A 57,671-nucleotide genomic window follows, 5' to 3' on the forward strand; every position below is an offset into this window, starting at 1 on the left:
TGATTTTGTAATCTTTTGATTACGTTTTTCTCAAAATCTTTCAAGGTTATTTCACTGTTCAGTTATCAAGGTTCTTTGTGTTTTGTTGCTGACCTGCAACTTTTACAGAATATCATGTCTGTCAGCTTTTGTCAACAACTTTTTTTATTTTTTTAATTCTTATCTCCCGCCGCAGCAGGCGTTTCCTGCGCGGTGGAGTTTTATAATAGCACGTCATTTTCGGGATGTCAACACCCTTTTTTCGGTTTTTTTACACACTTTTTTCAGGCGGTTTGTGGTTCCTAACAAAAAGCAATAGATATTGTGGATTCTGTTTTTTCATCCTACAATATCTATTTGCTGATATTTTTATGTCATTTTAAATTTTTTATACATTTTAGAAAATCCCGGCAAATATCTGTACCAGAAGATTATGCTGATAGAGGAATGCGAGGAACTCATTTTCTCCGATATATGTCACCAGCCGCGTGCCCAAATCTGTGGCTGCCATAATATGTATCAGATAAAATACCACCCAGACAATGAGAAATCCTTTTATGCTGCCTGCCAGCATTCCAAGGAACCGGTTGATTCCTTTCAGAACCGGAAGCTTCACCACCAGATCCAGCACATTCAAAATAATATGAAGAACCAGATATACCACCACATATGTCACTATGCAGGCAATCAGGCTGATGATAAAATGCGTGATTTTTTGTGCCATTGCCTGATAAACTCCGCTATCTGCCAGTGCCTGATGGACCGCATCACTTCCCGCTTCTGCCGCTTTGTCCATAAGGGCATCCAGTTCTCCGCCACTGATACCATTTTCTTCTAACTGCTGTCTGGTCTCTTCGGACTTCTCCTGTGCTTCCCGGTTCAGCCGGTCCTGCGCATTTTTTTCCACATGCTCTAAGCATTTCTCCGTGATTCTCTCATCCAGCTCTGTGTTTTCTTCTATATAGGTTGTAATCTTTGGAGCTGCAACTGACACCACTGCAAGGGTGATAATCATTGCAAGCAGGGAGAATACTATTTTTATAAATCCACGGAAGTATCCCTCCAGGGCACATACTACCAGGATTCCAATCACACATATCAATAACCAATTCACTTCAGTCTTACCTTCTCTGTTGTTCCTTCCATTATAAATATATAACCATTCTGGCTGCCGTCTGAAATCACATCATACAGTGGTGTATCAAATGTATAGGAAAATTTCTTTACACCATATGTATTGTAAATCTGACACTCTGTGGCGTTCCGGATACAGATTTCCCCATTTCCAAGGAAGTCCACATTTTCATAATCCATGGTAAAATCCTTGCTTAATACATGTTTGCCACCGGTATTATAAATTTCCATATGGCGGCTTTCTTCTGTGCTTTCGGTATCGGATTCTGCCTGCACATCATTATTGTAAATGATGCCAATATAATTTTCACTGGTAAATACGCTCTTTATTTCCTGGTTCAGTGCAATTTCATCATCCGGCTCCGGCTTCTGGGTACCGCTGAATAAAATAATTTTGGAATCGCCAAATGCCACCAGACGGTTGTTATCGGTAAATTCTATCTGTGGTATTATCACATCCGGATAGTCGAAGCTTCCTACCATATAATCAATCTCATTTTGTCCTACTGAGCCAAAATTGTAACATTTGATTGTGCTGCATACTTCTCCATTATTGACCGTAAGCATGGATACCGCCAGCTTCTTTCCGTCATTGCAAAGGGAAATGTCCAGCGGATAGCCGCTTTTTTCTGTATAGAATGCGCCGGACACCAGATTTTTACCATTTTTGTCATACATACGGATGTAATTCTCTCCGTCACTCTCCATCCATACTGCCACAACGCCCTGGTTGGCTACGCTTATTCTGGAGATGTTCATCGGTGTCTCAATTTTGCCCTGCATTCCCGCCTGATTCATGATATAGATTTCAGTTCCGCCCTTATCTGCCAATGCCACATAATCCTCACAGACATCTGCCATTGGTTCTTTCATCTCATAGGTCTGGTTCCAGTACACTTCATCATTGGCGTCGGTATAAATTGCCCCATCGTTACTATATTTGATAAAACCATTTCCATATGCAAGAAACTGGCTTCCAGCAGTGTCCTGACGTTCCACGCTTTTTTCTACCGTGTAACTATTATATTTCCGCAATTTCTGAAAAAAGAAAATCCCCAATGCCACAACAGCCGCCAGCGCCAGCAACAACAATATGATTTTTATTATTTTCAAACGATGTTTCCGTATTTTGGTATTCAGTTCTTCTTCGTCTGTTTCGATGGTACGAAACTGTGTTTTATCTGCCATTTCTGTTTCTTAACTCCTGCTGTTCTCTTCACTCTTCTATTGATTATAGCCTATATTCCATGTTTCGGCATTATTTTTTTCTTATGGAAGTATTAATTTTTCGCCAACCTTTATATTATCGACATTTTCAATCCCATTTGCCGCACACAAATCTGCTACATGAGAAGCATCCTGATATATCTTTTTACTGATGGAAATCATGCTGTCTCCCGGCTGCACGATATAATAACCCTGCTGCAATATAATTTCAGCCTCGGACTGGGGCTGTGTACTTGCGGATGCTGCCTGGTCAGATGTATTATCCGGTGCTGCCGTGTTATCCGGTGCTGCCGTATTATCCGGTGCTGCCGTGTTATCCGGTGCTGCCGTGTTGTCCGCAACCTGTAAGTTTTCTACATTCTCTTTTTCCGTTGGTTCTACCTGTCCCGCAAGGTCCTCGATGACCAGCTTTGTCTGGGTTTCCGTATCCGGTGCAGGGTCTGTTCCTGATGAATCATTTTTCTGTTCCATGACACTGACCGCAGTTTCTAATTTCTTCATTTTCTCATAATTATTGAACATGCTGATGCCTACAACTATGATTGCAATAACCACCAGAAGACCACTTCCATAAACCAGTGAATGAAATGCCGGCAGTTGAAAATTCTTTTTTGGTCTGTTTAAAACCAGCTCCCGGTAGTTTTTTAATGCCTCATCCCGGACTTCCTCCGGTTTCACTTCCTGCGGTGTGTCTTTCCTCGATACTATCATATACTCCTGCATCGCCTGGTTGCGTTCATAATAGATATAATAGCCTTCTTTTTTATGAACGGCTCCATCTTCATATATGTATAACGTTTCTTCTTTTTCCAGGGAATCCGACAGCAGCAGAAGTCTATTGTTTCCACCAAAGAAATTTTTCATTATCCGTTCCAGTTCCGGTGTCAGGCAGGGTGCTGTCCCCTTCTCATCATAAAACCAGCCCAGCAGTGTGCTTCCGTCAAAATAGCGTTTAATTAAGGAGCATATTTCTGTCCGGATTTTCTCCTGAAAGACCGGAGCTGTCCCACAATATGCAATTTCCGGCAATTCAAATGCCCCATTTACATAGATATTCGTGTTTTTGCCATGGGTTTCGGTTCTGCCCACCAGAATGCATACCCTCCGTTCATTCATTCCGAGAAATGCCGGATGCAGATAGGTGTATACATAATCTTCTATGAAAATGTGTTTTTCACCCTCTGGCGTCCCTATCTGGCGGAAATTTCGTGGAAACGTTGCCGTATCCTCCGCCTTCTCGTTCGTTCTTCTATTTTCTGTCACTATATTTCCTGTTGCGGTATTTCCTGCCGGTGCATTTCCTGTTGCTGAATTTTCTATTTCCTTCCGTTGTATAATCTCTATCACGTCTGCCGCCCCTTTCCTCTTGTCTTGGGACAACCATAACACAGAGGCGGCGGATTTTTTGCCATATCATGGATGGCGAAAAATGAAGTTTTTGACAGGTTTTTACGAAAAAAGCTGCCACTTTTTCAGTGACAGCTTTCCTTTTTGTCCTTTTTAGTTTTCTTTTACAAAGGCTTTTACCTTTTTGTAGATACTTTCTGCATCCAGTCCGTATTTTGCAATCAGTTCCGGTGCCGGGCCCGACTCACCAAAGGTATCATTTACGCCAATACGGAGTACTTTGGCCGGTGCTTTCTCGCAAAGGACTTCACATACAGCACTTCCAAGTCCACCGATGATGGAATGCTCTTCTACGGTTACGACTTTGCCTGTCTTAGCGGCTGATGCAGCAACTAATTCTGCATCGATTGGCTTAATGGTATGGATGTTGATAATCTCTGCATCAATGCCATCTTCTGCCAACATTTTCTCTGCTGCTAATGTCTCGCTTACTTCCAGTCCGGTTGCAAAGATGGTAACATCTTTTCCTTCTTTTAAGACGATTCCTTTTCCGATTTCGAATTTGTAATCTTCGTTATCGTTAAATACAGGAATTGCAAGTCTGCCAAATCGGAGGTAAACCGGTCCTACATGTTCATATGCCGCTTTTACTGCAGCTTTTGCTTCAATATCATCACTCGGATTGATCACTACCATTCCAGGAATTTCACGCATCAGTGCAAGGTCTTCTAAGCACTGGTGGGTTGCACCGTCTTCTCCTACAGAGATTCCTGCATGGGTTGCACCGATTTTTACATTCAGGTGGGGATATCCGATTGCGTTACGCACCTGCTCATAAGCACGTCCTGCTGCAAACATTGCAAAGGAACTCATGAATGGAACTTTACCGCAGGTAGAAAGTCCTGCTGCGATTCCAGCCATATTTGCTTCTGCAATTCCACAGTCCAAGAAACGTTCCGGAAATGCTTTCTTGAAGATTTCCGTCTTGGTTGCACCTGCCAAATCGGCATCTAATACTACAAGGTCTGTGTGTTCCCTGCCCAGTTCTACTAAAGCATTACCGTAGCTTTCTCTTGTTGCAATCTTCTTTACTTCTGACATAATGCTTCACCTGCTTTCTTCAATTCTTCCATTGCCTGTTCGTACTGCTCGTCATTTGGAGCTTTTCCATGCCAGCCCACCTGATTTTCCATAAAGGAAACTCCTTTTCCTTTGGTGGTCTTTGCGATGATTGCAACCGGCATGCCTTTTACTTTCTTTGCTTCTGCAAAGGCATTACGGATTTCTTCCATATCATTTCCATTGATATTGATTACATGGAAATTGAATGCTTCAAATTTCTTATCAATCGGATATGGAGAACATACTTCTTCTACCGTTCCATCTATCTGAAGGTTATTGTTATCTACGATTACGGTCAGGTTGTCTAAGTGATGTGCGCCTGCCCACATAGCAGCTTCCCAGATTTGTCCTTCCTGAATCTCACCATCACCACACATTGCATATACCTGGTAATCCTTATCATCCATCTTACCAGCCTGTGCCATTCCTACTGCGCAGGACAATCCCTGTCCTAAGGAACCTGCAGACATATCAACACCCGGAATATGTTTCATGTCCGGATGTCCCTGTAAATAAGAACCTGTATGACGCAGTGTCACAAGATCTTCTACAGGAAAATATCCTTTGTGTGCCAGTACAGAATATAATGCCGGAGCTACATGTCCTTTCGACAGCACAAATCTATCGCGGTCTGCCATCTTCGGATTCTTCGGATCCACATTCATCTCTTCAAAATACAGATATGTCATAATATCTGCTGCGGAAAGCGATCCGCCTGGATGTCCGGATTTTGCACTGTGCAATGCCGTAACAATACTTTGTCTTACTTCATTTGCCTTTTTTTCCAACTCTGCATTCGTCATTTTACTTAACCTTTCTCATGAATAAGCTTGTTTGTATCCATTACAACTCCACACGTCCCTCTAACGCGCGAAGTAATGTTACCTCGTCAATGTATTCCAAATCCCCTCCCACAGGGACGCCGCTGGCAATTCTTGAGACCTTGATTCCGGTCGGTTTCACCAGCTTGCTGATATACATTGCTGTTGTCTCTCCCTCTAAACTTGAATTGGTGGCAATAATGACTTCTCTTACATCACCCTCCAGCCGATGTATCAGCTCCTTGAGCTTAATGTCATTCGGTCCGATTCCAAGCATCGGAGATATTGCCCCATGAAGTACATGATATACTCCTTCATATTTTCCAGTTTTCTCATAAGCTGCCAGATCCCTGGTGTCCTCTACTACCATGATTACGCTGTGATCCCGCTGGGGATTTTTGCATATCGGGCAGAGTTCATCATCGGTCAGGGTCAGGCACTCTTTGCAGTAGTGTATATTCTGTCTTGCATCTAATATGGAACGACTTAATTTTTCCACATTTTCTTCCGGCATATTCAAAATATGAAATGCCAGTCTCTGCGCCGACTTTGGTCCAATTCCCGGCAAGCCGGAAAGTTGTTCTATCAGACGGCTTATCTGGCTGCTGTAATAGTCCATTCTGTTTCCTCTTCTCCTTCAGCTGATTAGAATGGGAATCCACCGCCAAGTCCACCCATGCCGCCGGTAATCTTGGACATGGACTGCTGGGAATATTCTTCTATCTGGCGCAGTGCCTCATTGGTTGCTGCCATAATCATGTCTTCTAACATTTCTACATCATCCGGGTCAACTGCTTCCGGATCAATCTTTACTTTGGTTACTTCTTTCTTGCCGGAGACTGTAACTTCTACTGCACCGCCACCTGCTGCGGCTGTTACTTCTTTCTCCTCTAACTCCTTGGATGCCTCTTCCATCTGGCGCTGCATCTTCTGTGCCTGTTTCATAAGGTTTCCCATATTTCCCGGCATTCCGCCTGGAAATCCTCCGCCTCTTTTTGCCATGTTTCCATTTCCTCCTGTATTTTATTCATCTTCAATGGTTATATCCATATTGATTATCTGTGACAAATCCACATAGGATTCTTCAAACGGACGATTCGACTGATTCTGCTGAATCTGAATCTCCACTTCTTTTTCTATATAATCAGAAATCACCTGTCGGATTTCATTTCTGTGGTCTTCCTCTTCCACATAGCCTGCTGCAACCGGGTCATCCAATACAATCATCAGACGGTCATCTCCGCCAAGACTTAAATGTGCTGACTTAAGATAGGTGCGCACCACGCCGCTCATCTTCGGCAGAATGGAATTCCAGTTCTTTACAATCTGTTCCACATCTTCCGGGATTGCTTTTGGCATTGGCGGACGGCTGACCGGTGCTGCTGCCTCGGCCGGCTGTGTCGCGGTATTCACCGGTGCTGCCGTGGGAATTCCCTGCTCCATCTTCTTTTCTAACTTTGCTAACCGGTCTGTAATGGAATCCATGTTGGTCTCCATTGCAGGTTTACATAATTTAATTATTGCAATTTCAATTAAGATTCGTTTCTGGGAAGAATATTTTACCTGATTGGACAGTTCCGAGAAAATCCGGATATACCGCATCAGTACATCTGCTTCTACCAACCGGGCTTCTTCTTTTAAAAGTGCCATGTTCTCAGAAGACATATCTAAGACTTCTTCCATATCGTCTGAGCCTTTTAACAAAAGCAGGTTTCTTAAATACCAGGTAAAGTCATTGACAAACTGTCCTAAATCTCTTCCCTCGATGACCAGCTCTTCTAACTGCGAAATGGCTCCTGCCACATCTTCTGCCAGTACTTTCCGCAGTAATTTAGAAAAGACTTCCGTATCTACTGCACCCAGCACCTCTAACACATGGTCATAGGTCAGCTTCTGTCCCAGATAAAAGGCGATGCACTGGTCTAAAAGGCTTAAGGCATCCCGCATGGATCCGTCTGCCGCTTTGGCAATATAGCGGATTGCCCGTTCTTCCACTTCCACATTTTCCTTTTCCATCAGTTCCATCAGGCGGTCTGATATGGTCTCAATGGAAATTCTCCGGAAATCATACCGCTGACATCTCGAAAGAATCGTAATCGGTATCTTATGGGCTTCCGTAGTTGCCAGTATAAAAATGACATAGGAAGGCGGCTCTTCCAGGGTCTTCAACAAAGCGTTAAAGGCTCCGATGGAGAGCATGTGCACCTCGTCTATGATATAAACTTTGTATTTTCCTTCTGTCGGGCGGTATGCTACCTCTTCCCGGATTTCACGGATATTATCTACACCGTTATTGGATGCCGCATCAATTTCGATAACATTCATGGAACTTCCTGCCGCAATTGCTTTACAGCTTGCACATTCTCCACAAGGGCTTCCATCTACGGGATGTTCGCAGTTGACTGCCTTGGCAAATATTTTTGCGATGGTTGTCTTACCGGTTCCTCTCGTTCCACAGAACAGATATGCATGGCCGATACGGTCTGCCTTTATCTGGTTCTTTAAGGTTGTTACTATATGCTCCTGTCCTTTGACATCCGCGAATTCCTGTGGGCGGAACTTACGGTAAAGTGCCATGTATGACATCTATTCCATCCTCGCTTCTCTTAATCTCCAAAGCTGATTCCAATGGTCTTTGCTTCTTTAATCATCTGACAATCCGGGTCAACAGTCTTTAACTTGCCAGCCACATCCTTCAGTGGAACACGCTTTGTCTTATCATTAATCATCGCAATCATGTATCCGTAATCTTCATCAATGATTGCCTGGGCTGCTGCTGCACCAAGTCGTGTACAGAGTGCACGGTCATATGGGCATGGGGTTCCGCCACGCTGGGTATGGCCCGGTACGGTTACACGTACTTCGGTGCCACTGCGTTTCTCAATCTGGTCTGCAATCTCATAGGATACAGACGGATATTTATAATTCTTTAGCTTCTCTTTGTATTCTTTCTTGGAAAGTGCTGCATCTTCCTTGGAAATAGCACCCTCTGCTACCGCAAGAATGGTAAAGCCTTTTCCATCCCTGGTTCTCTTATCTATTGCTTTGATGACTTTATCAATATCATATGGGATTTCCGGCAGTAATATGATATCTGCTCCACTGGCAACACCTGCGTACAGGGTCAGCCAGCCCACTTTATGTCCCATGACTTCTACGATAAAGACACGATTATGGGATGCTGCTGTTGTGTGTATACAATCAATGGCTGCACACGCCACGTTGATTGCACTGTAAAAGCCAAAGGTAATATCTGTTCCATAGATATCATTGTCGATGGTCTTCGGCAGATGGATGACATTTAATCCCTCTTCCCGAAGGAGATTGGCAGTCTTCTGTGTTCCGTTTCCGCCAAGGATTACCAGACAATCCAGTTTCAGTTTATGATAGGTCTGCTTCATTGCTTCCACCTTATCCAGCCCGTTCTCATCCGGCACACGCATCAGTTTAAATGGCTGTCTGGAAGAACCTAAGATGGTTCCGCCCTTGGTAAGGATTCCCGAAAAATCCTTTGATGTAAGCAGGCGGTAATCGCCATAAATCAATCCCTTGTAACCATTATAAAAACCGTAGATTTCCAACTCATCCACATTATGACTTAATCCTTTTACCACGCCGCGCATTGCTGCATTTAATGCCTGACAGTCTCCGCCGCTGGTCAACATACCTATTCTTTTCATTTGCTGCATCCCTTTCTTTGCTTATTGTTGTGCATACGCCCACACATCCAAAATATATTATAATATATTTTTTTTTAGGGTACAAGCTATAATGCCTGCTTAAGCAATTTATTTACAGGCAATTACTTTTAAGATATAATCCCATACTCTCTTTGTGGAAGAAATGCTTAATTTCTCCTCTGTGGTATGAATGGCAATCATATCCGGTCCGATGGAGACAGCATCCAGTCCGTCAATCTTACCTGCTAAAATGCCACACTCAAGTCCGGCATGAATTGCTTCTACGGTCGGCTCTTTTCCATACATTTCCTTGAAAATGCGGACCATATCATCCCGGAGTACAGAATCCCTGCGGTATTCCCACGCAGGATAATTACCGGTATTGGTGACTCTTCCGCCAAACTCTTCCACCAGCGCAGCAATACGTTTCAAAAGATATTCTTTTGCGGTTCCCACTGCACTTCTTACGGCATACTGCAGAGTCAGCTTGTCTTTTTCCAGAGTCAGAACGCCGAGGTTTAAAGAAGTCTCTACCAGTCCCTTGATGTCATCACTCATGCGAAGAATTCCATTTGGAAGCAGGTTGATTAAAAGCACTGTTTTTCTTGCCGCAGCTTCTGTTAATACTTCCTTCTCACAGTTTTCTTCTACTGCTACGGATATCTGGATATCCGGATCACTGGCGGAAAATTCATGGGTGATTTTCTCTGCAATTTCTTCTATTTTATGGACAAGCTGTGTGGCATCTTCCTGTACCATAAGCTCCGCTGCACTTTCTCTTGGAATGGCATTCTGCTTATTTCCGCCGGATAATGCTGCTATCTGATAATGATATTCATCTTTTAATTCCAAAAGAATTCTTCCCAATAAAATGTTGGAGTTGGCTCTTCCTTTGTCAATTTCCACGCCGGAATGTCCGCCCTTTAAGCCTGCCACATGAATAGAAACAAGATTTCCTGCGCTCTTTTCCCATTCCGCCGGAAGCTCACATACGGTGCTGCATCCACCGGCACAGCTTACCAGCATGATTCCTTCATTTTCAGAATCCAGGTTCAGAAGCTTCTTTGCTTTCAAGTGGGAAACATCCAGTGCTACAGCACCTTCCATGCCAACCTCTTCGGACACGGTACAGATAAATTCGATACGCGGATGTGCAATGCTGTCAGAATCTAAGATTGCCAGTGCATATGCAACTGCAATTCCATCGTCGCCGCCAAGGGTTGTTCCCTTTGCACTGATATAATCTCCGTTTACTTCCAGTGTCAGTCCGTCATTTTCAAAATCGATGGTGCAGCCCGGTTCTTTCTCGCACACCATGTCCATATGTCCCTGAATCATCAGTGGTGCAACGTCTTCATAGCCCGGTGCTGCCTCTTTGATGATAATGACATTTTTTACTTCATCCTGATAATATTCTAAGTTCCGTTCCTTTGCGAAGTTTACCAGATAATTGCTGATTTTCTCCTCTTTATAGGATGGACGTGGAATATTGCTGATTTCTTCAAAATAATGAAATACCTCTTTTGGTTCTAAGCCTGCTAATGCGCTCATTATGATTCCTTCTTTCTTAATTTATTCTCATATACGATAAAATGGTTGTTATGCAGAATCTTGATATACTGGGACAGTCTCTCGTAAAGAGGTTCTGCCTTGTCACCGAATCTTTCTTTTACCAGTGTACCAATCTCATAGATGGTTTTCTTTCCATCCATCTGCTCCCACACGAAGCTGCCGAATTCATCCAGCTCGATATAGCTGTATTTCGGTTTCTTAAATAACACCTGTGCGATTTTGTTAAACACACCTTTGTTATGCATTTTTATTTCTATTTTGCCATCTTTGTTCTTATTACATTCAAATAATGTATTCGGACGTGGGATATAATCTAAATAATTGTCTTTTTTCTTTGCCATATTGCCTCCTGTTATCTTCGCTAGCAGTATAAAACATCTGCCGCCTTTTCGCAAGACGGCAGATGTAAGAACTACTTTATTCTGTTTTTAATTTTCTTTTTTCTTCTTTCCACGGATGAAAAGGATTAAAGTTACGGCAAGTAATGCAAAGAATACCAGTCCGCCAATGTTTCCTAAGCTGAAACCGAATATTGCAGATAAGTTAAATGCATCTGCAAAGGTCTCTCCCTTGAATGGAATGACTGCACAGACTGCAAGGAGAATTCCTACCAGTCCCTCTCCGGCAATCAGACCGGATGAGTAAAGCACTCCATTTTCCACTTTGCGTTTCTTCTCTTCCTCAGATTCACCCTTCTTCTTATCAAAGTATAAGCGGATTAATCCACCAACAATCATCGGTGTGCTTAAGTAAATCGGAAGGTAAAGACCTACTGCAAATGGCAATACCGGAATTCCAAGGATTTCTACTACTACTGCAATACCAACGCCTGCAAATACCAGTACCCAAGGAAGGTTTCCGCCCATAACTCCTTCTACTACCATCTTCATTAAGGTTGCCTGCGGTGCAGGAATTGCTGAGGAACCGTAGCTCCATGCTGCATTTAACAGATATAATACTCCACCGATTGCAATAGCAGATGCTGCTACACCGATGATTTCACCAACCTGCTGTTTCCAAGGTGTTGCTCCTACCAGATAACCGGTCTTTAAATCCTGTGATGTATCTCCGGCGATTGCTGCGATGATACAGATGACAGAACCGATTGCAATAGAAGCTACCATTCCAGTCATTCCGATGGTTCCGGTTGCTTTTAAAATCATCGTTGTGATAAGCAGTGTTGCAATTGCCATTCCGGATACCGGGTTATTGGAACTTCCTACAATACCAACCATTCTGGATGATACGGTTGCAAAGAAGAATCCGAAGATTATGATAATAATTGCTCCAAGAAGGCTTACCGGAACTGCCGGAACCAGCCACATAATAATAGCCATGACTCCAATCGTAAGAATTACGATATTCATTGGAATATCTTTATTGAGGCGGCTGTTGTCACCATTTCCTTTACTTCCATAGCTCTTTAATGCCTGACGGAAGGTCTTTGCGATAAGTGGCAGATTCTTTACCAGGCTGATGATTCCGCCTGCTGCAACTGCTCCTGCTCCAATGTAACGGATATAGTTTGACCAGATTCCTGATGCGCCAAGTTCAGATACCGGAACGCTTGCCGGGAAAATGGTAAGGTCTGCACCAAAGAGTGCGATTAACGGCATCAGTACGAACCAGCCGATTACTCCACCCGCAAAAATGTAGGAAGATACTCTGGCTCCACAGATATAACCAACTCCAAGAAGTGCCGGAAGTACATCCATTCCGACTCCGGAACCCTTGTAAGATTTGATTTCATAAGTCACTTCACTCGGGAATACTTTCAAACCATCTGTGATGAATTTGTATGCTGCTGCAATTCCCAGACCGGCAAATACGGTACTTGCTTTTGCTCCGCCTTCTTCTCCGGCTACCAGTACTTCTGCACAGGCTTTTCCTTCCGGATAAGGAAGCTTTCCATGCTCCTGTACGATTAATGCACTACGAAGTGGAATCATGAACATAACTCCGATGACACCACCGATTAATGCAATCAATGCGATTTCCACTAAAGATGGCATGCTTGTACCACCTTCCTCTGCCCACATAAACAGAGCCGGGAGTGTAAAGATTGCTCCTGCTGCAAGAGACTCTCCGGCAGAACCGATGGTCTGTACCATGTTATTCTCCAGAATGGAGTCCCTTCTTAAAATTACGCGGATAATTCCCATGGAAATTACCGCTGCCGGTATGGATGCCGACACTGTCATTCCTACTCTAAGTCCTAAGTATGCGTTTGCCCCACCGAAAACTACGGCAAGCAGAATACCCAGAATAATAGAGACTGGCGTAAGTTCCGGCAAAACTTTGTCTGCCGGAATATACGGCTTGAACTCTTTTTCATTATTCATTTGTCTAATCCTCCTAGTTATGGTCACTATAACCAATATAAATATTATTATACGGGCATTTTCCAAGTCTGTCAATGAAATCTGCTTGCATCCGGCAGGAAAATATTGTATGATATATGTGTTATTGTGCAAAACACTTTACCACACGAATCCAACAAAGTGTATGCACTCTTTTTTATCTGGAGATGTATCGAAGTGGTCATAACGGGGCGCACTCGAAATGCGTTAGCCCTCCGGGGCACGCGGGTTCGAATCCCGCCATCTCCGTTTCATAAAAAGTGCCGGTGGAATATTCCATCGGCACTTTTTATACACTCCGGCACCTGTGTCCGGTATTATTTTTACTCCGGCAAATCCGGTATCAGTTCTACATAAATCTGGTCAAAGTTTTTCTTTAATTCTTCCCGGATTCCATTTCTGATTCTGGTGAGGGACTGCATTGTAATAATATCGTTGGGGCTGTCTATGTATATTTCCACCCAGGTTTTTCGTCCGGTCTGGATGACATCCAAAAATTCTATCGTATAGGAACAGGTCTGCATATATTGTTCTGCAATGGAACGTATCTGGTCCATCACTTCCTGCTCCGGTGCAAAGAGCACCAGCTCCCTGAGTCCATGCAATATCATTTTCACCGGTTCTACAATTAGGATTAATGCCATCACAATTGCTACTACCGGGTCTATATATGGTGCCAGCCATTCGCACGGTGTCTTCTGCAGAAGGAACTGTCCGAAGAATGCGGCGAATACGCCAAAGCTGCTGACCACATCTAATTTCCAGTTATACATTTCTGCTTTTACTACCACAGATGCATATCGTTTACTGAAATAATGAAGCAGGAAATAGATGATCAGACAGCCGGCAAACACGCCAAACTCAAAGCCTGCAAGCTGGCTGGCATTTACCATATGTCCGCCATGCAGGATGCTCTGCACACTGTCGATTAAAAGCTGGATGGTAACTACTAAAAGTACACTGTACTTGATTACCAGAAATAGAGATTCCACCTGGGAAAATCCATACGGTCTGCGTTCTGTTACCGGCCGGTATAACAGTGGCACCAGCACCAGAAACGGTCCTATCATTATTAAATCTGTCACATCAAATACGCAGTCCATCAGTATTGCATGGGAATGGCTGATATATGCCATAACTCCTTCTGCCACTACAAAGAGTACACTTCCAATAAAGGACAGGTTTATCATTCTTTTTTCCAGTTTCATTTTACTGGCTGCATTCATTTCCATAATTACCGGTAAATCTTCATTGGCTGCACGGACTTTTTTTCGTTCCAGCATCTTCTTTCCTCCCATTTCAGGCTGTCCAAAAGCACATCAGGTATATTTATTCTCTTTAAAAAATCACATCAAAAATCGTCCCGCCAGACGGACTGGACTTAACTGTTATACTGCCATCATGCACTCTCACAATTTCATGAACCAGAGCAAGTCCCAGACCTACGCCCCCCAGTTCCCTGCTTCTGGATTTATCCACACGAAAGAATGGGTCAAACACGCGCTCCCGTAGTTCCTCCGGGATTCCGTTTCCTGTATCCTCTACCGACAGATAAACATGCTTTTCCTTCTGATACGCAGTAACTGTAACCTGTCCACCTGAATGATTATATTTTATTGCATTTTCAACAAGATTATATACCAGCCTGTAAATAAGAATATCACTTCCGACCATTGTTATGTTCTTGCATTTTCCAGCAAGCTTTATATTTTTTTCCTGTGCCAGAGGTTCCAAATCTGCCAGTACTTCATCAACAAGAGCATCAACTGCAATTTTCTCGTCTCTCCCCACCGTCTGAAGTTCGCTCATGTCAAGAAGTGTCTTTACCATCCTGCTGAGTCTGTCATTCTGTTCCGTAACCATCTTTATCGTCTGTAAAGTATCCGTATCATTGCCCGGATGTCTGGTGGAATTATATAAATCAAGCTGTACCTGTATTAAAGACAGCGGGGTCCGAAGCTCATGCGCTGCATTTGCAGTAAATTGTCTTTGTATCTCAAAGGCATCCGAAAGGCGTTCCAGCATTTTGTTATACGAAGTACTAAGCTGGTTCAGTTCTTTCACCTGGTTTTCTTCTATCCGTGAATCTGCCAGATTCTGTGCCTGCACTTCTTCGATTTTATCCGAAAACTCTCTAATCGGCCTGAGAGCACGTCCACTTATAAAATATGTAGCCACTCCACCAAGAAGTGCCAATAAAGTTGAAATTATCAGGCTGCTTTTTTTGTAATCCGTCTTATTGTTGTATACCTGGACTGAAAAATCATTTGCAAATTCATCCCACTTATCTTCCGGAATACTGATATATATTTCGTCTGATTCATTTTCATTCCCATCTCCCTGTGCATCAACAGCCTCCTGCAGGGAATCCATATAATACACACCGTTTTTATAGACCAGCATAGTCAGGCATCCACATATAACCGCAATATATAATGTAATGATACAGGTAAGCCTCCACTGCAGCGACATTCTTCTCATTTATCGGACTCCTCTCGTATTTTATACCCCTCTCCCACCTTGTTCAAAACCGGATCATATCCAAGCACAGACTTTAGTTTTCTTCTGAGTGACGACATATGCACTCTGATGGAGCCGCTAAAGCTATCCACGGACGCATCCCAGACATGCTCTATCAGTTCCTCCTGGCTGACCGGTCTGCCAAGATTAAGAAGAAGATATTCCAGAATACCATTTTCTTTTCTTGTCAGGGGAACCATTTTCCCTTTTGCATATGCCTCGCGTCTTATCGTATTGAACTTAATTTCACCACTTTCCAGGCATATATCCTTCTGCACAAATTTTCTTCTTGTCAGGCTTCTGATACGTGCCTCAAGTTCCTGCAAATGAAACGGTTTTTCCATATAATCGTTTGCACCTGCATCCAGTCCCTCAACCTTATCGGCAATCTGTCCTCTTGCAGATAATATCAGGACCTTCGTCTCCTCATTTTTCTGTCTAAGTTCCCTTAAAATGTCCATTCCATCCATACCCGGCAGATTCAGATCCAGAACAATCAAATCATAATCCTCCGCCAGAATGCATTCCAGTGCCTCTTCCCCGTCATAGCAGGTATCCACCTCGTAACCGGCATCATACAGACTTTTTGCAATTGTGTCACATATTTGTTTCTCATCTTCAACTATTAATAATCTCAAAAGCTTTCACCTGTTTCTTAACAAAAATTTTACAACTACTATTGTATAATACCCAGGTCAGCAGGTCAATAAATTCAACAATTGAAAGGAGCAACGATATCTTGAAGTACCAAAAAATATCTCAAATTGCCTTGCTTATCACCGGTATCACTATGGTCAGCTATGGTGCAATCAGAGGTGAAGCGGCTGCCGTACTTGGCAAAGCAATAAAATTATGTCTGGAGTGTGTCGGAATTGGATAAGAATAAAAAAATAATATCAAAAAGAGCTGCCGGAATACGTGGATGGATACAGGCAGCTGCCACGCTGCTTACTAATATTCATATTCCCAATTTATTCAAGGGTAAAATATATCAGGGCAGTGCTAAAACGGTATGTGTACCCGGATTAAACTGTTATTCCTGTCCCGCTGCATCCGGAGCCTGTCCTATCGGAGCTTTTCAGGCAGTTGTCGGTTCATCGCGATTTAAATTTTCATACTACATAACAGGATTTTTTATTTTACTCGGTGTGACACTTGGGCGATTTATATGTGGTTTTTTGTGTCCGTTTGGATGGTTTCAGGATTTAATCCATAAAATTCCCGGGAAAAAATTTTCTACAGCCCGGCTGAAGCCACTAAGATACCTAAAATATCTTATCCTTATTGTTTTCGTTATACTTCTGCCAATGTTTGTAACGAACTCCATTGGAATGGGGGATCCGTTCTTCTGCAAATACATTTGTCCTCAAGGCGTTCTGGAAGGGGCTATACCTCTTTCACTGGGAAATGCTGCCATACGATCTGCACTGGGAAAGCTTTTTTCTTTTAAATGCCTTATTTTAATTACAGTTGTTGTGTTAAGTATTTTGTTTTACAGACCCTTCTGCAAATGGATTTGTCCTCTCGGGGCAATCTACTCACTGTTTAACAAGGTCAGCTTTCTTAAAATTAAGGTTGAAAACAGTAAATGTGTCGGATGCGGTCAATGTTCCAATGCCTGTAAAATGGATGTTGATGTGCTTAAGACCCCGGATCATCCGGAATGCATACGATGCGGAGCATGTATAAAAGCCTGTCCTAAAGATGCCATCCACTATCAGTTTATGGGCATGCCATGTGAAAAAAGGGCATCCGCAGCCCACAATATTCAGAAAAAGTAACTATTAATCTTATTACCAATTATTCAAAGGAGAACTTATTCATGAAAACAAAAAGAACCGTTATTTCTATTTTTACCCTCTGTACAGCATTATTGTTTACAGCCTGCAGCGGAAAAGGAACTTCAAACACAGAAGCTTCCCGCGATACCCAGACCGAAGCCGCCTCTGAAGCTTCCGGCAGCTCCAACACTACGCTGGATGATTTATATCAGCAGGAGAATCAGCTCTTTGCCGAGCATGAAGATGTATGGAACAAAGCATTTGGCATGATGAATAAAAGCACTGCTGATCCAAGTGGAAATTACGCCGACTATCTGGCTGCCACCGTCGAGTCAAATAAAGACTCATTTACAGACGATGAATTAAAAACTCTTACAGATGATATTGAAACAATTCGAAAAATCGAGGAACAGATAGCAGCAATCGAAAAGGACAATACAGCATCTGACGATGCCTCCCAGAAGGATAATTCTGACGATACCTCTCCTTTCAGGAATTTCTCCGGTCAGGATTATGATGGTAATTCTGTCGACGAAAGCTTGTTTTCCGGAAATGCAGTAACTGTCGTTAATTTCTGGTTTACCGGCTGTAAGCCTTGTGTTGCCGAACTATCTAAGCTTAATGAATTAAATGATACCATCAAATCCATGGGGGGTGAAGTAGTTGGAATCAATACAGAAACCTTTGACGGAAACGAGGATGCCATCAAAGAAGCTGCAGCTGTTCTGGAAAGCCAGGGGGCAGCATACCGCAATCTTTCTATTGACTCTGCTTCAGATGCAGGTAAATATGCCTCTAATATTATGGCATTCCCTACCACAATTCTAGTCGATAGAAATGGTAATATTGTGGGTGATCCGATGCTCGGTGGAATTGATAATCAGGACAACTATGATACCCTGATGAAACAGATTCAATCTGTAATTGATGCTGACGGTGCCAATAAATAAAACGTCGCTGTGGCTGCAGTTCCATTACAGCCATTCTGGTTATATGATATCCGCCGCTTCATCGTCCTTTTTCGAACGATGAGGCGGCGGTTTTTTGCAAATTACATCTATCTGACTTTTACTCCAGCTCCACATAAGTTGTAAAATATTTACTTCTTTAAATATTTTTCTTTAATGTTCCGAGATATTCTCCATTACAATAAACAAAGGGACCTGCTTCACCCTCTTCTCCAAAATATTCCGGTCTTAACGACATAATATCGAGCAATTCATCCATATTATGCACCCTTGTTGCCTGATACGGCTGTTCAAAAGCAATTTTTTCTATAAACAAATAATAGTCACTGTACTTTATCAGAACACCGGTATGCCCCACAAAAACAACATCCGAGTATGGGTCATATATTCCTATACTAAGAAGAGAGAGCCTGTCACTATCCACTTGAAATCCATAATGTTTCCAGCTATCGGAAAATGTATTTTCCGGGTGACTGCCATCTGTTACACTTTTTTCTCCATAGAGTGTGGTAAACATATTTTTATTCTCTTTTATGCTTTCATACCTGTCCACATTATCTATTGCTTCTGTATCAAACATTAAGTAGGTACCCTCATAGCTGTCTTCTGTCGATTCTGCACGGAGCACACCATCCAGCAGAAGAAACGCTGTCATTCTGCAATCAGCATCCGAATAGTCATGGTTCTGTTCCCAGCCATCCATACATTTTCCAATATCTGCTTTCATTTTTCCGGGATCTGACCAGCTATCCTCCAGTCCGGCATTTTTTCCGGCAGTATCCGCGAAATCAGTCGTCCATTCCCGAAATGTATCTACATGGGAAGCTCCTGCTGATTCCAGTTCTTCACAAATCCCGGCAATGGTGTCTTTTCCTCCCATATATGTTGCAGCCGGCAGCTCCTGATTCTGCGATGCTTCTGTACAGGCACACAGCAGCATGGACAGGAATACCATTGCTGCTGACAATCTCATTGTTGTTTTGATTTTATTTTGCCTTTTCAACAGATAATACCTCTCCCTCAAACGGATCTACCTCAGAAATTGTTCCTGTATATTTTACCGTTACAGTATCTCCATTGCTGACATTTTCCAATCCCTCCGGTTTTTCTTCAAAAGTAAAACTATATGGCGTATCATTCTCATCTGTCACAACAAACATAAAATCCTTTATCTCATCAATGGTTCCTGTTAATTCTTTTTCTTCTGCTGTTCCTTCTTCTTTTCCCTCTTCGCTGCTATTTGTGATTGCATTATCCTGCTTCACCTCTGTCTGGCCACATCCTCCAAATAATCCGGCCCAAAATACCATTCCCATTACGATAGTGATTAATTTTTTCTTCATCATCCTATACCTCTTTCTTTTTTATCATATTTTACAGTCTTTAAAATACATCCCTGTAATGCCGCTTTGTAGAATTCCAGTCCACCATCAGTACATAGAACACTCTGCCGTATCGTCCATTTTCCACAATTCTGCCATGGTCAAGCACCCTCAGTGAGGTTCCATCTGCTTTCCGCAGATGGAAGTGTACATAATCATTGGAATGTCCTCCCCCTATCTGCTGCCAGATACTTTCTTCAACCTGCTCTCTTTCTCCTTCTTCAATCAGGTTACGGAAGCTTCCTTTTGTATACTCCTGCAGTTCTGCCATGTTCCTGCATCCGGTGAGACGGATCATCTCATGGTTCGCAAAAAGAATTTCATCATTTTCTTTATCTGCTTTATAAATAATAAATGCTCCCGGAAGATTTTCCGAAACATCCTTCAATGCAAATCCAAGCTGCTTTCTGATTTCAAGTCCAATTCCTTCCCGGTACTGAAGACAGCCATTTTTCCCGTCAAGCTTTACTTCATAAAGTGCTGCATCTGCACAGCGCATCAACCGTGAATAGTTTTGTCCCTGCAACGGATACTCTGCATATCCCAGGGAAATAGTATATGTCACTTTTTCACCTTCATACCAGAAAGAACGCTTCTTTTTTGTAAACTGCTCCAGCTTTTCCCTTACTTCTTCGCCGGTGCAATTATCTAAGAAAATGCAGAATTCATCTCCACCTTTCCGTCCAAGCACTGCATGTTCCGGGAACGATTTCCGCATGCTTTCTGCTAATATCTGTAATGCCCTGTCTCCGGATTCATGTCCATACATGTCATTAATAAATTTGAAATCATCAATGTCAAACTGCGCTGCCACGCAAGAAGCTTCCGGATACTTTTTCAAATACTGTCTTACCTGCTCCTCAAATCCATGCCTGTTATTGATTCTGGTCAATACATCGGTTACAGCCAGCTTTTTAAATCTATTTTTATGCTCATCCAAAGCCAAAATCATAGAGACAAGTCCCGTCAGCAGCAGAACAATCAACAGTCCGCCAGCCAGCATTCCATAAAAGTGCTCATAATTCGACCAGCCTGCCTTTGGCATGATTTCCAGTTTCCACCGACTTCCAACTGCTTCAAATTCATAAGCAACCGGATCCGTCAGAATTGCTCCTGAGCTACATACTTCTTCATATGTTGTATCCCATGGGGAAACGGTCTTTGATAACGTATAATCATAGTCAAAATCCGAAAGTGCTTTTAATGAATCAAAAAAAACATCCGGTACACGGATAATTACAATGGTAAATCCCCAGAATTCTTCTTCTCCGTTTTCATTTTTCAGGTATATCGGATTTCGTACTGCCATTCCGTATCCACCCTGCTCTAACTGAAACGGTCCCTGCATAATTTCAATATGGTTATCTCTGGCATAACGGGAAATTTCTCCCCTACCTGCATCATTGAACAAGTCGATTTTTCCGGCTTCATTGCCCTCTTCCGGATATACCTCTGTTACTACACCATCCGGTGCAAGCTGGATACTCTGGACGGAATCCATCATCATATCCTCTGCCACCTCTGAAAATTTATTAATCCTGCCATTTTCACTGACCAGAAGCTGCTTTAAAGCTTTTGTAACTCCAACTTCCTGCATAATATCAGACTTTACCCGCTCAGAATATACCATTGCATTCAGATTCGCCATTTTTCTGCTATTGTTTTGCTGTATATTTCCTACTCCATATAATACAGCTCCCAAAGCAGTCATCCCAAGCAGTAATACCATGACTGGCAATATTATTTTTCTCTTTTGTATCCGCATTTTCTGTCCTCACAATCACCCGAAAATCTTATTTCTCTTTTGCCATTTTCCCCTCAATCCATGTACTCTCCACTGATACCTTTTTCAGCTTTACTGAAATGCCACCACTTCGTAGCCTGCCGCCTGCGCCGCATCAATAAATCTTCCAAGAATGGCTGTATTGGTGGTAGACTCCGCATGTAAAAGATAAATTGCTCCCGGATGCATCCGGTCTTTTAATTTTTGTAACGCTTCTGACTCGCCTGGCTGGTTATTGACATCATAGTCCTTGTATGCAAAGCTCCAGAACACGCTCTTGTAGTTGCAGTTATTGACCACTGCTAAGGACTGGTCACTGAATTTACCCGCCGGGAACCGGAACAGGTGCATATCATAGCCAAAATTATCCTTAATATACTGATGGTTCTCCATGACTTCATTTTTCTGCTGCTCCAGGCTCTGGGATGGAAGGCCCTCGGACGGATGGGTCACGCTGTGATTACCAATCTCATGTCCCTCGTCAATCATCCTCTGTACCAGCTCCGGCTGTGCCTTGGCATATGGCTCTGTCACAAAAAAGGTTGCCTTTACGCCCTTTTCCTTTAAAGTATCTAAGATTTGCGGCGTACAGCCATATTCGTAGCCTTCGTCAAAGGTCAGATAAATCTTCTTTTCATCTGCTCCGATAAAATTCGCCTGATAGTCTCCGTATTTTTCCTGATAAGAAACAGCTCCAATCGGCCGGTTCTCTTCATCAAAATTCACGCCCTGCCCCCAGTTCTGACAGGTTCCATCCAAAGCTTCCACATTGGCAATCTGCTGGTTGGTAATAACTTCTCCAACGTTTTTCGTATCTTCTGTGGCGGTACTGTCTTCTGTGCTGCCGGAGGTTCCATCTGTGTCTGTATCACCTGTTGTAGTATCTCCGATGGACGTATCTGCTTCTGTATTTCCACCTGTTCCGTCACCATGGTAAGTCTTATAAGTAGCAATAATGGCATCTCCAATAGCCGCCGCATATGCTTCCTTATTATCATCAAAAAGCTGATTGTCTTTTGCATTATTCATAAATCCCATTTCAATGATGCAGGATGGCATATGGGAATGGCTGTTTACATAATAGTCCTTTGAACTGCTCTTCTGGGTTCCCTTCTTCACATCACGGTCGCGCTGTACACCAACTCCGGCTAATCCCTGCTGGATATTTCCGGCAAGTCCCATGGTCTCTTCGTTGGCTCCACTGTATACCCATGTCTCTACTCCATATCCCTCTCCGGTATTCCGGTGCAGGGATACATAATAATCTGCTTCCGCTTCATTTGCTATATCACATCTCTCTGACAGTTTTAAGAAGGTATCATCACTTCGTGTCATGATGACATTCACATCTTTTTCCTGCAAATAACTCTGTACGGCAAGTGCCAGGGCAAGAGTATCATCTTTCTCATAGCGGTTCTTATAGTCAGAACCATTGTCCTTTCCGCCGTGTCCCGCATCAATGCACACCGTCAGTCCCTTCTTATCCGGTTCCTTCTCCTCTTTATCTCCGGACAGCTTTTCCAGTATACTGATGGTATAGTCTCCATTCCCATCTATAATAGGAAGATGTTTTTCCAAAACACCGGTCAGAAGGTTTACGATTCCCAGCACCAACAGCAATACCAGTACACAAAAAGCTGCTGAAATTGCATTTCTTATTCTCTTTAATTTCTTTCTTCGTTCTCTTTCTCTTCTTGTAGACAATGTTTTTCTCCGTTGTTTCTTATGTTCTCCGTAATTGCTTACAATCTATTTTCATTGTAAAGCAGCCCCCGCGGTGGGTCAATTTAAGATTTCTTAAATTTTTCTCATAAACTGGTTTAATCCTGTTTTAATCTGTGTTAAATTATGATTTAATCGTATTTAATATGATAATGTGTTAGTTTGTTATAATTTCTACTTAAAGTGTATTTGCCACTGCATATTTCAGTTGAGCGGCTATTTTGTCTATTTTATAGCATTTTCATTTTTCCGATTGATTTAAGGGGGTATTCGAATGATTATCCGAAACGGTCTTGTATGGGGTGATGACTTCACTTTCCATGAAAAAGACTTATATATCGATGATGCTACACATACAATCGTAGACAAACCCGTTTCCGAATATGAGGAAATTCTGGATGCAAAAGGCAATTATGTGATTCCGGGACTGGTTGATGTGCATATCCATGGTGCAAAGGGTCATGATTTCTGTGACGCAAATACAAACGGACCTTCCGATATTGCGGCTTACCTGTATTCCTGCGGTGTTACATCCTTCTGTACAACATCCATGACTTTACCGGAAAACCAGCTTATGGAAATCTTTGAAACTGTTTCCGGTGTACCGGATGACGGAAACCACGCCTATGTAGCCGGTATCCATATGGAAGGTCCTTTCCTTTCCCCGGCAAAGAAGGGTGCCCAGAAAGAAAGTTACCTCTGCAACCCTAGTGTAGACGTATTTTGCCGCTTATTAGAATCTTACAGTGGCAAAATAAAGTTAATTACCATCGCTCCGGAACTTCCGGGAGCAGACAAATTTATCGAAAAATTCCATGATGAAGTTGCTATTTCTCTTGGACACTCTACTGCTTCTTATGAAATTGCCTCAAAGGCCTTCGCAGCGTTTTCCGCATGTTTGGAGATGACCGCGTCATCTTAATCAGCGATGCCATGCGTGCAACCGGAATGGCAGATGGTACTTATGAACTTGGCGGACAAACTGTATACAAAAAAGGTCGTTTTGCAACCCTGCTAAGAGCATTGGAATGGAGAAAACCATCGGCAGCCTGACCCCGGGTGCAAGGGCTGATGTACTGCTGTTGAATAAGAAATACGAATTAGAACGCATATTATAATTATTTAATCATCTTTTAATTATTTAGTCTCCTCTTTCTTTTTACTGGACTTTGTGTCTTTTTCAAGGTCCAAGAGACCCCTTTGGTTCTCGCAATAAATCAACTACGAGAAACACGCTTTGCGAGTTTCTCGAGTTATCGCGGTGCTCGTCAAATCTGAGTAGAAAAGAAGTTCGCTCAAGCAAGCTTGGCTCCTTCTTTTCTCCCAGATTTTTCTCGCTACTCGCGTAAGAAAAGCCTCCGTCCCAGGACGGAGGCTTTTCACTTACTTACGAAAGAATCTCGCAAAGCATGTTTCTCGATTCATCTGATTCTTAGTCTAATATCATCTGCACGCAGCCGTACATTCCGGCATCATTTCCAAGGGATGCCAATGCAAACTTGGTGTCCTTGCAGGATGCAAATGCATGCTCTTTGAAATGTTTTGCTACGGTATCAATTAAAATATCTCCTGCCCTGGATACGCCGCCACCGATTACGAATACCTGTGGGTTAACGACACAGGCAATATTAGATAACGCCATACCAAGTGTCTCGCCTAAGATTTCTACCGCCTCTAATGCCAGAGCATCTCCTTTTTTTGCCTCATCAAAGATATCCTTTGCTGTCAGCGGTTCAAATCCGCGTAAGGAAGACTCAGCATCTTTCTCAGTCAAAAGTTTCTTCGCTATGCGGACGATTCCGGTAGCTGATGCGTACTGCTCTAAGCAGCCATGTCTGCCACATCCGCAGGTATCTTTTTCCTCTGTATTGACGGTAATATGTCCAATTTCGCCGCCCGCTCCGTTTGCGCCCGGAATAATTTTGCCATTATGAATGATTCCGCCGCCAACACCGGTTCCAAGCGTAACCATAACGACTCCGGTGTAACCTTTTCCACCGCCCTGCCACATCTCGCCAAGGGCTGCTACATTCGCATCATTTCCTACTTTAACCGGAAGACCTGTCTTACTACTTAATTCATCGGCAACCTGAACCTGTCCCCATCCGAGGTTTACACATACGGAAACAGAGCCATCTTCTAATACAGGGCCAGGAACACCTACGCCGATTCCTTCCACATCTTCTTTTGCAATGGATGCTGATTTCATTTTCTCGTCAATGGATGCTGCCACATCATCTAAAATATGTCCACCATTATCTGCCTTGTTGGTTGGGATTTCCCACTTATCCAGCATTTTTCCGCTGGTCTCAAATAATCCGATCTTACAGGTAGTTCCACCAATGTCTACGCCAAAACCGTACTTCTTCATCTTTATCTCCTTTATTATATTAAATTTTCTTCTCTCCGACTTTCTTATGAAGAACCCTTATCTTTATTATATTATAATTTTTAATTTTATGCATTAAAAACCGAGCATCCTGTTTTGAATTCTCGTTGCAAACGTTACCTGAACAGCCAACTCAGTCCAGGCGACCTTACGGCACACAGGAGCTTCCGCTTAGGGCTGCTTCATTCCTGACCTGACCCGGTTCACAGATTCCTGTTGCGTAAGACCCAGACATCAACGCCACTTATTCAGGGCTGCTTTACAATTTCAAACCCGAGACAGGATATCACCCCAGCTATAGCGGATTGCTGGTACAGGGCACCGCTGCCACCCCGGCTGCTCGGAATCTAAATTATAGCCTATTTTGTGCCGGATTGTCAAGGTTTTGCCATCATTTTCTGCTGTTTCTTCTTCTCACGCAACCGCCTGAAAAATTCCGACAGCATGTCCGAACATTCTTCCTCTAATACACCCCGTTCTATCTCTACCTGATGGTTAAATGCTGCCACCTGCAAAAGGTTCATGACCGACCCGGCGCATCCTGCTTTGGGATTCATAGTTCCGATTACCACCTTTTTCATACGGGACTGCACAATGGCTCCCGCGCACATCTGGCATGGTTCTAAGGTCACATACATCACGCAGTCCTCAAGCCTCCAGTCCCCGGTCTTCTTTGATGCCTTTTTAATGGCAGTCAGTTCCGCATGGGAAAGTGTATTTTTATCAGTATTGCGCCGGTTATAGCCCCGGGCAATGATTTTATCATTCTGCACAATGACGCAGCCAATCGGAACTTCCTCTAATTTTTCTGCTTTCCTTGCCTCCCGCAGGGCGGCTTTCATATATTTTATCTCCGGTTCCATGTTTACTCCTGACTTTTACTCTTTTCTCTGTTATAATAATAGCATATTTTGAGCGTAACAAAAAGGTATTCTTATACCAGCTGCAGGAGTTAATAACATGAAATTTATCTATGAAACAGACCGCTTAATCCTGAAATTGTTAGGGGAAGATGATGCCCCTGCAGTTCTTCAGTTTTATAAGCAGAACCGGAATGTCTTTGAGCCATATGAAACCATACACCCGGAGCAGTTCTATACGTTGGCCTACCAGCGGACCCTGATGAACTGTGAGCTGAGTCTCACCTTAAAGCACAGCCTCATCCGCTTCTATATATTCCGCAGGGAAAATCCGGACGAAATCATAGGCACCGTCTGCTTCCGCAATATCAACCGTTCTACTTACTATTCCTGTGAGACCGGCTATCGCTTTTCCCCTGCATACTGGCACAGAGGATACGCCCGCGAAGCCCTTGCTTTTGGTATTCAGCTTATGTTTGAAGAATTTCATCTGCACCGGATAGAAGCTGCCGTCATGCCGAAAAATACCGCTTCCATCCGTCTGCTAGAATTCCTTGATTTCCAACAAGAGGGTGTCGCCAGGGAATATGCCCTGATACAGGGAAAATGGGAAGACCATATCCGGTTCGCCCTTATCCGTCCATCCGTCGATACCAGTAGCCAAACGTCCCCTCTAACTGCCGGCACGGTTTTTCCGTCCGGAACTGTGGAAAACCAAAAATAGCAGCCATTACTTTTTCCGGCTTCTGATAAACCCCCGGCACTGCTAAGAACAGCTCCCGTCCTTCCGGCGTCACCTGTTCTCCGAAGAAAAGATACCGGTAATTAAAGAAGCCATGCAGAAGAAAGCTGTTATTTCCAAGGCACCAGTATTTCTGTGGCAGTTCCCGTAAATCCTGCAATTCCATATGGACACAGGTGATATTCTCTCCTTCAAAAGGATGCAGAAGCGTCATTTTCTGTTTTAGATTCTCCCAGTGCTCCCAGATGGAGGCCTCTTTTTCCCCAGTGCCTTTTTCCTGCGTGCTTCTTTCCTGGATTTCCTTTTCCATGCTCATCTGTTCTGGGAAAATATGGTGCATCGGCACTTCCTCAGTCTGAAGAGACGGCTCTTCCGCAGCTTGCATTTCTATTTCTTCCTTATGTATCTCCCCATTGTCCCACTGGCTGCCATAAAAATTACCATCTGCCGGCTGAATCAGTATTCCACATACATCCTGTATATGACAGGTTTCATCGCCCAGCTCACCATCAGAAATCCTTCCACTATAATCTGAGCTTTGGGACATCAGCCGCATATTACCCACCGGAAAAGCCAGAATTTTTCCTTCCCTACGGATAAAAAGGCTTACCTTTCCTTCCTGCCCCGCATATTCTGTTCCTTTTAAATGTATCTCTAATCTGCAGATTCCTCCGCGCATTTCTACCCTGGCAAATCCGGCAAGATATTCCTTTGTATCATTTTCATAATAATAAAGATATGCAACGAACCGTTTAAACTGCGGCATAACCTTTCCTTCCTATATCTTTTTGTTCCTTATATCATATTCCGTCTTCTAAGATTCCATGCAGATTTTTAGCCTATACTTATCATACATGCAGATTTTTACTCTACACTTCTCCTTGACAAAGTTTCTTTTAAGAATTATATTAAAATCAATAACGATTATTATTATTTATTAAGGAGAATATATGATTAAATTTAGCCGACAACGGGAAAGTATTAAAAATAACCTGATGGGACGTACCGACCATCCGACTGCCGAAACAGTTTATTCCGACATCCGGCAGGAATATCCCAACATCAGTCTGGGAACAGTATACCGTAATCTCTCTCTCCTGGCTGATTTAGGCGAGATTCAAAAAATTTCAACGGAAAATGGTCCTGACCGCTTTGATGGTAATCCGAAACCTCATTACCACTTCTTCTGTACAAACTGTAATTCCGTCCTCGATTTAAAAATGAAAAACATTGATCTGATTAACGTTATTGCTGCAGAAGAATTTGCCGGTTTGATTGAGGGACATATTACCAGATTCTACGGACTTTGTCCGGAATGTAAAAAGTTATTGGATAAATCCGGTTCTCTGCCGGATAAATCAACCAATTTTGCAGAAAATAAAAAAGAAAAACAAAATCAAAAAATCTTAAAAAAGTAGTTGACATTTAAAAATAATTATGCTAATTTAATATCAGTAACAATTACTATTATTGATATATAAATACAATTTATAAAAAGAAAAGGAGATCTTAAAATGAAAAAATTTGTTTGTACAGTATGTGGTTATGTTTATGAAGGTGAAAGTGCTCCGGAGTTCTGTCCGGTATGTAAAGCTCCGGCTGAGAAATTCAAAGAACAGACAGGTGATAAGACATGGGCTGCTGAGCATGTAGTTGGTGTAGCACAGGGTGCTCCAGAAGATATTATTGCTGATTTAAGAGCAAACTTCGAAGGAGAATGCTCTGAAGTCGGAATGTACCTTGCAATGGCAAGAGTTGCACATAGAGAAGGATATCCGGAAATCGGACTTTACTGGGAGAAAGCAGCTTTTGAAGAGGCTGAACATGCAGCAAAATTTGCAGAACTGCTTGGTGAAGTTGTAACCGACAGTACAAAGAAGAACCTTGAAATGCGTGTAGATGCAGAAAACGGTGCTACTGCTGGTAAATTTGACCTTGCAAAACGTGCTAAAGCTGCTAACCTTGATGCAATCCATGATACCGTTCATGAGATGGCTAGAGACGAGGCTAGACATGGAAAGGCATTCGAAGGTCTGTTAAAGAGATACTTTGGTTAATCTTAAAACCGCATAGAATAAGCATTTTAAGGATAGATGGTTAATGAACTGTCTATCCTTTTTGCATTCCATAACACGTAAATAAAAATACTTGGCTTGCTTCTCTCCGTTCCCCTATTATTATCTAAAAACTCTCTATTTCTCCGAATATTTTTTTCTACATCGACACACAATGGACTTCATTTCCATGTGCCCGGATGATACGGAGTAAATCCTCTGTCTTCATCCATATAGTAGCAGTATTCTCGTTGGGATGTACTCCAATCAATGCATCATTTTCCAGAAAATAAGCATCCACAAATACCTTCACGCTACATGTTTCATCGTTGAGTACTCCAAGCGGCGTTACCGAACCCGCCTGCAGTCCCATTTTCTCAGTTAAATCTTCTTCCGAGGCAAAACTTAACGGACGCGTTCCATTTGCCTTTCGAAATGCCTTTAAATCTACCCTCTGGTTCCCTCGCACTGTAATCAGATAATAATTCTGCTTCTTATTATCACGTATAAAAAGATTCTTGGCATCTGCCTGTGGATAAGGAATTTCCACATCTGATAAATCTTCCATATTGTAAACAGCTTTATGCTCTGTCACTTCGTACCAGATATGCTGTTGATTCAGGTATTCATAAATTTCCTGCTTATTCATTGTATTTCCTCGCATTCTTCCCGCTTGCGTTCATTATATCATAAACTTTTTATAAAATTTTTTCCAGTTCACTTTACATTTTTTCCTTCCGGTGCTAGTATACCATCAAAATAATTATTTCAATTTTGAACTATTCTATTTTGAAGTATTTTCATCAGGAGGACTCTTACATGAATACAGGTATTGCATTTGCAAGAAAAATGTCTGCTGCCTACACTGCAGTATGTAAGCCTTTGTGCCAGTCACTGCATCTGCCGCAGACTGCTTTTGATATTTTGATGTTTTTAGGAAATAATCCGGAATATTCAACTGCCAGAGATATTGTTGAAGTACGCCAGATTAAGGCAAATCTGGTCTCCGTCAATGTAGACCGGCTGGTGAAAGACGGTTATCTCAGCCGCAAAGAGGTTGCCGGCGACCGCCGGAAGACACAGCTTCTATGTACGAAAAAAGCTGCCCCTGTTATAAAAAAGGGACAGGCTCTGCAGCAGGATTTTGCCGACCGGCTGATTGCCGATCTGGATGATGCCACGAAAGATGCCTTTTTTAAAGGAATGGCACAGATGGAGACAACGCTGGATATGATTTTAGAGGAGGTATCCTAAAATGGATTTATTAACTACGATTTTTGTTACATTTTTTGCGGGCATGGGTGCCGGACTTGGAACCGGTTTTGCCGGCATGAGTGCCGCTGCTGTCATCAGTCCGCTGCTTATTCATTTTCTAGGCATTGACCCATATATGGCAGTCGGCATTGCGCTTTCTTCCGATGTTTTGGCAAGTGCCATTTCTGCCTATACATATGGAAAGCATAAGAACCTCGATATTAAAAACGGTCTGATTATGATGGTCAGCGTATTGCTTTTCACCGTAGTAGGAAGCTATGTTTCAAGCCTTGTTCCTTCTGCCACAATGGGTAACTTTTCCGTTTTCATGACCTTTCTGTTAGGAATCAAATTTATCGTAAAACCGGTTATGACCACGAAAGAATCCATGTCCGCCGTATCTGCAAAGAAACGTGCCATCCAGTCCGTAATCTGCGGTGTGCTGATTGGTTTTATCTGCGGCTTTGTTGGTGCCGGAGGCGGCATGATGATGCTTTTAATCCTGACCTCTGTACTTGGATATGAACTGAAAACTGCTGTTGGCACCAGTGTATTTATTATGACCTTTACCGCACTTACCGGTGCCTTTTCCCATTTTGCCATCGGCGGACTGCCGGATGTCACCGTCTGGGGTCTGTGCATTGTATTTACCTTAATCTGGGCAAGAATTGCCGCTGTCTTTGCCAATAAGGCCACTCCAAAGACACTGAACCGGGTTACCGGTGTCATTCTGGTAATTCTTGGAATTGTGGTAATGATTTTTTAAGCTCCCCAGACCTCTTCTGCGATTTCCTTAACAAGCTTCAGTTTCGCCCACTGTTCTTCTTCCGTAAGCTTGTTACCGATTTCGCAGGAGGCAAATCCACACTGTGGACTTAAATAGAGATTTTCCAACGGAACATATTTGGACGCTTCTTTTATTCTTGCAATGACTGACTGCTTGTCTTCAAGCTTCGGTGTCTTGGTGGTAACAAGTCCTAATACCACCTTCTTATTGCCGGTTATTTTTGCCAGCGGTGCGAAACCACCGGAACGCTCATCATCATATTCCAGATAATAAGCATTGACATTCTCCTCTCCGAATAACAAATCTGCTACTCCGTCATATGCGCCGGAGCTGAAGAAAGTAGAATGATAATTTCCACGGCATACATGGGTGTTGATGGTCAGGTCAGCCGGTGCCTCTTCTACTACCTTATTATTTAATGCAAGGATAACCTTCTTATATTCTTCCAATGCTTCGCCTCTTCTTCCGGTCAGTGCAACGGCAAGCTTCGGATTTACCAGTCCACCCCATACACAGTCATCGAACTGAAGATTTCTGCAGCCTGCTGCATAGATTTCATCGATAAATTCTCCATATGACTTGATGACATCCTCTGCAAAAGCTTCTTCTGTTCCATAAATTTCAAGGGTTGTATCTAAAAGCTCTGCACCGGTGAAATAGGCATAGAACTGGGCTGGAGATGGAACAGTCTGCTTTGCTATGGTATTCTCATCTTCCAGTGCCTTTACAAATTTGAAATGATCAACGAATGGATGATTCTTTAGGGAAATCTTTCCCACCATGAAAGTGTCATCTATCATAGCTGCTTCGCCGTCAAAGGTTGTATTTCCATCTACGGTCTTCTTATGCTCGATTCCATCGAATCCCCACATAAAGTCCAGATGCCAGGTAGCTCTGCGGAATTCCCCATCAGTAATCACATGATATCCAAGCTCCTTTATCTTTGCGACCAGTTCTAAAATACAGGCATCCTCTACCTCTTTTAACTGCTCTCTGGTAATTTTCCCTGCTTCAAAGTCCGCACGGGCTTTCTTTAATTTTTCCGGACGTAAAAAACTTCCTACATAATCGTATCGGAACGGTGTTGTTAAATTTGCCATTTTAATTTCTCCTTCTTTCTTATTCATTTATGCCTGTTTTCTTATTTCTTTTGCTGCTTCTACCATATTTCGAAGACTTGCTTCGGTTTCCTTTGTGCCTCTTGTTTTCAGACCGCAGTCCGGGTTGACCCATAATTTGTCTTTTTCAATTTTGGTAAGCATGATATGAAGTGCATTCACAATCTCTTCCACAGACGGAACTCTTGGGGAATGAATATCATAAACACCAGGTCCAACCTCTGTTTCAAAATGGTTTTCTCTTAAGGAATCCAATATCTGCAAATCGGAACGGGATGCTTCGAAAGTAATTACATCTGCATCCATATCGTCGATTGCTGCAATAATATCGGTAAACTCGCTATAACACATATGGGTGTGAATCTGTGTTTCCGGTTTCACGCCACTGTGGGTCAGGCGGAATGCCGAAATTGCGAAATCCAGATATTCGGTATACCAGTCTGATTTACGAAGGGGAAGCTTCTCTCTTAATGCAGCTTCATCAATCTGGATGACCTGAATGCCATTTGCCTCCAGATCCAGTACCTCATCCCGGATTGCCAGAGCAATCTGTGCAATTGATTCCCGAATGGAAATATCTTCTCTTGGGAAAGACCAGTTGAGTATGGTAACCGGTCCGGTAAGCATTCCCTTCATTGGCTTTTTCGTTAAGGACTGGGCATATACAGACCATGCTACGGTAATCGGATTTTTGCGATATACATCTCTCCAGATAACCGGTGGTTTTACACAACGTGTTCCATAGGACTGTACCCATGCTTTTTCGGTAAACAGAAATCCTCCCAGTGCTTCTCCAAAATACTCTACCATGTCATTTCTTTCATACTCTCCGTGTACCAGCACATCCAGTCCGATTTCTTCCTGCAATGCCACACATTCTGCAATTTTCTTTCTGTTAAAATCTATATATTCCTGTTCAGAAATTTCCCCTTTGCGATATGCCTGGCGGTTTGCCTTTACATCCTTTGTCTGTGGGAAGGAACCAATGGTAGTCGTTGGAAATTCCGGCAGTCCCAATACTTTCTTCTGTAATTTCTGTCGTGTGCTTCGCTCCGGCAGTCTGACATAGTCATTTTCCGTTACTTCAGAAAGTCTCTTCTTTACATCCGCATTTTTACAGTCTCTTTCTTCTGCAAAAAGCTTCTGATTTTCTTTATATGCAGCTTCTTTCATATAATCCGCTGCATCTGCAAGTATGCTGAGTTCTTTCAGTTCTCCTAACTTTTCTTCCGCAAAAGCAAAATATGCCAGATATTCCTGTGAAATCTTGTGCTCATGTTTTAAGGTATAAGGTACATGAAGCAGGGAACAGGATGTTGATAATACTGCCTTTATTTTCTTATCATTCAGTGTCTGAAGCACCTTTAAGGTTTTATCAAAACAATTTTTCCAGATATTTTTTCCATTTACCAGTCCGGCAAATAACTGTTTATCCTGTGGAAATCCGTATGTATTTACAAGATTTAAGGTTTCTTTTCCCTCGATAAAATCAAGTCCGATTCCGTCAAAAGGCATCTGAATCAAATCCTGATAAATATCCCTTACATCACCAAAGTATGTCTGTAACAAAATATGACTGTGTTTTTTACAGGATAAGATTCCGTCATAAATCTTATGAAATAATGCGATGTCACTCTCTTCCATATCCCATACAAGTGCCGGCTCATCAAACTGTACCCATGCAATCTGATTCTCCTCACACTTCTTTACCAGATTCTGATACGCACTTATAATATCTTCTACATAATCCAATGCCGGCTTTTTGCCGGTAAATCTGCACAGCCTCAACATGGTATAGGCTCCAATGACAACCGGCTTTGTTTCGATTCCAAGTGCCTTTGCCTCTGCATATTCATCCACCAGTTTATTTCCGGATAACTGAATTACGGTATCATCTTCCACTTCCGGAACAATATAATGGTAATTGGTATTAAACCATTTTTTCATGGCAAGCGCTTTTACATCTCCGGAAGCTCCCTGATAGCCCCGTGCCATTGCAAAATAGGTATCCAGTCCGGACAATTCCAATTCTTTATAGCGCTTTGGAATGATATTCAATAAGACTGCTGTATCCAGAGTCATATCGTAAAAAGAGAAATCATTGCTGGAAATATAATCAATTCCTGCCTCTTTTTGTATTCTCCAATGTGTTTTTCTTAAAGTCTCTGCGATCTGCTGCAGTTCCTCTGCTTCTATTTCTTTTCTGAAATATTTTTCAGAAGCAAATTTTAATTCTCTTAATGTACCGATTCTTGGAAAACCAATTACTGATGTCTGCATCATACCCTCCAAATATATTTTTCTGATTTCCCTCATTATAATTGGAGTGCCTCATTCTGAAAAATACATAAAAATAAGGGTAGTCCATAGTTTCAAGCTATGGTCAGCCCTTATTTTTGATTGCAAAATTACTTTTCTATTCCCCGCACATGCTTTCTTACTTTCTCTTTTATCCCATAAATATCCTGTCCGTCACTGCTGCATTCATTGTAGCGGCCTCTTGATCCCAGGGTTCTCTTTGGATACTGCATTTTCTCTTCTCCCTGCAGGTTTTTCCAGACAAATCTGCCCCGGTCATAAATCATATAGCCGTGCCAGCTCTCTTCCTTGGGAATGGAAACAGAACCGGGATTCATATAGATAAAGTCTTCATGTTCCGTGCATTTTGGGACATGGGTATGTCCGCATAACAGGATATCTCCCTTATGAAGAGGCGGCAGATTCTCTTCATTATAATGGTGACCGTGGGTTGCATAAATCAGCCTTTCTTCATCCGCTACCACGCAATAATCAGAAAGTATTGGAAATTCCAATACCATCTGGTCTACCTCCGTATCGCAGTTTCCACGCACACAGAGAATATCCTGCTTATGCTTATTTAATAATGCAATTATTTTCTTCGGCGCATATTCTTTTGGCAGGTCATTTCTTGGTCCATGATATAAAATATCTCCCAGCAACAGCAGCCGGTCTGCCTTTTCCCTCTTATATGCCATAAGTAACTCGTTACAATAATATGCCGAGCCGTGAATATCCGATGCTATCATCCATTTCATACGCTTTGTTCTCCTGTAATATATTTCTTTAATGCCTCAAGGTATGTTTCCCCCAGCCGGCTTATCATTCCCTTCCGGTGGGTCACATATCCGATTCTCATGTCACCTTCATCTGCCAGCGGCACTGCAATAATATCTTCGCCATTTAATTTCTGGTCAATGATTCCGCTGCACACTGTGTAACCATTTAAACCAATCAGAAGATTAAACAAGGTCGCCCGGTCACTGACGCGGATATTTTTCTTCCGCTCAAAAGAGGAGAAAATCTCTTCCGAGAAATAAAAGGAATTGTGTTCCCCCTGCTCATAGGAAAGGTACGGATAATCTGCCAGTTCCTCATTGGTTATGATTTTCTTTTTTGCCAGCGGATGCTGCCTGCTGATAAAAACATGAGGTTCTGCAACAAATAACAGATGAAATTCCAAATCAGACGATTTCAATATTTTCCTGATTACTTTTTCATTGAAATCATTTAAGAAAAGGATTCCGATTTCACTTCTCATTTGCGCTACATCTTCAATTAACTTATAGGTCTGAGTCTCCCGCAGGCTGAAATCATATTCCTCCTGCCCGTATTTTTTTACCAGATCCACAAAGGCATTTACCGCAAAAGAGTAATGCTGGGTTGATACGCAGAACTGCTTTTTCCCGCCACCGTTTTTCTTATATTTATCCTCTAAGATGGTGGTCTGCTCCAATACCTGCCTTGCATATCCTAAGAATTCTTCCCCTTCCCTGGAAATAAAGATTCCCTTATTCGTCCGGTTAAAAATGGTAAGGCCCATCTCCTTTTCCAGCTCATGGATGGCATTGGTAAGGCTGGGCTGGGAAATGTATAATTTCTTCGCCGCCTCCGTGATGGTTCCGGTATCTGCCACGGTTGTAATATAGCGTAACTGCTGAAGTGTCATATGCTCACCTGCTTTCTAAAATGACTTTTCTTAACTGACGCGCCGCCTCATTTAAAGGATGCTGACTGTCGTATACCATACAGATATTTCTTTTTGGAATCGTCTCCGAAAGAGAAATCTGTACGATTTCATGTTTTTCGATGGCCTCTCTTGCCATCGGTTCCGGGATGAAAGCCAGACCAAGCTCACTCTTTACCAGTGGCAGTATCTGATCTGTGGTTGCTGTCTCTGTATCCGGCTCCAGTGCCAGCCCATAAGACAAAAACAGCTTATTATAAAACTGAAATGTCATGGTTTCTTTTCCCAGACAGATTAACGGATAATCCTTTAAATCCTTTAGGGAAAGCTCCTGACTGCCCAGTGCGGTAAATGTTGTTCCACCCACCAGTACCTCCCGGAATGTCCGCAGATTAACTTTTTTTAGTGGCTGCTCTACTTCTGCCGGTGCAGACACTACTGCAAAATCTATCTGTCCGCTCTTTACTGCATCAATTGCCTGAGGTGTTGAATGATTATAAATTTTCAACCGGATTCCCGGATATTTCATATGGAAATCTTTCAGCTTATCCAAAAGAAATATGTTAAGGGCAGTCTCGCTGGCTCCAATGGAAATGCTTCCATGGGCAAGACCGCTGCTGTCTGCCAGTTCCTCTTCTGCCGCCCAAAGATGCGACATGGCTGCCGACACATGGGTATACAGCTTCTCCCCTTCCGGCGTCAACTGTACTCCGCGGTTTGTCCTGACAAAAAGCGTACAGTGAAGCTGCTGCTCCAGTCCGTTCATTGCCCTTGTGATATTAGGCTGACTGTTGCCAAGGGCATTGGCAGCCCTGGTAAAATTACTGTATTTTGCCACATAATAAAAAATCTTATAATATTCAAAATTTATATCCATACATTTTCACCATATCAATTTATTATTTCTGCTATATCAATTATAGCTTTTACTTATTCCCAATGCAATAGTATAATCAAGCCGAAATTAAGGGAAACAACCCCTTTACATTTCTCCACCCAAACCCTACGAGGAGCTGCCACCGGCAGCTCTTTACGAATGCTATAAAGCAGAAAGGAAGCGCATATTTTCTATGAAAAATTCAACATTTTTCCCTCGTGAAGAAAGAGCAGACGTTTTATTTGAAAAGATTTTGCATGACCCTTGGGCCTGCGAAAAGCTTCAGGAAACTTTTTGCAATTATTTATTCTGTAATGATGAATTTGATTCTTCTCTTTCTTCACAGGATTTTTCAGAAGCTCTTTTTGATGCTTATCAAAATAAAGATTTATCGGCATTTCTTATGGCTATCTGCCAGAATACCCTATTCGATTTACTGAGAAATTCCTATCTGATTCCCTACCGTTTCAACGCAGATGGAAAAGAAAATCCGATAATTATGACCGATGATACCGGCAGACTTCTGCCAAAGTATTGTGGCGATATTCACAATAAGGATTATCAGCATTTTCTTGAGAGCTACCGCGATTTAGGGGAACCAAAGAATATGTATTTTGCCCAGGCATACCGGTACAGCCACGCTTATACCGGTGAAGATACCATTGGACAGCTTGTCTTAGAACGCAGCCATGGGGTGCTTCTCATCCGGGAGCTTCCGGATACCATAAAACAGAAGGAGACCGAAGCGGAAGCCTACTCTGCAATCTTCGACCTTGTACTGAAATTAGAGAAAGAGCTTCCAATGGCATTTGTCTTCTACGGACAGGATTCTCTTGTGGAACATGATGAAAAATATGATGAAATCGGCATTTTCCTTCCAAATTCCATTTTTTTAAAGAATCTGGAACGGCATATTGCCAAAGCTGAGGCGATTATTTATGAATAAGAGTGCATCTTCCACTACTTCATATATTGATATTATGGAAAAAAATCATATGGAAATACCCTGGCATGATTATGCCAGTGATGACAGCAACGTACTGATTGCCCAGGCGGGACTGATTGAAAAAGCCTCGGTCATCGGACGTGTGGGATTAATCATGTTATCCTGTGGAACCGGAGCCTGGCGTGTCCGTACTTCCATGAATAAGCTGTCAAAGGAACTGGGAGTTACCTGTACGGTAGATGTAGGTCTTATGTCCATCGAATTTAACTGCTTTGATGGAAATGACTGTATCTCCCAGTCCTTAAGCATCGCCAATACCGGCGTCAACACCTCCAAACTTTACCGCATGGAACAATTCGTAGAAAGCTTTCCAAAGGAAGAAGCCCATTTAACCGGCGAGGAAATCCATAAGCGGCTGGATGAAATTGAAAAAATCCACGCCCTTTATTCTCCCGCCAAACTGGGACTTGCGGCAGCCTTAGCCTGCTGCGCATTTACTTTTCTTCTGGGCGGAGGCCCTGTGGAAATGATTCTGGCATTTATTGCAGCCGGTATTGGAAATGTTATCCGGACCAAATTAATCAAACATCATTTTACGCTGTTTTTAAATATTGCGGTCTCTATTTCCGCCGCCTGCCTTATGTATGCCATCTGCTTAAAGGCTGCCGAAATTTTTTTCCATGTTCCGGCCGTCCATGAAGCCGGATACATCTGCTCCATGTTGTTTATTATCCCGGGCTTTCCATTTATCACAAGCGGCATTGACCTTGCGAAACTGGATCTTCGTTCCGGACTGGAGCGGCTGACCTATTCCATCATCATTGTTCTTGTGGCTACCATGTTTGCCTGGATTATGGCAATGCTTCTTAGACTTCAGCCTCAGGACTTTACCTCTGTAAATCTCAGTGATGTTTCGCGGCTGGTTCTGCGGTTAATTGCAAGCTTCTGCGGCGTATTTGGATTCTCTATTATGTTTAACAGTTCCATTCCCATGGCAGCTACTGCTGCACTGATTGGCTCCGTTGCCAATACCTTACGTCTGGAACTGGTTGACTTTACCGGAATTCCAGCCGTTGCTGCTGCCTTTATCGGTGCACTGACCGCCGGTCTGCTGGCATCCTTTATTAAGAAAAACAATGGATATCCGCGAATCTCTTTAACCGTACCTTCCATTGTAATTATGGTTCCGGGACTATATCTTTACCGCGCCTTCTATAACTTTGGCATTATGTCCTTAACGGAAGCGGTTTCCTGGTTCTCCATTGCCATAATGATTATTATCGCCCTGCCGCTGGGACTTATTTTTGCAAGAATACTTACCGACCGGACTTTCCGGTACTGCACCTGATAAATTTTATACGCTTAAAATTATTTATTTTATACATGATTACAGAAAGGAAGAATCGATATGCTTACAGCCGTAACAGGAATTAACTGGGGAGACGAAGGAAAAGGACGTGTCATTGATCTGCTTGCAGAACATGCAGATGTCGTTGTCCGTTATCAGGGTGGCAACAATGCCGGTCATACCGTTGTAACCAAACAGGAAAAATTTGTCTTAAATCTTCTGCCGTCCGGCATTCTGCATCCCAATGTGGTATGCGTACTGGGGGATGGAATGGTCATTGATTTAGAGCACCTCACCCATGAAATTGAAGATATCGAAAGCCGCGGTATTTCTATTACCCCGGAACATTTAAAACTTTCCAAACGTGCCACCATCTCCATGCCATGGCACAGGATTCAGGATGAACTGGAAGAAACACGTCTTGAGAAATCCGGTGCTGCCTTCGGCTCCACCCGCCGCGGCATTGCTTACGCATACAGCGATAAATACCGGAAGAAAACACTGCGTCTTGGTGATTTGCTTCATTTAAAAGAAGAAAATGTCCAGGTTCGGATAAAAACCATGTTGGAATCCAAAAATCTGGAACTGGCAGGCAGTTATCATCAGGAGCCGATGTCTTATCCGGCATTGCTGTCCTGGTGTGAAAAACAGGCTTCCCTTTTTGCACCTTATATCTGCGATACCGGAAGCTTCTTGGAAAATGCTCTTGCCAGCCATAAAAAGGTGGTTTTGGAAGCCCAGCTTGGAGCCATGCGTGATATCGATTATGGTATTTTCCCTTACACTTCAAGTTCCTCCACCATTTCCGCCTATGGCCCGATTGGAGCCGGTATCCCGGGTGAATCCCTAGACCATGTTGTGGGTGTCCTAAAAGCTTATTCCACCTGTGTGGGAGCCGGACCTTTCGTAGCAGAAAGAGCCATGTCCGAAGACTGGTGCAACATCCTTCGTAAATTTGGAAATGAATACGGTGCTGCCACCGGCCGTCCACGTAGAGTCGGACCTTTTGATGCCGTTGCCAGCCGTTATGGATTGAAATGCCAGCATGCAGATAAAATTGCCTTAACAAAGCTTGATGTTTTAAGCTCCCTGACAGAAATCCCTGTCATTACTGCTTATGAAAGAAATCATAAGACCACAACCGTCTTCAACCCTACCGAAAATATCGATAGCTTCTCTCCGGTTGTAACAATGCTTCCGGGCTGGAAACAGGATATTTCTGCCTGCCGCAAATATGAAGATTTACCGGAAAATGCCAGATTATACATCGAAACATTAGAACGCCTTTTAGACTGCGATATCCAGTTTATTTCCACTGGTGCAGAACGAAATGAATACATGATAAAGGGGGAATGGCTTTGAGACACCTAATCAGTCCACTGGACCTTACGGAAGAAGAAACAACCCGTATTCTGGATCTTGCAGACCGGATTGGTACCCACAAAGAGGCTTATGCCCACCTTGCAGAAGGGAAACAGCTTGCTACACTCTTTTATGAGCCAAGCACCAGAACCCGACTGTCCTTTGAATCCGCCATGTTAAGTCTTGGTGGTCAGACACTGGGATTTGCCGGTGCGGAACAGTCCAGTGCTACCAAAGGAGAAACCGTTGCCGATACCGTCCGGGTAGTAAGCTGCTACGCAGATATTATTGCCATGCGTCATCCAAAAGAAGGAGCACCGCTCTGCGCCTCTATGTATGCAACCATTCCGGTCATTAATGCCGGTGACGGCGGACACTATCACCCAACCCAGACCCTGATTGACTTATTAACCATACGCCAGCGCAAGGGACGGCTTGACCACCTGACGGTAGGCTTCTGTGGTGATTTAAAATTCGGAAGAACCGTTCATTCCCTGGTAAACAGTCTGGTACGCTATCCGGGTAACGAATTCTATTTCATTTCTCCGGAAGAACTCCGCATTCCGGACTATATGATTGAAAGAACCTTAAAGCCTTCCCACAGCACCTATCGGGAAGTCTCTGACTTAGAGGAAACACTTCCAAAGCTGGATGTTCTCTATATGACCCGTGTCCAAAAAGAGCGTTTCTTCAACGAGGAAGACTATATCCGGTTAAAAGATACCTACATTTTAAATAAAGAAAAATTAGAACTGGCTCCTTCCGATATGCCGGTTTTACATCCGCTTCCACGAGTCGATGAAATCTCTGTTGATGTGGATTCCGACCCGCGCGCCGCTTATTTCCAACAGGTACAGAACGGAAAATATGTCCGTATGGCACTGATTTTAGCCCTGTTAGAAATCACGGACCCGCTAACCGGAGAAAAGGTTCTCTAATGTTCCAGTAATTTAATCCGTTTTCTCTATTTTCATTCCGAAACGTTTTAAATCTACTTTTCCGTCCACTACTTCTATACCGTCTGCCATCAGGCGGCGTGCCTGTTCATTCTCGCCGCCAAAGGCAAAGGCTCCGGAAAGCCCGCCTTTTGCATTTACCACCCGGTAACATGGTATGTTTTCCGGGTCTTTATTCTTATGCAGTGCATTTCCTACAGCTCTTGACATCCGCTTGTTTCCGGCAAGCTCCGCTACCTGCCCATAGGTTGCCACCTGCCCTTTTGGAATTTTCTTTACTGCTTCATAAATCCGCCTGGTCGGGCTGTCCGTTACCAGTTCATAGCTTTCTGCTATCATGCGGCAGATATCTTTATCCGGGATTGTGCCATCCACGATTATGGTATTCCAGTGCTCCTTATTCTGATGATACCCCGGAATGACTGCCGGATAGGCACTCCGCCAGAAATCTCTCCACTGTGGGTCTGCTTTTACGTTCAGATTGAGGAATCCATTCCGCATATAAGTCCAGAGAAATGCCTTTTTGCTTTCCCTTACGCGCACCAGCTGCCAGTTCTGATCATGGAACGGTGCCTCCTGATAGGTGTCCGGTAAAGACAGTCCGTATGCTAATATTTCTTCTCTTGTTTTCATGCTCCACTCTATGCTTTTGTCCATATGCAATCCTTTGTAATCTCTGCCAGGCTGTGTACGCCACACATTTTCATGGTATCTTCTAATTCGGTTCCTATCCTGGCAACATAAGACGCTACGCCTTCCCTGCCGCCACCGTAAACCGCTGTCACAAACGGTCTTGCGATAATTACCGCATCTGCACCTAAGGCAATTGCCTTAAATACATCCGTTCCACAGCGGATTCCGCCGTCTACGAGAATTTTCATGGAGCCTTTCACTGCATCCGCAATCCCGCCTAAGACTTCTGCTGTTGCCGGGCACTGGTCTAATACCCTGCCACCGTGGTTCGATACCACAATTCCGGCAGCCCCGGCTTCTTTTGCTTTTAAAGCTCCTTTTACCGTCATAATTCCTTTTACAATAAACGGAACTCCAGCAAGCTCTGCCACTTCCCGCAGTTCTTCCACGGTCTTACTGCCTGCCGGCGGCTCTAAATTCTTAAGAAACGGCAAGCCTGCTGCATCTACATCCATGGCTACCGCAAAGGCTTTCGCTTCGTGCACCAGTGCCATTTTTTCTTTGATGATTTCAAGGTTCCACGGCTTTACCGTTGGGATTCCAAGTCCCTGTTCTTTGGCAATTGCCTTTGTAGCTGCCACCATGACATTACTGTCTGTACCATCCCCTGTAAAAGCTGCAATGCCACATTCCGCACAGGACGATACCAGAATATCATTATAGGAAATGTCATTGAGACAGTCACCGTAATGCAGATTCACCGCTCCTACCGGGCCTGCAAAGAACGGATATTTAAACTCTTTTCCAAATAATTTCAGCGAAGTATCCACCGGAGCATTTTCCACAATGGTATCCATCTGCACACGAATCTCTTTCCATTTATCATAATTACGCATGGCAGTATCGCCGATTCCCTTTGCACCGGGTCCCGGCATCTGATTCCGGCAGGCGCGTCCGTTGCATTCTACACATGCCTTACAATAATTTCCAATCCTTCCTCTTGCCTGTTCGATACATTCTACATAATTCATTTTTCTTTCCACTCTTTTTCTTCTCTGACGTTTACTTATCCACATATCTATCTGCTGCCAAGCACAATCTGTATCAGATTCTTATCCAGCATTATGGTACGGTTCCACGGATTTAAAATGACCCCTTCGATTCCCTCTGCCTGCAATGCTCCTTGAAAAAGCTTTTCTATATCCGCTAAAAATGTGGATTTCACACTTCCGCCGCCTTTTAATTCTTCTTCAAAGCTGCTGAAGGCTGCCCACCAGGTCCTGCCCTCTGTCTCAATCGCCTGTAGCAGCATCTGGCTTCCACCCTTCGGTGGTTCCACTGCCACAATCACCTGACCGCCTTCCTGCATCCGCCGGCGGATTACCGTCAGTGTATGGGCTAACTGCTCCGGTGTTGCCTCCTGCTGCAAGCCGGCAATCGCCTGTTCGATTTTTTCATTTCCTATCAGTCCCTCATCTATCTTTTCCTTTGCCATATGTGTATTCCTTTCTGTGGGGGTATTTTTTACTGCTTAGCACATTTCCAGCAGTGCCCTCTCGAAAATCAAAGATTTTCCCTGACTGGCACTGCTCATTATAACACACTTTTGCTGGAAATAGTGGCATCTTAAAACTATCTGTATTATAATAGCATGGTATTTCATTTTAGGATTAGGAGATTAGACAACATGACACCAGCTAAAACCAGAAGTTCCAACATTGAATTATTGCGTATTCTGGCTATGTTTATGATTATTATTTTTCATATTTCTGACCACTGCGTGAAGGTACAGTTAACAGACACTGCTTCCATGCTACGTATGAATAACGGACTGTTCTGTGAACCTGTTTTTTATAAGAAGCTCCTGCTTCTTTCCACCTTTGCTCCAATGGGAAAAATCGGAAATGTTATTTTCATTACGATTTCCGGATACTTTATGGTTTCAAAGGGAAACGGAATTAATCTTGCCAAAATTTCCAAAAAATTGCTGTTACAGCTTGGTTTTGCCGCAGTTTCCCTGACACTGGTATCTTCCTTCTGGTACCGCATGACTGACGGTGTCTTTTTAAAACTGGTCAACATCAATAAATTTAACAGTATGTCCTGGTTTGTGGGCTACTATTTCTTCATTATGGTAATCGCTTACCTCTTTTTAAACAAGTTTCTGGCAAAACTGGACAAGCAGAAATATTTTACCTTTCTGATTGTCTTATTTGCATTTATCCAGTTCCGCTGGACCGGAAGTATGGCAAATTCCCTGGCTAACGGACTCCGGACACTGCTGACCGGTATTTTCTTATATGCCTTGGGCGGTTTTATCCACCTTTACAATCCATTTGGGAAAATCAGAACTTATTGCCTCTATCTGATTATTGCAGTTTCCTTCCTGTTTATTTATATCTCTGCTTATAATGTAACACAGACCAATATTCAGACTTACTTTTTAAATGAAAGCAAAGACATTTTTATCCAGAAGATTCCTTCCTTTTCAGACTACAGCATTATTCCGATTCTTGTGGGACTTTCTCTGTTTGAAATCTTCCGGCGCATCCATATTCCATGCAGCCGCATGATTAATTTTGTGGGAGCTTCCACTTTTATGGTTTATCTTTTACATGATAATGCTTTTGCTTACAGTCTCTGGAATACACAGGACTGGATTACCCTGCTCTATGAGCATCCATATATTTACCTGTTTAAGCATCTGCGCTGGGCAGCTGCCACTTTCCTCATCGGCATCCTTTTCTATATTATTTACCTGTGTCTCGGAAAAGCCCTCAGTAAATGCAGATGGTTAGTGATGAAAGAATAATCTTCCTTATATCTGTTGCATAATTCTTCCTCTTATGCCATGATAGAATTGGTTTAAAAAAATACACGGGAGAAAAAAGAAAATGGAAGAATTTAAAAAGGATTTATTGAAAGTCTGTGGGAAAAACACCGCTGCACTGATTATTTTCTTTGTATTAGGTGGCGTTTTCCTTGCCTTCGGTCTTCTGATGTGGATTACTGCTTATGATCCGTTTGACGCACAGACCGATGGTTACGCAACAATGGAAGTTACTTATGTAATGGGGCCATTTGCGGAGCTTACTTCTGATGGAAAAGATCACACAGAATTCTATATTGCAGAGGATTCTGAAGGTTACTGGAGTATCATTGCTACCAAGGGAGAAACTTCCCTTCCGGTCTATGGTGTAGACGTAGATGACACTGTTCTCGACAGCTTACCTGCTCACACGATCCGGGGAAAAAGCACCAGCATGCCTCCTCAGGCAGCTCATTATCTGGTGGATTATCTTTCTGATACCGGACTGGACATTACTACTTACAACTATGACGAGTACTTTGGTGACCATTATCTGGATACCACACACACAGCCGTTGAAAACAGCATTGTACTCTATGTGATTGCTGCCGTATTTACAGTTCTTGGTATTATTATTTTTTCAGCAGGCGGCAACAAGAAAAAGGCCGTTAAGAAAAAGATTGCTCTCTTAGAACAGAATGGCGGTCTGCAGCGGATTTACTCTGATTTTGCCAACAGCCCACGCATTTTTTCACCAAAGCTTGGCGTTGCTGTTTCCAATCATTTCATATTGGATTACAACAATACAAAGGAAGGCTTCTATGTCACTCCTTTAGACGATATTACGAACGTTTTCAAATGTAACATGTTAAATGGTGACCCGACAACAAGCAGCTATATTGCACTGGAAACTGCAGATGGTAAACGTACTCTGGTTGCCGCTCACAGTGGAAAAAGCAAAGATTTTGATCAGGTTCTTAATCAGTTAAAAGCAAATATTCATCAGGGAGGTGTTATGACATGGTAATTATCTACGGTACAAGAACAGTTTTTAAACGGGAAGGCCCGGTTGGCACTTCTGTCTGCCCAAACTGCCGGCATAATGTCATGCATACCCTTTGCAGACAGTTAAATCAGGCAACCCTTTTCTATATTCCGATTTTCGGCCACCAGAAACAGCGTGGCATTATGTGCGAAAGCTGCGGTATGATTACACCGGTCAGTGCACAGGAATACCGGGAACGGAAACAGGCTGCAAAGATGTATTATTAAACAATGTCTTATTGATATAACGTCAGCTCTTGCGGACATCTGGCAACACAAAACCGCCACATACACAGGCAATACGCACATCTGATGATGGCTTTGTCTTATGTATGTGGCGGTATTTTAATACTTACTTCTTCTTAGAATACTACGACTAAAAGCATTTTAAACTGCTCTTTTCCATATACGGCATGTGGATGTCCTGCCGGCATTACGATGGACTGTCCTTCCGTCAGTTGGAATTTCTCACCATCAATGGTTACTTCTCCAACTCCATCCAGACAGGTTACAAAGGCATCTCCGCCGGAAGCGTGTGTGCTGATTTCCTCGCCCTTTGCAAAGGAAAATAAGGTTACGCTTACTGCATCATTCTGTGCCAGTGTCTTACTTACAATCTGTCCATCCTGATATGCTACTTCTTCTTTTAAATTTAAAACTTCTTTCTTGGAAATATTTTTTAATAAATCTGCCATTTTTGTGCTCCTTATCTTTTCTTTATCTGATTTGTATAAACCTTTTCGGTGGGTTTATCCATATTATAGCAGATAACGGAGTGACTGACTGTTGGATTTCCAACATCTATGCAAAGAATTTATTTCAATAGGAAATCTCTTATTTTTTATAGTACATTCTTGCTTCATACGGACGAAGCACGGAAGAATCCTCTGTCTCTTTATAGTTGGAAATGAGAAGCTCCATATCCTCTGTCTCTTCCGTCAAAGGCATTTTCACAGTATTGCCGTAGAAATTGCAGACAACAAGCAGTGTCTCATCCGCATTTTTACGCTCATATGCAAAAATATTTTCATCCTCGGCTAACAGTAATTTGAAGCTGCCGTCCACCAAAACAGGATACTCTTTTCTAAAGCTTACCAGCTTCCGGTAGCAGTTGAAAATGGAATCCGGGTCATCTACCTGGCTCTTGGCATTGATGGTTTTATAGTTATCATTTACTTTTATCCAAGGTGTGCCTGTTGTAAATCCGGCATTTTCTGTATCATCCCACTGCATTGGTGTTCTGGCATTATCACGTCCCTTGGCATAAATGGAATTCATAACATCTTCCTTATCATAGCCTGCTGCGATACGCTCCTTGTATACATTCTGGATTTCAACATCCCGGTAATCCTCGATATTATAGCGGACATTTGTCATACCCAGCTCTTCGCCCTCAAAAATGTATGGAGTTCCCTGCATTCCATGTAATAAAATTGCCAGCATTTTTGCAGACTCTACCCGGTACTCCTTATCATTGCCCCAACGGGATACGATACGCGGCAAATCGTGGTTGTTCCAGAAAAGGCTGTTCCAGCCACAGTTATAAAGCTCTGTCTGCCAGCGGTTCATAATCTGTTTTAATTTCAAGAATGGTAGCGGTGCCAGATCCCATTTATCCTTGCCTTCCTGCTGATCCAGTCCGATGTGCTCAAACTGGAATACCATGGAAAATTCACTTCCATCCGGATTGCTGTAAAGCTTTGCCCGCTCCGGGTCTGCGCCCCAGGCTTCTCCTACGGTAATCAAATCTCCCTTCTGGAAAGTTTCTTTGCTCATTTCACGGAAATATTCATGAAGTCTTGGGCCGTTGATGGTAATTTTCTTATCCGGCTCTTTTGCAATCTGGTCAATTACATCCAGACGGAAACCGCCAACTCCTTTTTCCATCCACCATAAAATCATGTCATATATTTCTTTTCGCACCTGCGGATTTTCCCAGTTCAAATCCGGCTGTTCCGGCAAAAACTGATGGAAATAATACTGCTTTATTTCCGGTACCCATTCCCATGCACTTCCACCGAAAACGGCTTTCATATCGTTTGGCTCTACGCCTTCTTCCCCATCTCTCCACACATAGTAATCATGATATGGGTTGTCCTTACTCTTCTTTGCTTCCTCAAACCATCTGTGTTTATTGGAGGTATGATTTAAAACCAGATCCATAATGATGCGGATGTTGTATTTCTTTGCTTCTTTAATTAAAGCCTCCATATCTTCCACACTGCCGAACATCGGGTCAATATCCTGATAATCAGAAATGTCATAGCCATTGTCCGCCTGCGGGGATTTGCAGACCGGTGATAACCAGATTGCATCAATACCAAGCTTTCCAAGGTACTCCAGCCGCTCCATCATTCCTCTTAAATCACCGACTCCGTCTCCATTACTGTCCTGAAAACTCTTTGGGTAAATCTGATATACTACTGCACTTTGCCACCATTTCTTTTCTGTTACGTTGTTACTCATTTTGTCCTCCTAGACTTTCTTTACTTATTTTTCTTCATAGCAGCCCCAATTTTTCAAATGCATCATACAATCCATTCTGATCCACATCCCCGGTGACATAATCTGCCATAGCCCTTATCTCGTCTCCGCCGCTTCCCATGGCAACACCATAGCCACAGTATTCTAACATAGGAATATCCACTTTGGCATCCCCAAAAGCTATGGTATCTGCCACATCTGCATGAAGATATTCTAACAGATGCGCAATGGCATTGCCCTTGGTGATATTTTTTACACCCAAATCTCCAAATAATGCAATTTCGCCGGCTCCGCCCCAGGTTCCAGCCTGCAAATCCGAAAATTCGGTCACGGCATCTTTATAATCCTGATACTGATTTAAGATAAAGCTTACTTTATTTACATCATCCCGGTACAGCTCTCCATCAAAAATCATTTCCGGAAATGCATCCCGCACCTTTATTTTATCTGCGCCCTCTTTGCCTTTCCGCCTGGAATATTCCTGAATCACAGGTTCTCCAGCCTCTTCAAATCCGGCACTTGCAAACAGTCCTGCATTACTTTCCAGATAAAATTCCAGTCCGCGCTCCTTTAACCAGTCCACAATATGGCGGCACTGCTCCGGCGTAATCATCTGGTGCATAACCACATGTCCATGATCTTCCACATAACTTCCGTTTCCGCCTATCATTCCATCCAGTCCGATTTCCCAGATATTCTCATAGACTTCTGCTTTACTTCTTCCTGTGCAGATATACACTCTGTGTCCGTTTTCTCTTGCCTTCCGCACCGCAAGAACTGCTGATTCCGGCAAATGATTTTCATAATCCACCAAGGTTCCGTCAACATCCAGAAAAATGATTTTTCCCATACTGCCCGTCCTCCTACTCCTTTTCTTCTATCCTACCTGCATTTTTTGAAGAAATCAACATTTTCTTCTAATGTATTTAAATCGATTGGTCGATAAAGTTATTACATGGATGGCATTTTATTTCAAGGGATTGATTGAGATAAAATGTCTTTATTTTTTTCTGATGATTGTAAAAATGTATGGATTGTAAATTTATCAGGATATTCAAAGTGTATCTGGATTTTGACATAAAATACCGCAGCTCTAAGATACATGTTTTTCTTTTGTTTATTAAGCCGGTCTTTCCAATGTTTGACAAATCACAGGACTGTTCGTCGAAGTGCGGATGCATCTTAAAGGCTGTTAGGGGCACTTGGAATTTCGTCTGGCAACAGGCAACGCCGGCACAGGGAAGTGCCGGCGAGGCGCATATGAACACGGATGTGAATTTGCGCCGATTGCCAGACAAAAAATTATCCTGCCGAAATTCTTAGTGCCCCTTGCAGGCTTTATCCGCATCCGTACCCGACGGACAGTACTGCGATTGTGTCAAAGCAACGGAAAGACAGCCTGACAGCAAGAAAAACATGTACCTAAGAACTGCTGGCATTTTACACCAGATAAACCCAGAATGCACTTTGAATCCCTGAAATCTTTACAAGTTACAAATATGCTTTTGCAATCACCAGACAACAACTTCTGAAAGGAGCTCTTATGGCAATTAACTCAATATGGAACAACAACTCCCCAATGGACTACCTCAGTTTCCTGTCCACTGACCCGGATAACAATACCGAGGATAACGAATGGCTGACTCATTTTCAACAGCTTGTGCAGAAAAAGCTTTCTGAAATGAATGAGGATAAGGATTCTGCAGCTACGGTAAATCCGGCTGAAGAAATTGCAAAATGGAAAGAAAATATTTATAACAAAATGAAAAATGGTGAAACCGAAGAGAGCTTTCAAATCGGTGGTCAGTCTTTCAGCATGAAGGAATGGGACAAGCTGTTAGACTCCTTTGATAAAGCGGAAGAAGCTTTACAGGAAGCTATTGAAGAGGAAGAAGAAGTTAAGGATAAGGAAATGGCAGAGACAGCAAAGAAAAGCATTGTAAATGATACACCAGCCCAGCCTCTTATCGATATGCTTTTATCCGATACCCTTAAGGTTACGTTTCCGACAGATGCCACAAATGAATCTGATGAAGATGCGGAAGATGTATTTTATATGGTTGCCATGGATGAAAAAGGTATCCGCTGCATCAAAAACGGGTCTGATACTTACGAATGGAAAATTGAATTTGAAGACAATTCCCAGTATGAGGCTGTCCGTGATTTCTTAGGCTGGGCTTCTCCACGAATGGACAAGCTTTTATTTGCAGCCCATGACAATTTCTGGATGGATTATCTGAACGGTGACCTTGATGTAGATGCTTTTAAAGACTTCTTAGAGGGCACTAATAACGGCATTCCAAACTATGGCATTGGTGATGAGGAAAATATGTACATTGACGAGACGAAACTTCAGTGGACAAAATATATGAACCCTCTGGGTGCCCACTTTGGTACCCCGGAAGAATTATTTCCGATTCCGGAATTATAGATTAAATACAATAAAACAGGCACTTTTTTCTGTCAAAACGGGCATGTCCAAAGGAAAATGAAATTGGTAAAATAAAATCGTAAACCTTGATTTTGTCGGTTTGAATCTTACTAAAAATCATTAAAGGGAAAGGACGAATTATGGGAAAAAGAAAAAAGTTACTAGGTTTGGTTTTGGTAGTCTGTATGTTGTTTACACTGACACCGATAACTTCCCGGGCAGATGTTACAACAGAGAAATGGACAGATTTTACAGCAACTGACTTTGCTGGCGGCAACGGTACAAAGGATGATCCATATCAGATTGCTACGGCAGGACAGCTTGCAAAGCTGGCATCAGAAGTAAATTCTGGAGTACCTGAGCAAACACATTTGGGGGAATATTTTAAGTTGACCGCTCCAATTGATTTGAGCGGAAAGAGATGGATTCCTATCGGTTATGGAAATGCAAGTTCCAAAGCTTTTTCAGGATATTTCGATGGAAATAATCAGGTCATTACAGGCTTATATGTGGATGAACGGGGAAATAACGTCTGTGCCGGCTTGTTTGGTGTCGTAGTAGCTGTATCTGATGAAACAGTACTGAAAAATTTTTGTATTAAAAATGCTACCATCTATGCCGGAAATTCCACGGATGCAAATGCCAGTCCGGATATTTACGGTGCCGGAGTGCTGGTAGGTTCGCTTACAACGATGGGTGGTTCCAGAGCTACCTTTGTTGGAGTCTACCTGTCAGGGAACCGGACAGGTAGACTCCAAGATGTATGCCGGAGGGCTGATTGGTGATGCAAGCCGTGCCCATGTTTCGGATTGTTCCGCGGATGTTACTGTGACAGGAAGGTGTATCAGTGGTGGATTCATCGGAAATGTTTTCCAGGGCTCCTACAAAAACTGTACCGCCAAAGGCAGCGTATCCGGAGGATGGTCAACCGGCGGGTTTGCCGGATGTGTATTTGAGTCCGACGCCAGTGTGGAAATAGAGCATTGTGCATCTTATGGCAATGTTGAGGCAAATAACTGGAATACCGGCGGTTTTGTCGGATACCTGGAAAAAGGAAAGATTCGTAACAGTGTTTCCTATGGTAATGTAAAGAGTACGGTGGCAGGCTGGGAGCCGAAAACCGGTGGCTTTGCCGGTACAAATACCGAAGGAAATATTCAGAACTGTAATGCTGCAGGTACTGTAACAGGTTCTCATCCAACAATTGCACCGGGTGGATTCATTGGATATGATAATAATGGCACCACTGCTGGCTGTGCTTTTGATAAAAAGAAGAACCCTTCACTCAATGATGTAGGTGCGGATAGTGGAACACCTGGTTCCAACCAGATTAAGGCAGCAGACACAACCTCCCTGCTCTCAAATATCTGCGGCAGTTATCTTGGCGGACATACACTGTCTAAGGTTGACAGAAAAGAAGCAACCCATCTGACAGAGGGAAATATACAATATTGGGTCTGTGCAAACTGCGGTGGTTATTTCAGTGATGCAAATGGAGCAAATATGATTACTGCTTTGGATGTTGTAATCGCAAAAACAGCAGAGCATACAACAGACCGTACCGGATGGCATTCCGATGCGGATAATCATTGGAATACCTGTGAATGTGGTGAAAAAATAAATCAATCCGGACATAGCTTTACCTGGGTAATCGACAAGGAAGCTACGTCTACGGAAAAAGGTTCTAAGCATGAGCAGTGTACAGTTTGTAATTATGCTAAAACTGCAGTCGAAATCCCGCCGGTAAAAACCGAAACTGAAGAAGCCAAAACTTCTTATAAAATTATAGAAGGAACTGAAAGCAGCTATGTCCTGCAGAGTGGCAACAGCCTTACCATCCGGGTGGATGCAGAGTTCTCTAAATTTGCCGGAATCAAAGTAGATGGTGTTCAGATTGGAAAAGATAATTATGATGTGAAGTCCGGTTCAACCATTGTTACTTTGAAGTCCTCTTACCTGAATACACTGACTGCCGGAACACATAACCTGGAAATGTTGTGGACAGATGGTTCTGCAAGTACTACGTTTACCATCCAGGCAAGCGTAAACCAGAATCCAGACAATAAAAATCAGGAAACGGCTACAGCCTCAAATACCCAGCCTGCAACTCAAACTAATACAAAGCAGACTACGGATAAGTCTCCGAAAACAGGGGATTATAATAATCCTTTGGTATGGGCGGCATGGCTGATTGTTTCAGAAATTATTATTGCTGGTACCGTTTATTATCGTAAAAAGAAACATTTGTAAATAAATATTACCCCATAAAAATGCTCTCTATGTAACAAACTGTATCATTTTACAGGAAACGCTGAAAAAGTAATTAAAGAAATGGAAGATAAAGAATCAGCACAGATTGCATTAGCAGAATATTATTACTTTTCTGCCAATGCAGAACTGTGTGCAGAGACTGTGAAACCATATTTGTCACATGAAGATATCATGCTTCGTTTATCTGCAGATATGCTCTATACCTTTGCCAATCTGACAATTGGAGATTCCAAAGCGGCACAACAGGCCAGAGAGGATATACAGCGATGCATGGTTCAGGTGGTACAGGAAAATGCAACGATGGAGCAAAAGGCGTCCTGTCTGTTTGCCTATTATATAACTAATATTTTTCTTCATATTACGCCAGAAAAAAAGGTGCCGCCGTTTCTGCAGTATATCCCATATCTTCCGACCGGACAGAGATTGTTTGCAATCAGCCTTCTGGCACATGAAACTTATTTAAGGCAGGAATATGCCCGGGCAAAGGGGCTTGTCCAGGGAGCTTTTTTGATGGCAGATACGACGTATCCCATACCCATAATATATCTGAACTGTGTGCAGGCAATGTGTCAGATTAATCTGAAAGAACAAAAAGAAGCCATACACTCAGTAAATTCTGCATGGGAAATGGCCAGACCGGATAGATTTTGGGAGCCATTTATTGAGTATCATGGGCTGTTACAGGGATTATTGGAGGTCTGTGTCCGAAAAAAGAACCAGAGATTTATAAGCAGTTGGCAGGCGGGATAATCTCATTTAGTCGTAGCTGGATGAAAATCCACAATCCTAAGATGCAAAAAACAGTGACGGATCTCCTGTCTCCATTGGAGTTTTCCATTGCAATGCTGGCATGCCGGAACTGGACCAATCAGGAAATTGCAGAATATTTAGGATTTTCAGTGAACACAGTTAAGCATTATATATCAGGAATTCTGGAAAAGTTAGGTATCGATAAACGGGATAAAATAAAAAATTTTGTAAATCAATGATATACGAAGGAGAAGGTTTATGTAAATCCACAGACCGGTGTGAAAACCGTGGTATTTTCCATGCCGGAAAATAACGGTGCGACCTATGAACTGTTTTCCCTTGACGATATTTATAATCAGTATAACTACGGGGATATGTATCAGATTGACAAGACGGTTCTCTTAGGATTTGGTCTGGGACGACAGATTAACGGCTCTTATACCATTGACATCAACGGTCTGAACCCTTCCCATATACAGCCTTTGAACCCCCTTCTTAAGAAAATGTTTTCACGGGTATAAAAACTGCGAGGGACACGTAAATCGTGTCCCTCTTTTTTTGTTTATTTCTGGTTTGCCGGTTCCATATTGACGGCTTTTCCCTTTATCTTCGCATGCTTCATGGCATTTAAGACTTCTTTGCCATATTCTCCTGGTACTTCCACAAAAGTATATTTATCAAACATATCAATGGCTCCCACCAGTCTGCCCGGCATACCGGACTCTCCGGCGATGGCGCCAAGAATATCTCCCGGCTTAATCTTGTCTTTCTTTCCAATGTTGATAAACAGTCTTACCATTCCCTCTTCTGCACCGGTATTGGCAAAGTCGTATTCTTCTTTTTCAGAAGAACTCTCCCCTGCCCCCATTGCCTGATAGAGGAAAGCTGCTGCAATATCCATGGCAGTATAATCAGCTTCATTTACCTGCTTCTCAATCAGCTCTATCATATCAGAAAGATTCTCTTCCTCTATGATAGTTCCAATCTGTTCCATGATATTTTCAGCTTTTATCTGTGCCACATCATCAGTGGATGGAATCGGCTGTGCTAAAATCTTTGTCTTGCAGTAACGCTGGATATCTTTTAATTTATAGACTTCCTTGCCTTTTACAAAAGAAAATGCCTTACCACAACGGCCTGCACGTCCGGTTCTTCCGATTCGATGTACATAATATTCATCATCCTGCGGCAGGTCATAATTAAATACCGCTTCTACATCATCTACGTCAATTCCTCTTGCTGCCACATCCGTTGCAATAAGAATATCCGTCTTTCCTTTCCGGAAATTATTCATGACCCGGTCTCTCTGGGACTGCTTCATATCTCCATGAAGTCCCTCTGCACTATAGCCTCTGCCGGATAATTCCGTTGCCAGCTCATCTACCATTTTCTTGGTATTACAGAATACCAATGAAAGCTTCGGATTATAATAATCCAAAAGTCTCGTAAGGACATCCACTTTATCCTTGCGCTTTACATCATAGTAGTACTGGTCAATGTTGGCTACGGTGAGTTCCTTTTTTACAACCTTGATATTGACTGCATCATGCTGGTATTTTCTTGTAATGTCAAGAATCGGCTTTGGCATGGTTGCAGAAAACAGTACGGTCTGATGCTCTCCCGGAATATATTCTAATACAGTTTCTATGTCCTCACGGAATCCCATATTTAACATTTCATCCGCTTCATCTAAGACGATGGTATGGACAAAATCCGGGCGAATGGTTTTTCTGCGAAGATGGTCCAGCAATCGTCCCGGTGTTCCGATAATAATCTGTACGCCACCCTTTAGGGCTTTAATCTGGCGGGAAATGTCCTGTCCACCATACACTGGCAACACTTTTACACCGTGCATATATTTTGCCAGCTTACGGATTTCGTCTGCCACCTGAATGGCGAGCTCTCTGGTGGGAGATAAAATCAAAACCTGCGTTTTCCGTAAAGACGGGTCTACTTTCTGTAAAATCGGAATTCCAAAAGCTGCTGTCTTGCCGGTTCCGGTCTGAGCCTGTCCGATAACGTCCACACCTGATAAAACCACCGGGATTGCCTGACTCTGAATCGGTGTTGCCTCTTCAAATCCCATGTCCGCAATTCCTCTTAAAATCTGCGGATTTAAATCTAATTCATCAAATCTGATTGTATTCATTCTTTTCCTTCCTGTTGCGGGAACTTTTTCCCATCTGTCAGTAACCTGTTCTCCAGTCACTTTATAAAAAGCCACCGCGGCTAATCATAACAGACTGTTTTTTGCTTGTCAATTTACTGCAACAGATTTTTCTTCGACAAAATCAGCGCATCCTTCTGCTTTCTGGTCAGCTTTTTATAGGCTGCTTCCTTCTGCATGGCCTCCTCCTTCGTCCCGGATTCCTCTAAATACCGCAGCTCCACCGGTCCCCGGTTTCTGGTATACTTTGCTCCTTTTCCACTGTTATGTGCTTCAATCCGCTTGTCGATATCAGTCGTCCAGCCGGTATAGAGGCTCCCATCCCGGCAGAGCACCATATAAGTGTAATTATGTTTCTCTTTCATGTAATCCTTCCTATGTAGACCGGGCACCGCCCAGTCTTATCTCTATATAAAGCAATCGACCAAAAAAGTATCTTACTCATATTCCATAAACTGGTAAAAAAGTATCGATTGCGGATTTTTGGCCGTTACATTTTATCTTATGCAGTTTTCTTATGTATGTTCCATTTACCGACAGCTTCCAATACAGATTCCTCCCCGGTTTTCTTCTTTGACCTGATAAAGTAAATCATCGGCTTTCTGCAAAAAGTTCTTCATCGTTCTGTCCGCATCCGGTATATCATAACAGATTCCCTGGGAAATGGATACATAGCGCTGTGCCTCTGAAAAAGCGTGCTCCATATTAAGGTCACGGATGCTTCGCTTTAATTTTTCTGTAAGAATGACTACGGCTTCTCTGGAATATCCCTCATAAATTAGAATGAATTCATCCCCTCCATACCGTGCACAGAAAATATCATCCTTTTCCGCTAACTTCTGAATTTCCTTTGCTACACGGCAGATACATAAATCACCCTTCTGATGCCCATAGTTATCATTATATTGTTTAAAATAATCGATATCCAGTATTTCCACTGCCACTGGAATTTTCTCTGCTATGGCATGTTCGAATACCTTCTGCGCATGCTGTTCTAACCGATAGC

58 protein-coding genes, 1 tRNA gene, 1 other RNA gene and 2 pseudogenes (1 of these 62 running past the window's edge) are annotated in these 57,671 nt (G+C 42.8%); 24 read left to right on the top strand and 38 right to left on the bottom strand.

The window, feature by feature from the left end; genetic code table 11:
- Positions 1-376: 376 nt before the first annotated feature.
- The 12 genes from LKD41_RS11230 to LKD41_RS11285 all read right to left on the bottom strand — a co-directional run bounded on the left by LKD41_RS11230 (position 377) and on the right by LKD41_RS11285 (position 13,224).
- Positions 377-1,093, bottom strand: coding sequence for a CvpA family protein (locus tag LKD41_RS11230; RefSeq protein WP_227701210.1), 717 nt, complete (start codon positions 1,091-1,093; stop codon positions 377-379).
- Positions 1,090-2,301, bottom strand: a complete 1,212-nt coding sequence (locus tag LKD41_RS11235) for a DUF5711 family protein (protein ID WP_227701211.1) — start codon at positions 2,299-2,301, stop codon at positions 1,090-1,092. Before LKD41_RS11235 ends, LKD41_RS11230 begins: the two co-directional genes overlap by 4 nt.
- A gap of 81 nt (positions 2,302-2,382) precedes the next feature.
- Complete coding sequence (locus tag LKD41_RS15835) at positions 2,383-3,687, bottom strand: LysM peptidoglycan-binding domain-containing protein (RefSeq protein WP_227701212.1); 1,305 nt, start codon at positions 3,685-3,687, stop codon at positions 2,383-2,385.
- 153 nt (positions 3,688-3,840) lie between these two features.
- Complete coding sequence (locus tag LKD41_RS11245) at positions 3,841-4,788, bottom strand: transketolase family protein (RefSeq protein WP_227701213.1); 948 nt, start codon at positions 4,786-4,788, stop codon at positions 3,841-3,843.
- Positions 4,776-5,612 carry a transketolase gene (locus tag LKD41_RS11250; RefSeq protein ID WP_022244306.1) on the bottom strand — a complete coding sequence of 279 codons (837 nt, stop codon included), beginning with the start codon at positions 5,610-5,612 and terminating at the stop codon, positions 4,776-4,778. The genes LKD41_RS11245 and LKD41_RS11250 overlap by 13 nt, the downstream gene beginning before the upstream one ends.
- A gap of 40 nt (positions 5,613-5,652) precedes the next feature.
- Entirely contained in the window at positions 5,653-6,249 is a 597-nt protein-coding gene (gene recR / locus LKD41_RS11255) for a recombination mediator RecR (protein WP_022244307.1), read from the bottom strand.
- Between the two features lie 26 nt (positions 6,250-6,275).
- Positions 6,276-6,632 (bottom strand): YbaB/EbfC family nucleoid-associated protein, encoded by a 357-nt coding sequence (locus LKD41_RS11260; RefSeq protein WP_022244308.1) that lies wholly within the window; start codon positions 6,630-6,632, stop codon positions 6,276-6,278.
- Positions 6,633-6,653: 21 nt separating this feature from the next.
- Entirely contained in the window at positions 6,654-8,216 is a 1,563-nt protein-coding gene (gene dnaX, locus LKD41_RS11265; protein WP_022244309.1) for a DNA polymerase III subunit gamma/tau, read from the bottom strand.
- A 20-nt stretch (positions 8,217-8,236) separates the two neighbouring features.
- The gene (locus tag LKD41_RS11270) at positions 8,237-9,310 is read right to left on the bottom strand and encodes a 6-phosphofructokinase (protein ID WP_227701214.1); all 1,074 of its coding nucleotides are present in this window, start codon (positions 9,308-9,310) and stop codon (positions 8,237-8,239) included.
- Positions 9,311-9,418: 108 nt separating this feature from the next.
- Positions 9,419-10,861 carry an aminoacyl-histidine dipeptidase gene (locus LKD41_RS11275; protein WP_227701215.1) on the bottom strand — a complete coding sequence of 481 codons (1,443 nt, stop codon included), beginning with the start codon at positions 10,859-10,861 and terminating at the stop codon, positions 9,419-9,421.
- The gene (locus LKD41_RS11280; RefSeq protein WP_022244312.1) at positions 10,861-11,223 is read right to left on the bottom strand and encodes a PqqD family protein; all 363 of its coding nucleotides are present in this window, start codon (positions 11,221-11,223) and stop codon (positions 10,861-10,863) included. Before LKD41_RS11280 ends, LKD41_RS11275 begins: the two co-directional genes overlap by 1 nt.
- An 87-nt stretch (positions 11,224-11,310) precedes the next feature.
- On the bottom strand, positions 11,311-13,224 hold the full coding sequence (locus LKD41_RS11285; RefSeq protein WP_227701216.1) for an OPT family oligopeptide transporter: 1,914 nt from the start codon (positions 13,222-13,224) through the stop codon (positions 11,311-11,313).
- A gap of 181 nt (positions 13,225-13,405) precedes the next feature.
- Between LKD41_RS11285 and LKD41_RS11290 the strand changes: the two genes are divergently transcribed.
- Positions 13,406-13,491: transfer RNA gene (locus tag LKD41_RS11290), tRNA-Ser, on the top strand.
- A 74-nt stretch (positions 13,492-13,565) separates the two neighbouring features.
- Here LKD41_RS11290 and LKD41_RS11295 read toward each other — a convergent pair.
- From LKD41_RS11295 to LKD41_RS11305, 3 genes are read right to left on the bottom strand one after another with little or no spacing between them, the layout of a single operon-like run.
- Positions 13,566-14,525: a cation diffusion facilitator family transporter gene (locus LKD41_RS11295; RefSeq protein WP_227701217.1), complete on the bottom strand. Its 960-nt coding sequence runs from the start codon at positions 14,523-14,525 to the stop codon at positions 13,566-13,568.
- Positions 14,526-14,580: 55 nt separating this feature from the next.
- On the bottom strand, positions 14,581-15,723 hold the full coding sequence (locus LKD41_RS11300) for a sensor histidine kinase (protein ID WP_227701218.1): 1,143 nt from the start codon (positions 15,721-15,723) through the stop codon (positions 14,581-14,583).
- Positions 15,720-16,400: a response regulator transcription factor gene (locus LKD41_RS11305; RefSeq protein WP_022244316.1), complete on the bottom strand. Its 681-nt coding sequence runs from the start codon at positions 16,398-16,400 to the stop codon at positions 15,720-15,722. Before LKD41_RS11305 ends, LKD41_RS11300 begins: the two co-directional genes overlap by 4 nt.
- A 98-nt stretch (positions 16,401-16,498) precedes the next feature.
- Between LKD41_RS11305 and LKD41_RS15985 the strand changes: the two genes are divergently transcribed.
- Genes LKD41_RS15985 through LKD41_RS11320 form a run of 3 tightly spaced genes read left to right on the top strand, consistent with a single transcriptional unit; the run spans position 16,499 to position 18,493 of the window.
- On the top strand, positions 16,499-16,642 hold the full coding sequence (locus tag LKD41_RS15985) for a CD1871A family CXXC motif-containing protein (RefSeq protein WP_117842132.1): 144 nt from the start codon (positions 16,499-16,501) through the stop codon (positions 16,640-16,642).
- Entirely contained in the window at positions 16,635-17,543 is a 909-nt protein-coding gene (locus LKD41_RS11315) for a 4Fe-4S binding protein (protein WP_022244317.1), read from the top strand. Before LKD41_RS15985 ends, LKD41_RS11315 begins: the two co-directional genes overlap by 8 nt.
- Before the next feature lie 41 nt (positions 17,544-17,584).
- Entirely contained in the window at positions 17,585-18,493 is a 909-nt protein-coding gene (locus LKD41_RS11320) for a TlpA disulfide reductase family protein (RefSeq protein ID WP_227701219.1), read from the top strand.
- A gap of 157 nt (positions 18,494-18,650) precedes the next feature.
- On the opposite strand, the gene LKD41_RS11325 is transcribed toward LKD41_RS11320, so the two are convergent.
- The 4 genes from LKD41_RS11325 to LKD41_RS11340 all read right to left on the bottom strand — a co-directional run bounded on the left by LKD41_RS11325 (position 18,651) and on the right by LKD41_RS11340 (position 23,380).
- Complete coding sequence (locus LKD41_RS11325; protein WP_227701220.1) at positions 18,651-19,514, bottom strand: DUF4300 family protein; 864 nt, start codon at positions 19,512-19,514, stop codon at positions 18,651-18,653.
- Positions 19,498-19,857, bottom strand: coding sequence for a hypothetical protein (locus LKD41_RS11330; protein WP_022244320.1), 360 nt, complete (start codon positions 19,855-19,857; stop codon positions 19,498-19,500). Before LKD41_RS11330 ends, LKD41_RS11325 begins: the two co-directional genes overlap by 17 nt.
- Positions 19,858-19,894: 37 nt before the next feature.
- Complete coding sequence (locus LKD41_RS11335; protein WP_227701221.1) at positions 19,895-21,658, bottom strand: sensor domain-containing diguanylate cyclase; 1,764 nt, start codon at positions 21,656-21,658, stop codon at positions 19,895-19,897.
- 90 nt (positions 21,659-21,748) lie between these two features.
- Positions 21,749-23,380, bottom strand: a complete 1,632-nt coding sequence (locus tag LKD41_RS11340) for an N-acetylmuramoyl-L-alanine amidase (RefSeq protein WP_227701222.1) — start codon at positions 23,378-23,380, stop codon at positions 21,749-21,751.
- Positions 23,381-23,672: 292 nt separating this feature from the next.
- On the opposite strand from LKD41_RS11340, the gene LKD41_RS11345 reads away from it, so the two are divergent.
- Complete coding sequence (locus LKD41_RS11345) at positions 23,673-24,320, top strand: hypothetical protein (RefSeq protein ID WP_227701223.1); 648 nt, start codon at positions 23,673-23,675, stop codon at positions 24,318-24,320.
- Positions 24,293-24,451, top strand: a complete 159-nt coding sequence (locus LKD41_RS11350) for a hypothetical protein (protein WP_227701224.1) — start codon at positions 24,293-24,295, stop codon at positions 24,449-24,451. The genes LKD41_RS11345 and LKD41_RS11350 overlap by 28 nt, the downstream gene beginning before the upstream one ends.
- 379 nt (positions 24,452-24,830) lie before the next feature.
- On the opposite strand, the gene LKD41_RS11355 is transcribed toward LKD41_RS11350, so the two are convergent.
- From LKD41_RS11355 to tadA, 3 genes are all read right to left on the bottom strand, one after another.
- Positions 24,831-25,769, bottom strand: coding sequence for an ROK family glucokinase (locus LKD41_RS11355; RefSeq protein ID WP_227701225.1), 939 nt, complete (start codon positions 25,767-25,769; stop codon positions 24,831-24,833).
- Between the two features lie 100 nt (positions 25,770-25,869).
- Positions 25,870-26,131: signal recognition particle sRNA large type (ffs, locus tag LKD41_RS11360), an RNA gene on the bottom strand.
- Positions 26,132-26,164: 33 nt separating this feature from the next.
- Entirely contained in the window at positions 26,165-26,650 is a 486-nt protein-coding gene (gene tadA / locus LKD41_RS11365; RefSeq protein WP_227701226.1) for a tRNA adenosine(34) deaminase TadA, read from the bottom strand.
- A 97-nt stretch (positions 26,651-26,747) separates the two neighbouring features.
- Here tadA and LKD41_RS11370 point away from each other — a divergent pair, with 97 nt between their 5' ends.
- Positions 26,748-27,371, top strand: a complete 624-nt coding sequence (locus tag LKD41_RS11370) for a GNAT family N-acetyltransferase (protein ID WP_227701227.1) — start codon at positions 26,748-26,750, stop codon at positions 27,369-27,371.
- Here LKD41_RS11370 and LKD41_RS11375 read toward each other — a convergent pair.
- On the bottom strand, positions 27,280-28,155 hold the full coding sequence (locus tag LKD41_RS11375) for a DUF6128 domain-containing protein (protein ID WP_227701228.1): 876 nt from the start codon (positions 28,153-28,155) through the stop codon (positions 27,280-27,282). The two genes, LKD41_RS11370 and LKD41_RS11375, sit on opposite strands and share 92 nt — an antisense overlap.
- A 184-nt stretch (positions 28,156-28,339) precedes the next feature.
- Here LKD41_RS11375 and LKD41_RS11380 point away from each other — a divergent pair.
- Together LKD41_RS11380 and LKD41_RS11385 are read left to right on the top strand one after the other, a co-directional pair.
- Positions 28,340-28,711 (top strand): annotated as a pseudogene (locus LKD41_RS11380) (Fur family transcriptional regulator); the annotation flags it as partial.
- A 192-nt stretch (positions 28,712-28,903) separates the two neighbouring features.
- A complete protein-coding gene (locus tag LKD41_RS11385; RefSeq protein WP_022244330.1) occupies positions 28,904-29,446 on the top strand; it encodes an NADH peroxidase in 543 nt (180 codons plus the stop codon).
- A gap of 157 nt (positions 29,447-29,603) precedes the next feature.
- Here the strand turns inward: LKD41_RS11385 and LKD41_RS11390 are convergent, their stop codons facing one another.
- Entirely contained in the window at positions 29,604-30,092 is a 489-nt protein-coding gene (locus LKD41_RS11390) for a prolyl-tRNA synthetase associated domain-containing protein (protein ID WP_227701229.1), read from the bottom strand.
- Between the two features lie 170 nt (positions 30,093-30,262).
- Between LKD41_RS11390 and LKD41_RS11395 the strand changes: the two genes are divergently transcribed.
- Together LKD41_RS11395 and LKD41_RS11400 are read left to right on the top strand one after the other, a co-directional pair.
- The gene (locus tag LKD41_RS11395) at positions 30,263-30,697 is read left to right on the top strand and encodes a MarR family winged helix-turn-helix transcriptional regulator (protein ID WP_117697874.1); all 435 of its coding nucleotides are present in this window, start codon (positions 30,263-30,265) and stop codon (positions 30,695-30,697) included.
- 1 nt (position 30,698) lies between these two features.
- Positions 30,699-31,463 carry a sulfite exporter TauE/SafE family protein gene (locus LKD41_RS11400; RefSeq protein WP_227701230.1) on the top strand — a complete coding sequence of 255 codons (765 nt, stop codon included), beginning with the start codon at positions 30,699-30,701 and terminating at the stop codon, positions 31,461-31,463.
- Here LKD41_RS11400 and LKD41_RS11405 read toward each other — a convergent pair.
- The 5 genes and pseudogenes from LKD41_RS11405 to LKD41_RS11425 form a co-directional block, all read right to left on the bottom strand.
- Entirely contained in the window at positions 31,460-32,584 is a 1,125-nt protein-coding gene (locus LKD41_RS11405) for a 5-methyltetrahydropteroyltriglutamate--homocysteine S-methyltransferase (protein ID WP_227701231.1), read from the bottom strand. The two genes, LKD41_RS11400 and LKD41_RS11405, sit on opposite strands and share 4 nt — an antisense overlap.
- Positions 32,585-32,611: 27 nt before the next feature.
- Positions 32,612-34,882, bottom strand: coding sequence for a 5-methyltetrahydropteroyltriglutamate--homocysteine S-methyltransferase (metE, locus tag LKD41_RS11410; RefSeq protein WP_227701232.1), 2,271 nt, complete (start codon positions 34,880-34,882; stop codon positions 32,612-32,614).
- A gap of 257 nt (positions 34,883-35,139) precedes the next feature.
- Positions 35,140-35,658 (bottom strand): annotated as a pseudogene (yfcE, locus tag LKD41_RS11415) (phosphodiesterase); the annotation flags it as partial.
- Positions 35,655-36,569 (bottom strand): LysR family transcriptional regulator, encoded by a 915-nt coding sequence (locus tag LKD41_RS11420; protein WP_227701233.1) that lies wholly within the window; start codon positions 36,567-36,569, stop codon positions 35,655-35,657. The pseudogene yfcE and the gene LKD41_RS11420, both read right to left, overlap by 4 nt.
- A 4-nt stretch (positions 36,570-36,573) precedes the next feature.
- A complete protein-coding gene (locus tag LKD41_RS11425) occupies positions 36,574-37,464 on the bottom strand; it encodes a LysR family transcriptional regulator (protein ID WP_227701234.1) in 891 nt (296 codons plus the stop codon).
- Positions 37,465-37,657: 193 nt separating this feature from the next.
- Between LKD41_RS11425 and LKD41_RS11430 the strand changes: the two genes are divergently transcribed.
- The 4 genes from LKD41_RS11430 to pyrB are packed head-to-tail and all read left to right on the top strand — an operon-like array spanning position 37,658 to position 42,058.
- Positions 37,658-38,410, top strand: coding sequence for a DUF4866 domain-containing protein (locus LKD41_RS11430; RefSeq protein WP_227701235.1), 753 nt, complete (start codon positions 37,658-37,660; stop codon positions 38,408-38,410).
- Complete coding sequence (locus tag LKD41_RS11435; protein WP_022242716.1) at positions 38,403-39,758, top strand: threonine/serine ThrE exporter family protein; 1,356 nt, start codon at positions 38,403-38,405, stop codon at positions 39,756-39,758. Before LKD41_RS11430 ends, LKD41_RS11435 begins: the two co-directional genes overlap by 8 nt.
- Before the next feature lie 60 nt (positions 39,759-39,818).
- Positions 39,819-41,120: an adenylosuccinate synthase gene (locus LKD41_RS11440; protein WP_227701236.1), complete on the top strand. Its 1,302-nt coding sequence runs from the start codon at positions 39,819-39,821 to the stop codon at positions 41,118-41,120.
- Complete coding sequence (gene pyrB / locus LKD41_RS11445; protein WP_330408263.1) at positions 41,117-42,058, top strand: aspartate carbamoyltransferase; 942 nt, start codon at positions 41,117-41,119, stop codon at positions 42,056-42,058. The genes LKD41_RS11440 and pyrB overlap by 4 nt, the downstream gene beginning before the upstream one ends.
- A 12-nt stretch (positions 42,059-42,070) precedes the next feature.
- Here pyrB and LKD41_RS11450 read toward each other — a convergent pair whose 3' ends face one another.
- The 3 genes from LKD41_RS11450 to LKD41_RS11460 are packed head-to-tail and all read right to left on the bottom strand — an operon-like array spanning position 42,071 to position 44,204.
- A complete protein-coding gene (locus LKD41_RS11450) occupies positions 42,071-42,709 on the bottom strand; it encodes a methylated-DNA--[protein]-cysteine S-methyltransferase (RefSeq protein ID WP_227701277.1) in 639 nt (212 codons plus the stop codon).
- An 8-nt stretch (positions 42,710-42,717) separates the two neighbouring features.
- Complete coding sequence (locus LKD41_RS11455) at positions 42,718-43,740, bottom strand: alpha-hydroxy-acid oxidizing protein (RefSeq protein ID WP_227701278.1); 1,023 nt, start codon at positions 43,738-43,740, stop codon at positions 42,718-42,720.
- A 47-nt stretch (positions 43,741-43,787) separates the two neighbouring features.
- Positions 43,788-44,204, bottom strand: coding sequence for an SseB family protein (locus LKD41_RS11460; protein ID WP_227701237.1), 417 nt, complete (start codon positions 44,202-44,204; stop codon positions 43,788-43,790).
- A 192-nt stretch (positions 44,205-44,396) separates the two neighbouring features.
- On the opposite strand from LKD41_RS11460, the gene LKD41_RS11465 reads away from it, so the two are divergent.
- The 3 genes from LKD41_RS11465 (at position 44,397) to LKD41_RS11475 (ending at position 46,790) form a co-directional block, all read left to right on the top strand.
- The gene (locus tag LKD41_RS11465) at positions 44,397-45,521 is read left to right on the top strand and encodes an acyltransferase family protein (RefSeq protein WP_158561577.1); all 1,125 of its coding nucleotides are present in this window, start codon (positions 44,397-44,399) and stop codon (positions 45,519-45,521) included.
- A gap of 82 nt (positions 45,522-45,603) precedes the next feature.
- A complete protein-coding gene (locus tag LKD41_RS11470) occupies positions 45,604-46,545 on the top strand; it encodes a DUF6709 family protein (RefSeq protein WP_227701238.1) in 942 nt (313 codons plus the stop codon).
- Complete coding sequence (locus LKD41_RS11475; RefSeq protein WP_227701239.1) at positions 46,539-46,790, top strand: zinc-ribbon domain-containing protein; 252 nt, start codon at positions 46,539-46,541, stop codon at positions 46,788-46,790. The genes LKD41_RS11470 and LKD41_RS11475 overlap by 7 nt, the downstream gene beginning before the upstream one ends.
- Positions 46,791-46,924: 134 nt before the next feature.
- Here the strand turns inward: LKD41_RS11475 and LKD41_RS11480 are convergent, their stop codons facing one another.
- From LKD41_RS11480 to LKD41_RS11490, 3 genes are all read right to left on the bottom strand, one after another.
- Complete coding sequence (locus tag LKD41_RS11480) at positions 46,925-47,257, bottom strand: cupin domain-containing protein (protein WP_117697884.1); 333 nt, start codon at positions 47,255-47,257, stop codon at positions 46,925-46,927.
- Between the two features lie 139 nt (positions 47,258-47,396).
- Complete coding sequence (locus tag LKD41_RS11485) at positions 47,397-49,028, bottom strand: glycoside hydrolase family 13 protein (RefSeq protein ID WP_227701240.1); 1,632 nt, start codon at positions 49,026-49,028, stop codon at positions 47,397-47,399.
- A 34-nt stretch (positions 49,029-49,062) separates the two neighbouring features.
- Entirely contained in the window at positions 49,063-49,896 is an 834-nt protein-coding gene (locus LKD41_RS11490) for an HAD family hydrolase (RefSeq protein ID WP_227701241.1), read from the bottom strand.
- Positions 49,897-50,589: 693 nt separating this feature from the next.
- Between LKD41_RS11490 and LKD41_RS11495 the strand changes: the two genes are divergently transcribed.
- The 6 genes from LKD41_RS11495 to LKD41_RS11520 all read left to right on the top strand — a co-directional run bounded on the left by LKD41_RS11495 (position 50,590) and on the right by LKD41_RS11520 (position 55,019).
- Complete coding sequence (locus LKD41_RS11495) at positions 50,590-51,477, top strand: hypothetical protein (protein ID WP_227701242.1); 888 nt, start codon at positions 50,590-50,592, stop codon at positions 51,475-51,477.
- 140 nt (positions 51,478-51,617) lie between these two features.
- Positions 51,618-52,262 (top strand): hypothetical protein, encoded by a 645-nt coding sequence (locus LKD41_RS11500; protein WP_227701243.1) that lies wholly within the window; start codon positions 51,618-51,620, stop codon positions 52,260-52,262.
- Positions 52,195-53,727: a GLUG motif-containing protein gene (locus LKD41_RS11505; RefSeq protein WP_227701244.1), complete on the top strand. Its 1,533-nt coding sequence runs from the start codon at positions 52,195-52,197 to the stop codon at positions 53,725-53,727. Before LKD41_RS11500 ends, LKD41_RS11505 begins: the two co-directional genes overlap by 68 nt.
- Before the next feature lie 81 nt (positions 53,728-53,808).
- The gene (locus LKD41_RS11510) at positions 53,809-54,498 is read left to right on the top strand and encodes a DNA-binding response regulator (RefSeq protein ID WP_227701245.1); all 690 of its coding nucleotides are present in this window, start codon (positions 53,809-53,811) and stop codon (positions 54,496-54,498) included.
- Positions 54,499-54,590: 92 nt separating this feature from the next.
- On the top strand, positions 54,591-54,737 hold the full coding sequence (locus LKD41_RS16065) for a LuxR C-terminal-related transcriptional regulator (RefSeq protein WP_431978790.1): 147 nt from the start codon (positions 54,591-54,593) through the stop codon (positions 54,735-54,737).
- Positions 54,738-54,797: 60 nt separating this feature from the next.
- The gene (locus LKD41_RS11520) at positions 54,798-55,019 is read left to right on the top strand and encodes a hypothetical protein (protein WP_147422403.1); all 222 of its coding nucleotides are present in this window, start codon (positions 54,798-54,800) and stop codon (positions 55,017-55,019) included.
- Between the two features lie 41 nt (positions 55,020-55,060).
- On the opposite strand, the gene LKD41_RS11525 is transcribed toward LKD41_RS11520, so the two are convergent.
- The 3 genes from LKD41_RS11525 to LKD41_RS11535 all read right to left on the bottom strand — a co-directional run.
- Positions 55,061-56,647, bottom strand: a complete 1,587-nt coding sequence (locus tag LKD41_RS11525) for a DEAD/DEAH box helicase (protein WP_227701246.1) — start codon at positions 56,645-56,647, stop codon at positions 55,061-55,063.
- Between the two features lie 113 nt (positions 56,648-56,760).
- Positions 56,761-57,030: a GIY-YIG nuclease family protein gene (locus LKD41_RS11530; RefSeq protein ID WP_117697895.1), complete on the bottom strand. Its 270-nt coding sequence runs from the start codon at positions 57,028-57,030 to the stop codon at positions 56,761-56,763.
- 165 nt (positions 57,031-57,195) lie between these two features.
- Positions 57,196-57,671: the final stretch of a GGDEF domain-containing protein gene (locus LKD41_RS11535; RefSeq protein WP_227701247.1), read on the bottom strand. Its footprint extends 1,126 nt past the window's final position; 476 of the gene's 1,602 nt are visible here — the last part of the coding sequence; the start codon falls outside the window, past its right edge — the gene reads right to left on this strand; the stop codon is at positions 57,196-57,198.

Origin of the sequence: Roseburia sp. CLA-AA-H209, from assembly GCF_020687575.1 — a bacterium.
GTDB classification, from domain to species: Bacteria; Bacillota; Clostridia; order Lachnospirales; family Lachnospiraceae; genus Roseburia_C; species Roseburia_C amylophila.

Excerpts from the sequence above, each read along its gene's own strand:
- LKD41_RS11235 (WP_227701211.1), bottom strand. The coding sequence starts at position 2,301 with ATGGCAGATAAAACACAGTTTCGTACCATCGAAACAGACGAAGAAGAA.
- LKD41_RS11245 (WP_227701213.1), bottom strand. The coding sequence starts at position 4,788 with ATGTCAGAAGTAAAGAAGATTGCAACAAGAGAAAGCTACGGTAATGCT.
- LKD41_RS11250 (WP_022244306.1), bottom strand. The coding sequence starts at position 5,612 with ATGACGAATGCAGAGTTGGAAAAAAAGGCAAATGAAGTAAGACAAAGT.
- recR (WP_022244307.1), bottom strand. The coding sequence starts at position 6,249 with ATGGACTATTACAGCAGCCAGATAAGCCGTCTGATAGAACAACTTTCC.
- LKD41_RS11260 (WP_022244308.1), bottom strand. The coding sequence starts at position 6,632 with ATGGCAAAAAGAGGCGGAGGATTTCCAGGCGGAATGCCGGGAAATATG.
- dnaX (WP_022244309.1), bottom strand. The coding sequence starts at position 8,216 with ATGTCATACATGGCACTTTACCGTAAGTTCCGCCCACAGGAATTCGCG.
- LKD41_RS11270 (WP_227701214.1), bottom strand. The coding sequence starts at position 9,310 with ATGAAAAGAATAGGTATGTTGACCAGCGGCGGAGACTGTCAGGCATTA.
- LKD41_RS11275 (WP_227701215.1), bottom strand. The coding sequence starts at position 10,861 with ATGAGCGCATTAGCAGGCTTAGAACCAAAAGAGGTATTTCATTATTTT.
- LKD41_RS11280 (WP_022244312.1), bottom strand. The coding sequence starts at position 11,223 with ATGGCAAAGAAAAAAGACAATTATTTAGATTATATCCCACGTCCGAAT.
- LKD41_RS11285 (WP_227701216.1), bottom strand. The coding sequence starts at position 13,224 with ATGAATAATGAAAAAGAGTTCAAGCCGTATATTCCGGCAGACAAAGTT.
- LKD41_RS11295 (WP_227701217.1), bottom strand. The coding sequence starts at position 14,525 with ATGCTGGAACGAAAAAAAGTCCGTGCAGCCAATGAAGATTTACCGGTA.
- LKD41_RS11300 (WP_227701218.1), bottom strand. The coding sequence starts at position 15,723 with ATGAGAAGAATGTCGCTGCAGTGGAGGCTTACCTGTATCATTACATTA.
- LKD41_RS11320 (WP_227701219.1), top strand. The coding sequence starts at position 17,585 with ATGAAAACAAAAAGAACCGTTATTTCTATTTTTACCCTCTGTACAGCA.
- LKD41_RS11330 (WP_022244320.1), bottom strand. The coding sequence starts at position 19,857 with ATGATGAAGAAAAAATTAATCACTATCGTAATGGGAATGGTATTTTGG.
- LKD41_RS11335 (WP_227701221.1), bottom strand. The coding sequence starts at position 21,658 with ATGCGGATACAAAAGAGAAAAATAATATTGCCAGTCATGGTATTACTG.
- LKD41_RS11345 (WP_227701223.1), top strand. The coding sequence starts at position 23,673 with ATGATTATCCGAAACGGTCTTGTATGGGGTGATGACTTCACTTTCCAT.
- LKD41_RS11350 (WP_227701224.1), top strand. The coding sequence starts at position 24,293 with ATGTTTGGAGATGACCGCGTCATCTTAATCAGCGATGCCATGCGTGCA.
- LKD41_RS11355 (WP_227701225.1), bottom strand. The coding sequence starts at position 25,769 with ATGAAGAAGTACGGTTTTGGCGTAGACATTGGTGGAACTACCTGTAAG.
- tadA (WP_227701226.1), bottom strand. The coding sequence starts at position 26,650 with ATGGAACCGGAGATAAAATATATGAAAGCCGCCCTGCGGGAGGCAAGG.
- LKD41_RS11370 (WP_227701227.1), top strand. The coding sequence starts at position 26,748 with ATGAAATTTATCTATGAAACAGACCGCTTAATCCTGAAATTGTTAGGG.
- LKD41_RS11375 (WP_227701228.1), bottom strand. The coding sequence starts at position 28,155 with ATGCCGCAGTTTAAACGGTTCGTTGCATATCTTTATTATTATGAAAAT.
- LKD41_RS11385 (WP_022244330.1), top strand. The coding sequence starts at position 28,904 with ATGAAAAAATTTGTTTGTACAGTATGTGGTTATGTTTATGAAGGTGAA.
- LKD41_RS11390 (WP_227701229.1), bottom strand. The coding sequence starts at position 30,092 with ATGAATAAGCAGGAAATTTATGAATACCTGAATCAACAGCATATCTGG.
- LKD41_RS11395 (WP_117697874.1), top strand. The coding sequence starts at position 30,263 with ATGAATACAGGTATTGCATTTGCAAGAAAAATGTCTGCTGCCTACACT.
- LKD41_RS11400 (WP_227701230.1), top strand. The coding sequence starts at position 30,699 with ATGGATTTATTAACTACGATTTTTGTTACATTTTTTGCGGGCATGGGT.
- LKD41_RS11405 (WP_227701231.1), bottom strand. The coding sequence starts at position 32,584 with ATGGCAAATTTAACAACACCGTTCCGATACGATTATGTAGGAAGTTTT.
- metE (WP_227701232.1), bottom strand. The coding sequence starts at position 34,882 with ATGCAGACATCAGTAATTGGTTTTCCAAGAATCGGTACATTAAGAGAA.
- LKD41_RS11420 (WP_227701233.1), bottom strand. The coding sequence starts at position 36,569 with ATGACACTTCAGCAGTTACGCTATATTACAACCGTGGCAGATACCGGA.
- LKD41_RS11425 (WP_227701234.1), bottom strand. The coding sequence starts at position 37,464 with ATGGATATAAATTTTGAATATTATAAGATTTTTTATTATGTGGCAAAA.
- LKD41_RS11430 (WP_227701235.1), top strand. The coding sequence starts at position 37,658 with ATGAAAAATTCAACATTTTTCCCTCGTGAAGAAAGAGCAGACGTTTTA.
- LKD41_RS11435 (WP_022242716.1), top strand. The coding sequence starts at position 38,403 with ATGAATAAGAGTGCATCTTCCACTACTTCATATATTGATATTATGGAA.
- LKD41_RS11440 (WP_227701236.1), top strand. The coding sequence starts at position 39,819 with ATGCTTACAGCCGTAACAGGAATTAACTGGGGAGACGAAGGAAAAGGA.
- LKD41_RS11450 (WP_227701277.1), bottom strand. The coding sequence starts at position 42,709 with ATGAAAACAAGAGAAGAAATATTAGCATACGGACTGTCTTTACCGGAC.
- LKD41_RS11455 (WP_227701278.1), bottom strand. The coding sequence starts at position 43,740 with ATGAATTATGTAGAATGTATCGAACAGGCAAGAGGAAGGATTGGAAAT.
- LKD41_RS11460 (WP_227701237.1), bottom strand. The coding sequence starts at position 44,204 with ATGGCAAAGGAAAAGATAGATGAGGGACTGATAGGAAATGAAAAAATC.
- LKD41_RS11465 (WP_158561577.1), top strand. The coding sequence starts at position 44,397 with ATGACACCAGCTAAAACCAGAAGTTCCAACATTGAATTATTGCGTATT.
- LKD41_RS11470 (WP_227701238.1), top strand. The coding sequence starts at position 45,604 with ATGGAAGAATTTAAAAAGGATTTATTGAAAGTCTGTGGGAAAAACACC.
- LKD41_RS11475 (WP_227701239.1), top strand. The coding sequence starts at position 46,539 with ATGGTAATTATCTACGGTACAAGAACAGTTTTTAAACGGGAAGGCCCG.
- LKD41_RS11480 (WP_117697884.1), bottom strand. The coding sequence starts at position 47,257 with ATGGCAGATTTATTAAAAAATATTTCCAAGAAAGAAGTTTTAAATTTA.
- LKD41_RS11485 (WP_227701240.1), bottom strand. The coding sequence starts at position 49,028 with ATGAGTAACAACGTAACAGAAAAGAAATGGTGGCAAAGTGCAGTAGTA.
- LKD41_RS11490 (WP_227701241.1), bottom strand. The coding sequence starts at position 49,896 with ATGGGAAAAATCATTTTTCTGGATGTTGACGGAACCTTGGTGGATTAT.
- LKD41_RS11495 (WP_227701242.1), top strand. The coding sequence starts at position 50,590 with ATGGCAATTAACTCAATATGGAACAACAACTCCCCAATGGACTACCTC.
- LKD41_RS11500 (WP_227701243.1), top strand. The coding sequence starts at position 51,618 with ATGGGAAAAAGAAAAAAGTTACTAGGTTTGGTTTTGGTAGTCTGTATG.
- LKD41_RS11510 (WP_227701245.1), top strand. The coding sequence starts at position 53,809 with ATGGAAGATAAAGAATCAGCACAGATTGCATTAGCAGAATATTATTAC.
- LKD41_RS16065 (WP_431978790.1), top strand. The coding sequence starts at position 54,591 with ATGCTGGCATGCCGGAACTGGACCAATCAGGAAATTGCAGAATATTTA.
- LKD41_RS11520 (WP_147422403.1), top strand. The coding sequence starts at position 54,798 with ATGCCGGAAAATAACGGTGCGACCTATGAACTGTTTTCCCTTGACGAT.
- LKD41_RS11525 (WP_227701246.1), bottom strand. The coding sequence starts at position 56,647 with ATGAATACAATCAGATTTGATGAATTAGATTTAAATCCGCAGATTTTA.
- LKD41_RS11530 (WP_117697895.1), bottom strand. The coding sequence starts at position 57,030 with ATGAAAGAGAAACATAATTACACTTATATGGTGCTCTGCCGGGATGGG.